We start from the raw sequence: 57671 nt of genomic DNA, 5'->3' as shown, positions 1-57671 counted from the left end.
AGCCCCTTGTACAATACTATTGTGTCCTCCATGTAAACTATAACGTGCCATTACTCAACATCTCCTTTTTTATTAGTATATTCAGAGATTTTCTCATGGTCTGTCCATATACCTAAGTCCATACCAAGTGCAGACAAATAAGGCACCAATTCATCTAAAATCTTTTCGCATACCGAATTTAATATAATAAAATTCAAGTAAAGAAAAAACCGCAACCCATTTTTTCAGTTACGGAATCTTTTTTGTATTCTCTTTTGAAAAATTCATTATGAATCACTCTCACTTTCTAATTATCTAGTCCATTTAGTTTTAATGTCACTCTATTAACGATACTTCCCCATAAATATCTAAAGAAATTTCTAATCATGCCATCCCAGCTACTTGCAAAAAATGAAGAAAAAGCTTATAAAGAAAAGTGAGGTTCCTGATATTCGGTTTCATGATCTAAAGCAATCCCTTAACATTAATGTTGCAATAATGTATTTAACTAAAGATCGTAAGCGAATGATTAGGACATGAAAGAGTAGGCAACACATTAGACACCTACTCACAAGTTGTACCAGACCTACAAGAAAAAGCAGTCGAAGATTTTGCAAACAATCTATTTCAAAAATACTAATGTTTGCAATTACGGATTTCGCATACAAATACTAGCTTATCCGTGTAACATTGAGAGGAGTCAAAAACATGAGAGAAATCAAGTCTGAAAGAGAATTCAAAGACATCATCGCAAGTGAGGAGCCAGTAGTTGTTAAGTTCTTTACTACATGGTGCCCAGATTGTGTACGCATGGACAACTTTATCGGAGAGGTAATGGAAGAGTTCAATAAGTTTGAATGGTATTCTATTAATAAAGATGAGTTCCCAAGTATCGCTGAAGAGTATCAAGTAATGGGTATTCCAAGTTTACTTGTATATCAAAATGGCGAGAAGCTAGGCCACTTACATAGTGCTAATGCAAAAACTGAAGAGCAAGTTACTGAGTTTTTAGAAGCATACTAAGATGAAAATCCTCTGAAAAATATTTTTCAGAGGATTTTCATCTTTTTTCACAATTATTGTCGTAGCTCTTTCTTCATGACCAATGTACATAATTACACTCCTTTCCCCCTTCATCCCCTAAGTATAGATGTATACGTTCGTATCACCACTTTCATATGTAATTAATATATCGTATTGTGGTATTTCGCCACTTTCCTTTTGTTTTTTCATTTCAATCCACAAGTTATGAACCCCATTCATTATTTGTTTGTTTTCTATGTTCATTACATATCTTTCATTTAATCCACCGTATCCTTTACATGTAGATATTGATCATTTAGAAATATAATACTTCTTCACAATTTCATCATTTGATGAATTACATCCAGTCATTATTAGAAAAATACATAGTAAGAAAAGTATTCGTTTCTACATCCACCTACCATCTTATCCCTTTCATTGTGAATGATTCCCAATTATATTCATACCCTCACTTTGTACTTTTCAACATATTTTTCCTTCACGAAACTTTGTTACCCCCTACTTAAAAAGCTATAAAGTGTCAACAATGTTTGTATAGACCCACACGAGTTTCATTTGATACTCTATGTATAGAAAGAAATTCCTTTAAAGAAAGGTGCGTGATTAAAATGGATACTCTTTCTCATAAAGAAGCTGATAAAGGTGCTATTGTCAGCATTATGGCCTACATATTTTTATCCTCTATGAAAATTATCATCAGTTATATTACCCTCTCTAGCGCATTACGTGCTGACGGTTTGAATAACTTAACGGATATTGGTGCCTCTTTAGCAATATTAATCGGTTTAAAAATTTCTCGTAAACCTCGAGATCCAGATCATCCATATGGGCATTCGCGTGCAGAACAAATAGCTTCGCTTGTTGCTTCTTTCATTATGGCAACGGTCGGATTAGAAGTTGTTATTAGTGCCATTCAATCATTTTTAAATCCGAAACAAGCTGCGCCCAATGTACTTGCTGCATGGGTAGCTTTATTTTCTGCTGTCGTTATGTACTGTGTATTTAGGTATACGAAAAAGATTGCACTTCGAACAAAGAGTAAATCATTAGAAGCTGCCGCAAAGGATAATTTATCAGATGCGCTCGTAAGTATTGGTACAGTTGTAGGCATTGTCGGCTCACAGTTCCAAATGCCTATTTTAGATCCTATTGCCGCTCTAATTGTCGGCCTTATTATTTGTAAAACTGCATGGGAAATTTTCGTAGAAGCTTCTCATATGCTAACAGATGGCATTGATCCTAATAAAATGGAAGAATATGCTGATGCTATTGAGCATATTTCTGGTGTGGAAAACATTGTAGATATTCGAGCGCGTATGTACGGGAATCAAACGTACGTTGATATTACAATCGAGGTAGACGCTCGTATGGATGTTGGAGAAAGTCACTGTATTACTGACAACATCGAAGCCATGCTTCGAAAAAAATTCGGAATTTACCATGCCCACATTCATGTTGAACCAATGGAAAAAGAACCTATTATGACATAGGTTCTTTTTTTATAAACGCTTTATGAAATATAACACATAAAACGAGCCAGCTACCGCCAGCTGCCCATCCTGCTAATATGTCAGATGGAAAATGCACGCCAAGATATATTCGGCTAACTGAAATAGATAATACAACAAAGCTTGCTATAAGAATAATCAACAGTTTTTTATGCAATGAAATACGCTCTTCAGTAATTGTGACGTATGCAATAAATCCTAAAAAAGCAGTAGCATTCATCGTATGACCGCTCGGAAAACTATATCCAGTTGCAGTAACAAGCTGCGTTACATCAGGTCTTGCCCGTTCATACCATAGTTTAAGCATACTGTTTAAATAACGAGATCCGTAGTAATTAATTGTTAGAAGTAATGCACTAAGCAACTTTTTTCTAACGAGAAAATACATTACAAGAATAATGAGTAACGGAAAATATATTCTTTTGGAACCGATAAAGGACACCCAAGTAAAATAGGTTGTCAAATAATCGTTTCGAAAACTTTGAATAAAGTGTGCGACTATATTGTCAAATTTCTCAATACAAGCGGTATGATACGAAAGTGATAGTGCGACAAAACAAATGAGTAGAGTAAAGCTTAACAAGTATAAATGTCGATATCGTTTCACATACATAACCTCACTATGCAAAAAAATGGAGCGGTTGTTTTAGTTTTCCTCTCCATTTCTTTTTTATGCATAGTTTATTAAAAAATATAATTATTAATTTTTTGCTGCATCGTTGGGATATCTTCATTCGTTACTGTAAAGCGAATAACCTTCTCATCCAGATCAAGTGCTTCTGCAAATAAACCTGCCAATCCACGTGATTTTCTATCTACTTCCATAATGATTTCTAACCGATCGTGGGAACTTGGCAAGATTAATAATTCTAATTCATCTAATTTCCCATAATACTGTCCTGAAACAGGAATAAACTCAAACTCTTGTGCGAATGGTACTTGCTTACGTAATCGATATGGTAATTCTTCGCATTCTATATGACGCGCTTTAAAACCTAATTGATTTACACTTTCTAATACACTGTTCAATAGTGCATTTGGCAACACTTGAATGTAATCACGGTCACTTGGATCAATACTATTTTTAATATCAAGGCCTGTATGAACCCAAACCGTTTTCATTCCAAGTGTTAGTGGTGCTTCAATTGGCATCTTAAATGAAAATGGAATTTCTTTCTTTTCATTTGGCTCTACAGAAAATGGATCTGTTAAACGAACTCGCTCTAAGTCAAACGTTGCTGTTACTTTTTTATCATCCACTTCTCTTACATATGATGTAGATAACGTTAAGTAAATGCTTTCAATTTGTTGGCTAACTGATCCCCCAGTTATACGAACCTTCCCTACTATCGTTTCTCCAACTACATACTCCTCTTTTTCAAGAACAGTGTCTACTTTTGCACTACCAATGCCAACACTCGCTAAAAACTTTTGAAACATGGAGTCTCCATCCTTTCTAAAGCAAAAGCTATATCTTTTTTTAAATCTTGTACATTCTCATAGTACGGTGTTTTTATTTGTAACATTCGCATCAATATTTCACGATTATCATTTTTCAAAGTTAACTCTTCATACCATGGCTTTTCATGTTTTTCAATCGATTCATATCCTGCATATAATAAAAATAACGAGAAATGGCCAAGCGCATAAAAATCGCTACGAAAGTGAACTTCTCGCATCAAAGCTTGTTCACCTTCATACGTTGTAGCTCGCTCATCACCCTCACCTTTATATTTAGCTAATCCAAAATCAATAATACTAATTTGATTTTCTTTCATTAATATGTTCGGAATACGTAAATCTCGGTGAATAATACCTTTACTATGAAAAACTGAAACAATTCCTAATATTTCATATAAAATTTCAAAAACTTCACGTTCATTATATACACGCCCATCTGAGAAAATATAATCTTCAAAATTTTCACCAGGCATATATTCCATCACAAAAAAGCTTTTTTTCTCCCATAAGAACTGATCATAGAGACTAGGAATTGCTTGATGATTCAATGTTTGTAAAATCATTTTCTCTTGCTCAAATGATTTTCTACCAGACTCATATCTTTGTTTACTTTGTCTTAACTGTTTTAAGACTTTATATCTATTTATTTGTAAATCATTAACGACATATGTAACCCCATAACTGCCCATTCCAATTACTGATTCAATTTTATAACGTTCTGCTACAATTGTATTTTTTCGCAGTGGTCTATCAAATAAAGCTAGTACACGATGCCATTTCATCAGCTACTTGAAAAGAAGCTACGGCTTTTACGTTTTCTTTTATAATGTTGGTGTCCATAACCAGAAGAACGTCGCTTATAGTCACTACTTGAATAAGAGCGCCCTCTATGACGATAATCACTACTCGAATACGAACGATTTTTTTTCTTTCCTAATAAAGAATCAATAATTTTTTTGAACATCCCTTCACCTCTTTAGTAAAATTTTCTCTTAATTATACCAATAATTTATAAGCACATTTGTGACAAGTTTGTAAAGAGTAAAAAACGACGAGTTTAGCCCGCCGTTACTTTCAATCTTCCTCTTCATCAAAAACTTCGTCAATCATGCATTTCTCTAATAAATACTCGAATGTAATATCTGCGAGATCTTCAATTTCCTCTCGCTTTGGGACGTATCCCCTTTCAATTAGTTGCTCATAAAAAAACTCCGCAATCTCTTCCGTATCAATTACGACTTCAATTTCCTTCATGAGCATCACTCCTTTATTTCTGTTTTATGAAAAAATCTCAAAATTATGTATATGAGATTAGAAAAATAGTTTTTCTTTTTTTATAGGTCATATCATTTGGACGAGGTGCATACGATGGTAGTACAAGCTATCCAAAAGGGGGAAATAATAATGGAATACCAATACGAAGTAGAACAAACAAAAGAAGAGTTCATGCATGAAGATCAATGGGCAGACTCTCTTATTAAATGGCTTTTTATTTTTTTAATAATTGTAGGCATACCTTATACTGCATATGTTGTTGTTCAATTTATTCTCTCTGTCTAGTTAACTATTTTTTCTCTGTCAATTTAACTAAATAATTATGAACAACATCCATAACAATTTTATATTCTTCATCTTTAAATGTATCAAATAACAATTGATAATCGTTATAAATATCAAGTAACCCATCTATGATTTCTTGACGATTTGTCTTAACACTCACTTTTTTCGAGTTGTTAATTGACTTTAATTTTCCTAAATCCAATTTATTCATGCCGGCTTTATCTTGTTTCATTTTCTTCAAAATTGCATTTGCCGTTTGAGCATTGGCAAGTAAAGTTAAATCTGATTCATCCGCTTCTAACCATTCACCATCCGTAATTCGTGATAACTCATATATCGTATCTTCCCATGCGTCATTTTTGTATCTCCATACCTCTGTACGAAAACCAACAATACGGAAAACATCTTTATCATATCCAGTCACTTGCACGAGATCACCAAAGGTGAAATTATAATTTAATTCAATCCACTCCGTATCGCCCTTTTTCATTTCTTGCTCTGTAACGTGCTGCAATGTTTGTTCTACATAAAATCCATCGTGATTATTGACTTCGTATACATAAACCCCATCTAAAACTTTCATATTTGTGATTTTACCAACGGTTCCATATAGCGTAATCACGACTATGTCCCCTACGTTGTATTTAGGTTGTTTTTTTCTTGCCATCTCTATCTCTCCTTTTTTTGACGTCGTGATTTTGATAACAGTATATGCAACCTACTTAAAAACGCTTATCACAGAAGCTTATATTCATAAATTTTTTCGATAAAAAAATATCACTACATAAAATTTATGTGAAACGCAAAAAAAGCTAGTAAATAGACTAGCTTTAAATCAAGACATTTCATATAAAAAAACATACAGAATACTTCACTTTCAAAAAGTAATGTATTCTGTATGTTTTCAAATCGTTTTTATCCTTCTTGTATGTATAAATTCCACGCTTCATCAAATATAGACATACTTTCTAGCATTCCACTTAACTCTAAGTATGAACTAATTTCATCATAGTCTTCAGATTGCTTCGGAAAACTTAAATCATCATACATTGCCTCTGCTAAATCTGAAATTTCATTTCTAAATAAAGCTGCGCGATGCTTCATCATATAATGGTAAAATGTCTTTTTCAAAAATATTCCCTGCCTTTCTAACTTGGGTACATTATACAAGGCAAAAAAGAAAAAAACCAGCATAAAAGCTGGTTAAAAGTCGAAATAATTTCTTTTTAATAGTCTTGGTCTTCCCATTAACTCTTCATATGTTAGTTGTTTTGGCAAATCTTTCGTATAAATTAAAAACAACTGATCTTCAATTTCTTTTACAGTATGGTCTGCTTGATAGTCCATTCCACATGAGGAACAAGAAATACATGGTGTCTTTTGGATTTCAATGGCTTTCGTACCATCTGGTAGTTCCCAATACACAGTATTCAAGCTTTCTTTCGCTTCTGTACTGTCACACCACATACAATTCATACTGCATCACCCTCAGTTTTTTTGTCGTTTTCTTCTAATTTAGCCATTTGCGATTGATATTTTTTATCTTTTAATTGGTCTCGCTTATCACGTTTATCTTTTAAAGATGCATGCGTATCATTATCTTCATAGTCTTTACGACGGTTCATACGCTGTAAATCATCTGGAACAAGGTTAAATTTCTTATCGCTCATAAGACCTGCAATACCAACATCTGAACGTTTTTCTTCATAGTTCGGATAAATTTCTTTAAAGTAACCTTCAGCTCTTCCTGGAATGTAGCTCTCTGGTTCTGGATACGTCGTAATAACCCCTTCAAAGTTACGAAGTACAACTTTATCCGCACTTTGTGAAATTAAATAGTTTGGCTGAAGCGCAATTTTTCCGCCTCCGCCCGGTGCATCCACAACGAATGTCGGTACTGCATAGCCAGAAGTATGTCCACGTAAGCCTTCAATAATTTCAAGACCTTTAGAAACTGGTGCACGGAAATGTCCAATACCTTCAGATAAGTCACATTGGTAAATATAATATGGACGTACACGGATTTTTACTAAGTCATGCATTAGCTTTTTCATAATTGGAACGCTATCGTTAATACCTGCTAAAATTACCGCTTGGTTTCCAATTGGAACACCCGCGTTCGCTAGCATTTCACATGCTTTTTTCGATTCCTCTGTAATTTCAATAGAAGTGTTGAAATGTGTATTTAACCATACTGGATGGTACTTTTTAATAATGTTACATAAGTTTTCTGTAATACGTTGCGGGAATACTACTGGTGCTCTCGTTCCGATACGAATAATTTCAACATGCGGAATCTCTCGTAAATTTTTTAATACGTATTCTAAAATTTTATCATTAATTAGAAGACCGTCACCACCAGAGATTAAAACGTCACGTACTTGTGGTGTTTCACTAATATAAGCAATCGCATCGTCTAATTGTTTCTTCGGTACACCCATTCCAATTTGTCCACTAAAACGACGGCGTGTACAGTAACGACAATACATAGAACATTGATTCGTTACTAAGAATAATACGCGGTCAGGATAACGATGTGTTAGCCCTGGAACTGGTGAATCTTCATCTTCATGAAGTGGATCTTCTAAATCATATTTCGTTTTATATAACTCTTCCGAGATCGGTACAGATTGCATCCGAATCGGACAGCGTGGGTCATCAGGATTCATTAGCCAAGCATAATACGGTGTAATATTTAACGGGATCGTTTTCGTTGAAATTTTAACGCCCTCTTCTTCTTCAGGTGTTAAGTTAATCACTTTCCTTAAGTCATCTAACGTTTTGATCGTATTCGTTAATTGCCAAACCCAATCATTCCATTGCTCTTCAGTAACATCTTTCCATAATTCGATATCCTTCCAGTGACGATTTGGTTTGTATACATCATGTAACATTGCTATTCCCCCTTTTTATACGCTCATCCTTTATATAAGCAATTGTTATGCCAACTTCATATTCTTGATAAGTAAATGTGCGAAATACCCTATTATATAGGAGAAAAAATATTTTCAAGTGCAGTAATAACAGAATATTAACTATCATATTCATTACCTTTTATATATGTAAACGTTCTTTTATTGGTGCAAACACACAAAAACCGCCGATTATTCGGCGGTTTTGTCGTACTTACTCAGTTTATATTGAAGCGTTTGACGCGGAATACCTAACATTTTTGCTGCTTGCAAAATATTTCCTTCCGTTTCAATCAACGCTTGGTCTATTAATTCCTTTTCTGTTTGATGAAGAGCTTCCCGAAGCGGTAATATACTTTTCTTCTTTGGAAGTTTCTCTTTCTTAAATATACGAGGTAAACAATTTGCGGTTAATGCATTTCCTTCCGCAATAATGACAGCATGTTCAATTGTATGTTTTAACTCACGAACATTTCCAGGCCATTGATAAGCTTGTAGTCTTTCTTTCGCTTCCTTATCAATTTGAAGTACACCTTTTTTATAGCTTTTATTATATTCTTTCAAGAAATAAGAAGCTAATAGTAATACATCCTCAGTTCTTTCACGTAGTGGCGGGATATATAATGAAAACACATTTAATCTATAATATAAATCAGTGCGAATTTTATTTTCTCGTAAACATACTTCTGGCGGCTGATTCATCGCGGTAATCACGCGAACATCTACTTTCCTCGTCTTATTATCACCGATTCGTCTAATGACTCCATCCTCTAATACACGTAGCATTTTCGCTTGTAAATCGAGCGGCATTGAATTCAGTTCATCTAAAAATAATGTTCCTCCATCTACAAGTTCAAATAAGCCTGCCCGTTCAATCGCCCCTGTATAGCTACCTTTTGTCGTTCCAAACAGTAAGCTTTCTAATAGTGATTCTGGTAAAGCTGCACAGTTTTGTGCAATAAATGGCTTGTTTTTTCTTTTAGAAGCTTCATGAATTGCTTGCACGAACAGTTCTTTTCCTGTTCCCGTTTCACCATATATTAAAACGTTTGCATCTGTTGGCGCTACTTTTTGCGCTAACTCTTTCGTCTGTTTAAAGCGAGAATCATTTGTCACTATCGTCTCAAATGCAGCATGCTTTTTAATCACTTTTTTTCTAGACGATCGCTTTATTTTCGACTGTAAATCGACAATGGTATCAGTTAGCTTTTGAATTGTAGAGTAATCTTTCGCAATTTCAACAGCACCAGCAATATTCCCATCTATAAAAATAGGTAACGTCGTATTTACGGTACAAACATCTTCTCCATTTAAATTTTGATAATGTTGCACTTGATGTACAATTGGTTTTTTTGTATCTAAAACTTTCATCAATGTACTCGTTTCCCTAGTTAAAGATGGGAACGCCTCTAACAAATGCTTTCCTAACACTTTTTCAATTTTGGATCCATCGTGTTTCGCAGCAACTGTATTGTAAAAAATTGTAATACCATTTTCATCTACTGCGTGTATAGCCTCATCAATACTGCCCAAAATCGCTTCAATGACTTCTTGTGTCGAAACTGCTAGCAATGTCATCCCCCCTTTTGCCGAAAATTCAGCAAATACTATGCCGAATTTCCGGCATACCTATGTGCGATTATAAGCATGACGATTCCGTTCTAATATTTTGATGAAATTTATTTTTGATTAGATAAAGTAAAACTTTAATTAGTCGGGCTTTTACGAGCAGCCAGATTCCCACCTAACTTTTTTACTTTACAGCCGAATTTTGAGGCGGGAGCCTTCATGCTTTCGAATAGCTAGATAAATCTTTTACCCATATATTCATATCTTCCAACTTATCGAAAATGTAGCAATTGTTCGCCAGTCTTCCTGTATATGTATAGCCTAACTGATGAAAGGCAGCATTCATACCGAAAGATAGCGATCGAGCAATTGTATAGGAACAGAAAATAGATTTTTCTTGAAGCTCTTCTTCTAACTTAATGAGCAAACTTTTCATAAACCCATGTTTACGATATTCAGGTAAAGTAGCACAATTCGTTAATTCTGCATTGCCTTCCTTTACGTTCATTTCTGCAGACGCTGTACTAATGATTTTCCCCTCAAATTCATATACGTAGTAAATTGTATCGTCTTCTTTCATCGTCTGTAATACATAACTCGCTTCATTTAAAGGTGTCGGATACACTTCAAATACTTTTCCAAAGACAGTTGCTAATTCTTCTGCATCTTCTTCAGTCGCTTTTCTTAACAGAAATTTCTCCGGGACTACTTTTTCTTTTACTTCTTTTGCTTTTACACCACTTAAAATAGTATCTTCCTCAGACCAATGAATACTATTTCGTCTTTCATCATTATTATATTTCACAAAGAAGTATGCATCGTGTCCTTGAAAATAATGAGGTATCGTCGCTTCCAATAAGAAACCGAAAGAGAGCCATGTTGAAACATGCTCTCCCTTTCCTTTAATAATACATTTAGTGAAAGAATGTTTCTTTGCTAGTCCGTCAATTGTCTGTATAATACTTTCAACATTTCCTGTATAGTGATCTATTCGAATACGTTTATTAAAATAATCTAAAACTCCTTCTACTGTATGGCAATTTGTCTGCTCTCTAAAAGATTCATAGTATTTCATTTTTTCACCTCACACCAATCTAGTAATGTACATGCAATAATTTTTGCGGCAGCTATCATTTTATCAATTTCTATATATTCGTTTGGATAGTGTGCTACTTTCGTCTCTCCTGGACCAAATACTATCGTTGGTACACCTGAGATTTGTGTAAATAAACCTCCATCAGTCCCCCACGGAGATGCTTCAATCATTGGTTCCTTCCCTTCAATTTCAACAAAGTTATGCTGAAGTGTTGTAATTAACTCATGGTTTTCTTCTAGTTCACCAGGAACCCATCTCGCTCCAAACCATTCTACTTCTACTGGATTTTCAACAAACCAATTGTCCACATCATGTAATTCAGCGATCCAACTCTCAAACTCTTCTTTTGCTGCCTCTATAGTCTCATTCGGCGCAATACCATATCTTCCTTCTAAAATTAACGAATCAGGAACAGAACTTGGCCAGCTACCACCTTCAATTTTTCCAATATTAATTGGAATTGGAATCGGAATTCCTTTAAATAACGGATCAGTAATTCGACCATTTCTCTTCTCTTCTAATTTTCTCAAATGATCTATAACAAACATGCTTTTTTCAATTGCACTTACTCCTTCATAACGTGTACCACCGTGTGCAGCTTTCCCTTTTACATGTAGACGGAACCACATTGACCCTTGTTGCTTCGGGAAAAACTTCATATTAGTCGGTTCTGGAATAATGACACCATCTGCCTTATATCCTCGTAATATAGTCGCTAATGTCCCTGCCCCGCCACTTTCTTCTTCTATGACACTTTGAAAATAAATATCTCCTTTTAAATCAACACCAGATTCAATAATCGCTTCCATCGCAAGCATAAGTGCGACATTGCCGCCTTTCATATCCGTCGTTCCGCGGCCATATATACGATTCCCTATTTTCTCACCACTATATGGGTGATGGTCCCATTGATTCACATCGCCTTCTGGTACTACATCAATATGCCCATTTAATATCATAGATTTTCCATCGCCGCTTCCTTTTAAAGTTGCCACAATGTTCGGGCTGTCTGAAAAACTTGTACGTGGTGATACAAAATAAGGGTGATCTTTCATTTTAGAAAAAGATGGTTCCCAAATATCAAGATCTAAACCTAGCTCACGTAATTTTTCAATCACAATTGCCTGCGCACCACTTTCATCACCAGATACGCTTTTTTCTTGAATTAACCGTGTTAAAAATTTCACACTTTCCTCTTCATGACTCTCAATATAATCACAAACTTGCTTTTTTAATTGCTTCATATATTACATCTCCCCTCATTCAATAACTAGTAAGTTAGAGCCAATTTGAAACTCAGCTTCCGTATGTCGCTTTATATCTTCTACTGTATACGGGCTCATTAATTCTTGTAAAATGAGTCCACTCGAAGTCACTTCCATAACCGCCATATCTGTAATAATTAAATCTACACATTTCTTTGACGTTAATGGCAATGTACACTCTGAAACAATTTTTGCATTTCCGTATTTATCAACATGATTCATCACAACAACGACACGCTTCGCTTTTTGTGCTAAATCCATCGCTCCCCCAATACCGGGCACACGTTTCCCTGGTACAATCCAGTTTGCTAAATCTCCATTCTCACTCACTTGTAATGACCCAAGAATCGTTATATCTAGTAAACCTTTTCGAATCATCCCAAACGCAGTGCAGCTATCAAAATAACTCGCTCCTGTAATAAGCGAAGTCGGTAAACCTGCTGCATTACATAAATTCTCGTCTTCATTCCCTTTACTTGGCGTTGGCCCCATACCGACGATTCCATTTTCTGCATGAAACATTACATTTATATCGTCAGGCAAATGATTCGGTATAAGCGATGGAATGCCAATACCTAAATTTACAATCATGCCATTTTGTATTTCTTTCGCCGCACGCCTAGCAATCTTATCTCTCACTTCTACGCCCATACCCATTTCCAATTCACTCCTTCCGACGGTACGATATAATTTACGAAAACACCTGGAACGACAATTTCCTCAGGATCTAAACTTCCAAGTGGAACAATTTCTTCTGCTTCTACAATCGTTATGTTCCCAGCCATAGCAACATGAGGATTCATATTCCGCGCACTTTTGTCGAATACAAGATTACCAAACGGATCAGCTTTTTTCGCATAAACAATCGCAACTTCAGCAGTTAATGCAGTTTCAACTAAGTATATCTTGCCATTCATTTCGACTGTTCGTTTTCCATCTTCAACAATCGTATCAACACCAACATCAACTAAAACACCACCAAGCCCTACGCCTCCAGCGCGAATACGCTCTGCTAATGTTCCTTGCGGGGAAAACTCAATTTGTAATCGTCCTTCATTTAACTGTCTTCCTGCATTTGGATTTGAACCAATATGGGAAGTAACTAAAGACTTAACCCGTTCATTTGTAACAAGACGACCGATTCCTACATCAGGAAAGCCCGTGTCATTTCCTATTAAATTTAAATTTGTAACTCCCTTTTCTAAAATAGCCTGTATTAAAGTTGGAGGGGATCCAATCCCCCCAAACCCTCCAAACATTAATGTCATATCATCATGGAACAAAGAAATTACTTCCTCTATCTCTTTTAATTTATTGAATGTATTTGTAATTGTTGTCATACGATACTATGCCCTCCTTTTTGCATCATCTCTTCTACACTTTTTGCAAAAATTGAAAGTAATTCATCTAACTCGGAATATGTAGTTGTCATCGGCGGTGCCACAAGCAGTGCGCTATCTTCTTTTCCTGCTTGCCCTGAAACAGCTTGGTATAAAAGAAGACCATTTTTAGCTGCAACCGAAATAAGCTCCGAAGCTTTTGTAAACGGTTGCAATTCTATTCCGATCAGCAACCCTTTTCCACGCACATCCGCAATAATTGTCGATTGTTGCTGAACTTTCTGTAGTCCCTTAATTAAATATTCTCCCTTTTCCGCTGTTTTTTCAGGTAGATTATGTTTCTCCATGTATTCAATAACAGCTAGAGCCGTTGCTGCAGATAATGGATTTGCACTTAGCGTATGACCACTCATAACAGAACGTGACCCACGTAAAATCGGCTCCATAACTCGGTCACTAACAATCGTCGCAGCCATTGGTGTATATCCCGCTCCTAATCCCTTACCAAGCGTCATAATATCCGGTTCTACACCCCAATGCTCCATCGCAAACCATGCACCAGTACGACCAAGCCCAGTCATTACTTCATCCGCAATGAATAAAATATCGTAATGACTACAAATATCTTTAATCACTTTATAATATTCTTTCGGCGGTACAACCGCACCGCCAGCTGCTCCGATAATCGGTTCAGCAATAAAAGCTGCAATATGCTCCGCACCAATTCTTTCAATTGATCTTTCTAGTTCAGTTGCACAAGCAAGCTGACAAGTTGGATATACCTTTTGTACAGGGCACCTGAAACAATATGGGGCTGGAATAGTTGGATAATCTTCCAAAATAGATACGAAACGTTGTCTGCGCAGCGGATGCCCAGACATTGATAAGGCTCCCATCGTAATACCGTGATAGCTCATCCAGCGTGACAAAATTTTATGTTTCCCTTGAATACCGCGCTCCTGAAAATGCTGAATTGCAATTTTCATAGCTGTTTCATTTGCTTCCGTACCACTATTTACGAAAAAGCTCCAGTTCAAATCTCCTACACTTAAATCACTTAACTTCTTCGCTAGTTTTTCAGCTGGTTCACTCGTAAACTGTGATCTATATACGAAAGCAATCTCCTCTGCTTGCTTTTTAATAACATCTGCAATCTCCTTTACGCCATGTCCAATACCTGCCGTAATTGCTCCTGACGAACCATCAAAATATTTATTTCCGTTCTGGTCATACAAATATACACCTTTTCCATGTGAAATCATTGGATACGGCTGACCAACAAGTGGTTTAATTAAGTAATCGCGCATAGCGCTCCCCCATTTCTTCAATTTGTATATGTATATGAAGAAAATTGACGTTTCTTTCATAAAAAAGAATCCTCTGCACAAGCAGTGAATTTATCAAAATACTATTATAAAATATACAAATGAGTGCTAATAAATGTTTTGAAAACAGAAAATTCAGAACTTAAAACGAAGACCAATCCTTATCTATACGCTCAAATAACCCTCCCTTATATAAAAGTAACGTATTACTAAATGTTTTCCTAACATAATGCCAGCTTCCCTCAAATGCCGACATTGTGTAAACTTCGACGGAACTCCCTTTAAACTCCTTCCTATTATCCTACTTTAAATTGCATATTCCCAAAAAAATTTCGACAATTATCTCGCCGCAATGATAACAATCTTTTTATAGAAACTAATTTTCCACATTTAATATTTTCAGTTTATACATAAAAAAAGAACCGATTAACCACATTAATCAGTTCGGCACGACGCTCTTTTATCAATATTACTGGGACTCGCTAAAATAAATCAAAAAACCATACGTTTTACGAATTCAATAGTCATATAACGATTTTTCACACAAATTCCTTCATAACTTCATTCACAATCATAATCGGGATATCCCCATCCCAAGGTGCCACTCCTTCCACCGAAGTTAAACTACCTTTCCTTTATAAATTATGTAGGACAATTATCCCTTTGTATGTGTGTTTGCCTATAAATTAAAAAATCCCTTTACTAAAAATTTTTTATACATGTATTCGATACGTTGATTGAAATGCCCTTATAATTTAGTCTTTTTATATTTTTATTACTCCTAGTAAATATAAGCTTCTATTCAACTTAACTAACTCCATATACAACTCTTTTAGCACCACTTTACTAGCCAATAATACTCAGACATACTTCTCCCAAAATATGTTTTTAATCTTTTACTTTTCCCATTCAGAAATACAAGTTTTTCGCATAACCTCTTTCTCACTTCGCATATAGTTTTAATGATGACAAAGGAGGAATGTGCATGTCTCAATCTGAAATCGAAAAATATGGACAAGAAGCTGTACGTTACGATCAGCTCGCCCGTTACTATCAATATAGCAATCCCAAAAAATATGTAGAACTATATATGAAGTATTACGATGCACTTACAAAACTTGTACAGGCATATGAAAAAAGAGATTCACAAGAAGCCGCTTTACCGTCACATATAAGAATTTTTCATTCTGCTCCAAACACGCCTGCGGTTGACATTTTAGTAAATGGACAAAAGGTAATCAAAAACATTTCGTTTAAGCAATTTAGCCCCTATTTATCATTAGTGCAAGGTAAATATCGCATTGATATCGTCCCTGTCGGGAACGAAACTCCAATTTTTTCAGCTTTAGTACCAATAATGGGAAATCATACGTATACACTTGCCGCAATAAATAGTGATAATCACCTACAATTACAACCTATACTTGATAATACACATATACCATCTGGGCAAGCCAAAATTCGATTTATGCATTTTTCTCCAGATACCCCTGTTGTTAACGTAGATTTAAAAGGTGGAGATCATTTATTTGAAAATGTGCTCTTTAAACAAATAACAGATTTTTTACAAGTTAGCCCTGGTACAGCAGATATTGAAGTTTCACTCGCAGATAATAAAAAAATCCTGTTAACTTTACCTAAATTCGATGTTGAACCGAATATAATTTATACCATTTCAATAGTAGGTTATTCAACTAAAGACCCTAAATTAGAAGCCGTTATACTTACAAATTAAAACAGTCTACACCATTTATTTGGTGTAGACTGTTTACTTTTGAAATGCAATTTGAAATTCTGTCCAATCGCTATCTGAACGACACATAATGGACCCGTTATGTTTTTCTACAATTTGTTTACATACAAATAACCCAATACCAGTTCCTAATTTTTTAGTAGTTACAAATGGTTCAAAAATCGTTTCTACATTTTCAGCTGGAATCATCGGTCCATTATTTTTTATCACAATTCGAATAGCTTGCTCTTCTTCAAAAACATCAATGATAATTTTCCGCTCTTCTTTCATTGCTTCCATAGCGTCAATTGAGTTCATTAAAATATTTAAAAATACTTGCCTCACTTCACTCCGATAACCAACAAGTGGTATTGGATACGGCAAATTCTTTTCAATCGAAACATTTGCATTAACCAAACTCGGATATAAGAACTGTATAATATCTTGGAACAAGTCATTAAGCCAAAAACGTTCCGATTCATTCCACATTTCTTTTTTCGAAACGAGTAAAAATTGCGAGATTCGAAAATTTAATTGATCTAATTCATGCGAAATGATATCTAAATACGATAAACTCGGATGGTCTGCCTTTAATAATTTGACAAATCCCATAATTGAAGTAAGCGGATTACGAAATTCATGTACAAAACTAGCTGACATTTGGCCTAAAATCGTCAGCCTTTCTTTATGTGTTTCATTAATATATTGCTGTTTTTCCTCTAAATTCCTCGATATAATTTCCGAGTATTTTAAAACGGTATAATAAATTAATTTGTCAAAACAAGTATGTATTTTGGCCATAATTGGTTTCAATTCACGAGCGCTAACATCTAATTCACACATCGCTTCAAAAAGTTCATTTCTTCCCACATTTGCATTATAAACAAAGTCTCCAATATTCGCATCTGCTCCTGCTCGTTCAATTGCGATTTTCTCGCATAATGGTTGAAGATAATTTATATCTTTATCTTCCATAGTAAGTTCGATTATTAACTCTAATAAATCCTCTCCATTTTGAACTACTTCTAGTTTAAATGGATCTTTTTCGGAAATTATCATTTTGTTTTTCCAGTTCTCTACGAATTGGTGCCTGTTGTTTTTCAAGTGTGAACAAAATACTTCTTTAATATCCTTATCGATTGGAAAAACCTCCATTCACTCCATTTCCATACGACGAATACCCTTTATATTTTGAATATTAACACAAAAAATATGTTTCGTTAATAGATTATTGTCACATTTTGTTAATTTCTGTTGATAAAATTATTTTTTTCTTTCTTATTTAATTATTTATATTCAAATCTCTCTTTTTCCTTCTCATTTTTTTAATTATTTCCGTATTCAAAACGACTTTTTTGCATCATTTTTAATTCTTGCGTACAATAGGAAGTGAAAGGTGTGAAAAATATGGTAAATAAAAATGTGGAAGACTATCTCCAAGAAGGCATTTATGGCCAAAAGCAAAACAAACCAGAAGAACGTAATATGTATTTAACTACATTACGTGAGCGCGTAGAAATCGCTTTAACTATCGGTCAAGTAATGCAAAGTAATGTATATACTGAAGTAGCAAGTAGCATACGCTCTTCTCAATCATTACAAATCCTCCTAAACGGTGGCATTGCTTACCCACATTTATCAAAATACATTAAATTAGCAAACGAAAAAAATATTCCTTTTACAATTGTTCAAAATAAAGATACAGAAACACCAATTGGTTTAGTAGTATCTCATAGCACAGCTGTAGATAAAGAACAAATTTATGTAGAAGATGCTATTTTCAAACAAGAAATGAAGTAAAATAAAAGGTACACTTAATTAAACAAGTGTACCTTTTGCTTTATTTTTTAATACACACTAATTTCATTTCTGTCATTTCTTCAATTGCATATTTAATTCCTTCACGACCCGTGCCACTTTCTTTCACACCACCGTAAGGCATATGATCTACTCTAAACGTTGGAATATCATTAATCATAACCCCACCAACCTCTAACTCATCAATTGCACGCATCGCTTTAAATAAGTTATTTGTAAATACGCCTGCTTGTAAACCGTAACGTGAATGATTTACTTTCTCTATCGCCTCATCAAATTCTTTAAATGTATTTAATGTCATAACTGGACCAAATACTTCTTGGCACTGTACAGATACATGCTCTGGAACATTTGTTAATACAGTTGATTCGAAAATTCTTTCATCACGCTTCTTACCACCGTATAAAACAGTTGCTCCTTCCTTAATTGCTTCTTGCACCCACATGTCAATTCGCTCTACATCTTTTTTCGAAATTAAAGCTGATACATCCGTTTCCTCATTCATTGGATCACCAACAACAACTGTTTCCATCGCTTTCTTTAGCTTCGAAAGAAATTCATCCATTCTCTTTTCGTGTACAAACACACGTTGTACCGAAATACAAACTTGTCCATTATTTACAAATGCGCCCCATTTCACGCGTTCCATTATCTCATCAGTTAACTCTACATCTTCATCAATAATAACGGCAGCATTGGATCCTAATTCCAACGTAACTCGTTTTAATCCAGCCTTTTCCTTTATTCCGATTCCGACTTTCGGACTTCCGGTAAAAGTAATGGACGCAACATCATCATTTTTAACAATTGCCTCGCCAACAGTTGCACCAGGACCAGAAATGATATTCAAAGCTCCCTTTGGCAACCCTGCCTCTTCAAATAATTCAACTAATGCGTAAGAAGATAATGGCGTTTGATCAGCTGGTTTTAACACTACTGTGTTTCCGGCAGCAATTGCAGGGCCCACTTTATGCGCTACTAAATTTAACGGAAAGTTAAATGGCGTAATAGCTCCTATAACCCCAATTGGTTTGCGAATCGTATAGGCAATTCGCCCCTCTGCACCAGGTGCTGCGTCAAGTGGCAATGTTTCACCATATATACGCTTCGCTTCTTCTGCTGCAAATTTATATGTTAGAACAGTACGATCTACTTCTCCCCTTGCAGCACGTATTGGTTTTGCAGCCTCTTTTGCAATAATTTCTGCAAACTCTTCTCTTCTTTCATCCATTATTTGCGCAACCTTCTCTAAAATAGTTGCCCGATCGTATGCAGTTAATGTATTCATTTTTTTCATTGCATTTTTTGCAGAAGTAACAGCCTCTTGAACATCTTCTTCCGTTCCTTGTGCAATTTCCGCTAACGTTTCTTCAGAGTATGGTGCATATAATGGTTTATACGTGTTTACTGACTTCCAATCTCCATTTATATATAAATGCTTTTTCATCTTTCTTCCCCTTCCAAATATATGTATAAAATAATACTTCACCTAGTGAAAGGTCTGACTTATGTAATTGTATCATAGCCCGTATTCCTCCAAAAACATTATGCTCAAAAAAACTCTGCTATATAGCAGAGTTTACGAGCTAATTTGCTCTTGTAAAGAAATTTGTTTTTCATCTTCTAAAACGACAATCGATTCTACTGTTTTTGTAACTTCTAACCTTTTAATATAGCGCCCGTCTAATTCTTTCACACAAAACTTATAATTTTCAATTTCAATGGAATCCTCTTCAGCAATCTCTATATTCTTCGTTAATATCCAACCACCAATTGTATCAACACCATCATCATCAATCTCTAGACCAAATAACGTATTCACTTCACTAACGAGTACTTTTCCCTCTAGTATCGTCTTTGTTTCACTAACTTGTTGAATTTCTGGCTGTTCATCCGTATCAAACTCATCCTGAATATCTCCTACAATTTCCTCTAAAATATCTTCAACAGTAACAAGCCCAGATGTACCACCATATTCATCTATCAATATAGCAATATGTGTTCTTTCTTTTTGCATTTTTAAAAACAAATCATGAATTGGAATAGAATCAATAACTAAAATAATTGGTCTAACATATTGCTCTACTGTCTTTTTATTAACAGCTTTATGCTGTACAAACTCAGTAAAAATATCTTTAAAATTTACAAAACCTATTACGTGGTCTTTGTCGCCATCAACAACTGGATACCTTGTATATTTTTCACGAGACATTTTTTGCAAAGCTTCTTCAGCGGGCATTTCTTTACTTATAATATTCATTTCAGTTCGAGGTACCATTATTTCTTTTGCAATCCGATCATCAAATTCAAAAATTTTATTTACATATTTATATTCAGATTGATTAATCTCACCATTTTTATAACTTTCTGAAACTAACAACCGTAATTCTTCTTCCGAATGAACCTCATCATGCCCTTTCGGCGGTTTCAGCCCTAGCAGCTTCGTAATGATTCGAGCTGAACCATTTAATAGCCAAATGAATGGGAATGCAATACGATAAAAGAAAATTAACGGCTTAGAAACAAGCAAACTCACTTGTTCAGATTTTTGAATTGCAACTGTTTTTGGGGCCAATTCCCCTATTACAACATGTAAAAAAGTAATTAACAAAAATACTAAAATTACAGCAAAAATATCTGCGAGCTGAGTAGATATGTTCCAATTTGCAAAAAGCGTGTCGAACATTTGCTTTAGCGCAGGTTTACCAAACCACCCAATTCCAAGAGCTGTAACTGTTATTCCTAACTGGCAAGCCGATAAATATTCGTCTAAGTTTGTAATGACTGTTTTGACAGAAGTTGCACGATTATTTCCCTCTGCAATTAAATTGTCAATTCGTGAACTCCTCACTTTAACAATTGCAAATTCTGCTGCAACGAAAAATGCCGTTAAGGCAATTAAAACAATCACTATACTTATACTATATATGTCCAAATACTTTTCCTTACTTACATTGTAAGCAAGGAAGCCACCTCCTACTTAATTTTATTCAAGTGAAGTAAGCATTCTAATACTCTAACAAAATTCTACATTAGCAACCACCTTTTTATATATTATATGCATACATAAAAAAGATATTTATCATTATGATAATCTAATTCATTTCCCCTCGTCAAATCAAATTATTCTAAATCTTACGATGAATCATTTTTATATAAACGATATATTCTTCACAACTTAATTTCGTGAAAAAACACTTTCTTTGCCGATTCCACACTTCTTTTGTCATACCGGAAGGGAACTTACTTCATAGATCGAAATCATTCAACAGGATATATATAGGAGGGATTATTTTGGAATATAAAACACCATTTATCGCGAAAAAGTTAGGTGTTAGCCCCAAGGCTGTTGTCCGGATTGCACAACAATTAAATCTTACGATAGAAAAAAATAAATATGGTCACTTTATTTTCAAACAAGATGATGTAGATCAAATGTTAGAATACCATCGTTCTCAAATTGAGCATTCGCAAAACTCCCAACCTACTCAAAAAACATCATCAAATGATGTTGAAGAATTAAAAACTCAAGTAAACACAATTGTTCAAAACACATCATCAAATGATTTTGAACAATTAGCTAATCAATTACACACAATTACAAGAAGGCTAGATCGAATGGAGGAGCAAATGCAAGATAAGGCAAATGATGTCGTTACGTACCAACTTTTGCAACACCGTCGTGAAATGGAGGAAATGTTAGAACGAATTCAAAAGCTAGAAGCTTCCCTCAAAAAAGAAGAGCCCATATATATTACTCCTGATTCAAAACCAACATATGAAAGAGAAAAGAAACCGAAGCGCCGCAAAATGATTTTTAGTATATTTGGATTATGATTTTTAGACCCTTATTAAAACAATAAGGGTCATTTTTTCATGAAGGATACTGCCATATTAATATATCATTCTCTATATTATATATATTCACTTCTAATTATTTTGTTAACATAATATTCTTACTGTATTCCGCGATTAATGCCTGTGCATGAGCATTCCCTTGAATCACATCGCGAAATTCTTTTAAAGAATACAAATGCGTAACTCCTTTTCGAGCATGAATTCGCACTGGTACACCTTGTAAAGTATCATGAAACTGAAATGGATTGTCTATCGGCTCTATAGGAAAACCGAGTGTTAGTAGATACATATACATTCTTTTTGTAACTGCTGCAATATACCATTCCGCTTTCGTTTCTAACGCATGCACAAATAAAATAGCTGTTAGCCTTTTGAAATGCCCTCTCCCACGAGACGTTTTCGCAATACTTAGCTTGCCTATTTCATACACATTTTTTAAATCTTTCACTAAATCATTTTTAGAAAACGGATAGAAAAACTCAGAATTTGATTGTTCGGGTACCGTATACTTAATACACTCCACTGTACCTATATGATGCTCATCTTCTATTAATAAAAATCGTGTTGGATTTAAATTACGTTCTACGAACATTAAGTTTCTTTCTTCACAAAAATCTCCCCATAGTTGCTCGAACCAAAAATGTTCTTCCTTTGTTTGAACACGCTGGAACATATTTCCCCACCTTTCCCATCGTCGCTCTGTTTTGATAACGCTTTCACTATCTATCATATAAGAACAAATCTTCGTATGCAACTAAAAATATTTATGACTTATTATATTCTGCAAAATGAATTAAATTCCAACTTCGTCGTCTCTTACCTCACATGTACAGTTATTCTAATAACCTATGTGTATCACTTTTTAAATTACATCCTACCTACTTCCATACAGCATATAATTCTTCTTAATCTAAAAAAATCCTTTATGAAAAAGGATTTCTTTTACTTCTTATTATTTTTTAACCACTTCTCAAAGATTTGTACCATCCCATGTTTTCCTGCTAATTTCTCTTCTCCTTGTTTCGTCTTATATGGATATAATTGCAAAAAGACACCGCACCCAGATTCAATTTTTTTACTATGCATATGACTTCCTGGATATACACAAATAACTTCATAAATTGCCCGTCGATGAAAAACACGCTTTCCATTCTGTTCTTCTACATACTTTATAGACCAGTATTTATACATTTGCTCAGTCGCTTTCGTATTTCCAACGTGCTGAAAAATATTGTACATTGGGCTATACTTCACTTCAATAATAATAGAAGATTTATATACGTATTTCCCTTCTTCCTTTACATAACAGTCTAAGCGAATATCTGGTTTTTTTGTATCCTCGCCATTATAAAAGTTACTCCCTTTACTTAATGCAATAAGGGGGTGTGTTTCAATTAAGTCATTAAATGCAACATGGACCTTCATATCATCTTGATGTAAAACTACTGTCGTCCCATCTTGTAACCCATCTACATAAAAATGCTCTTGTATTTGTTCACGAATGGGATTTCTAGCTTTAAAACCAATTTGCTCTAGCATGGAAATAACGATAAAAAAAGCGTAATATTCATACACTAAAAACGTTGGTTTATATACAAATAATAAAGATGGAGATTGATCTGTATATTGTGGAAGTAAGTTTAAATGCTGTAGTAATTGTTGATGTGGAATTGGTAAATCGTATGAGTTCATATTACCCGTTTCAGAAACTTCTCTCCAAAAGGGGGAATATATTAAAGTTTTAAAGTATTGTACACTTTCACGTACAATATGAGCTAATATTTTATATTCTTGTATTTTCACAGAGCTTTTACGTAAATCGGCTTCTTTTAGTAAATGTATATTTTTATATTTTTGCTTCTCTCTATCAGTCACAGATCCATTACGCTCAATTGTTTGCATAATCGTTTTTACAGCTTGAAACTCTTCTAATTTTTTCTTTTTTTCTCTTTCTAATATTTCAATTGTTTGACGTAAAAAACTTTCGGCTTCAAGTAAATAATGATAAAATTGCATCGCTTTAAATTTAAGAAATGCATTTTCTCTACTATTTTTTTGTTCAATAAACTTACGATTATAATATTTCGTATAGGACTTTCTTTCCGCCATTATTGTTCCTTTTCTCGTTGCCTTCCGTTCCTTCACTTCCCATTTATATTCATGTATAAATTTTGAACTTGATTCAATCTTTTTAAAAACTTGTTTTATCTTTTTCATTTTTTGCGGCAGCTTTCTAAGTAACACTAAATAAGAAGAATCCTCAATATCACTAAGGGCAGAGAAAGTCTTTTTATAATAACCTCTATCTAAAATCAACTCATTTAAAATTGACTTTACATAGTTTTGAATCATTTCAAATTGGTCATCAAAAAAATTTTTTGGAACGATTTGAAAAGCACCATAATACGTTGTGTCTTCTATACGAACTTCAAAATGATATAAACCACATCGCCATGGATAAAAGAATTCCGTTTTTCCATGTTCATAAATTAGTACCTTTTGTTTTTTTTCATTTATTTCGTATTGTGACTCTTTTATATTTTTCTGGCCCTCATACACTTTATTCCATATGAAAGTAATATTCATTGGACTTTCGTAATGGTAATGCAATCTTATCGGTTTTAATTCTTGTACTTTGTAAATACATTGAACTAATGCTGTAGTAGATGTGCAAAGACGATTTAATAAAATATACTCCCCTTTTGCCTCTGTTCCTATGATTAACTTTAATACAAAAGGGAGCGTTTCATTCGTATCAACGATTTCTGTTTCATACCGCTCTTCATTTCGCATATCCATACAACTCCAGTTCTCTACGTTTTTCTCTTATATATGCTAAAGAGTGTTCAAATGTAGAGACTCTGTTTGCAAGTGGCGATTGCAAAAGAGGTACTAAAGTCGCTCCCCTTTTTACTTCTTCAGAAAGTAATGACCCAACCATCATTTCAGTACCTCTTAATTTCGTCAGTACACGTTGCTTTATTTGTAAATCAAAACCTTCTTCTCTGCTAATCATATAAGAATGATTATTTTGAAATGGTATATTTTGCAAATACATAGCAATTGCATTTGCACATCGAAAAGAAATTCCCTTTGACGCATCATGTGATGACAATACAACATGCAACTTATCTAATAGCTCTAACTCTTCTTCAGAAAACACTTCAATCATAGATTTCTTTCTGATCCAATTTATCCGAAATTCTCCCGCTGTTACTTTCAGAGGTGGTTGTAATACACCTTTCTCTTGTACCATGCACATCTCACAAAACGGAATTTTTTGTAACGTAATTAAATTGGTTCGGTCTAATAATCGATCAGAGAGTTCTTTCGTTGTTTCATCAAAATTCACAGTACCTACAAAGATAATATTTTCTCCAATTTCAATTGTTGATGGAATTTGGTTTTCTAATTTCTGCGCACCCTCATACAAATTCAAAATACGATTTTCCTTTTCAAGTTGAAGAACAGATAGAAATGGAGTAAACCAATGCTCAATATGTGACATGTTCATTTCATCAAAAACGATTATATACAATTGATTTTGATTTTCTTTTGCCTTCATTAACGCTCTAACTAACTTTGTTTCACTTTCAATAAAAGTACCATTTGGGTGAAGATATCCAAGTAAATCATGTGGTTCTTGATACGATGGAGAAATCGGAATCCAAACCAATTCTTCTCCATACTGTAATCCAAGTGCCTCTGCATAAGCTTGCACAAAGCGTGATTTTCCAACTCCCGGTATACCACCAAGAATCGTTAACATATTTGTTTTTACACTTATATGAAAATTATAAATATCTGTTTCGTCCAAATACATCCCTTTATTACGCACCGTACTTTGTACATACTGTAAAAAGGATGATTCACGCTCATCCCATTCCCATACTTCCTTGTGTACTTTTATATCCTCTACTTCAACTAGCTTCCCTTCTTCCGTTATTCGTTTTTTTAATTGCTCATACACTTGATCACTTACGAAATACAATTGCTCTTCTACCGCAATTTCTACATGCTTCATCCAGTCACTTAAGTCTATATATTTACATTCTCGATTTTGTTCAAAATACGCGATTGAACTAATTGATGACTTTAACAATATATTTCCATATAACCTTCCATCATGCCACAGTAATTCAGGAGACTCAAAGTCTTTTGGATATTTCGGCATAAGAAATGATAAATAACCATTACAAAGCTTTCGTTCTAAAGACTCTCTTTTTTTATTATCTGCAACTTTAGGTGCTGGAATCATTTTATAGCCAGTTGCTATTTCTCTAGGTTCTTCTGTACATATTAACTCCACGTATACATTTCCTCTTTCATAATAAAGACGAAACATAACCAATTGCTTTTCTAATTTCTTCTTCTTTAATTCTGAAAAAATCTTTTCATTCTTTTTATTGCTACATAACCCTTCAAATATATAATGTTCATTTGTAAATTGCTCTTGTAAATTAGATGGTATTGGCGATAGACATTGTACAAAAAAATTCTCTCCATTCTTCTCTCTCTCCGCTTTTGTAAATTTCCCGATAAACCTCATATAGTACATTCGTTTTATAAAACTTGGCTGAAGAGCTTTATGTAATTTCATCTTAATCACCTTCTTTTTTCATACTATTCTTAGTGTATGAAAGAAAAAAAAAACTAGAAATAAAAAACCTGACGTTATCCGCCAGGTTCAAAATTAATACGTATATTAATGAGATGGAAATGCTTTTTTCTCTTGTAAAATAGCATTGTGAGCAATTTTCATTTTAGCCAGTACATATCGTAATCGATCCTCAGCGTTTTCATCTTTATTTTGCTGCAACTCCGCTAAATTCTCAACAGAACTCGCTAAATTTTCAATTACTCCCCTTAGTTCAGGATGATGATTAAAAAAAGATTCTTGTACTAATACTTTCCTTAACTCACTAGCTAAATCAATTATTCTAGACAACTGTTCTTTTTCTTCCATTTTCATCCCTCCTGAATATCTTATGTATTAAATATTCTCTACACAAAGAAAAAAGCCCTTTAAATGAAAAGGACTTTTACATTTTTATCGTTCCAGTTATCAACAGATAAAGTGATGTGATAGCTGCGACAACAATTGCCCACATCACATATCTCTCTATACCTACAAAACAACGATTCCCTTTTTCTTTTCGTGCAAACATGTAAACGATAATCCCAATTCCATATACGATTGAAACGAGTAATAAATTCTTTAAACCCGCTGCATAAATAAGCCATACAGAATAAATAGAGGCAATTAAAGCTAACGAGCCATTTTTTACTTTTGCATCTTTTAGTTCATTTGTAATTACTAATTTGAATTGGTATAGCGCTGATAATAAATATGGTAATAATATTGATGTTGACGCAATAAAATACATAATTTGATATGTCGATTCTGAAAACAGAACAATTATAAATATAATTTGAGCAACGATATTTGAAATCCATAATGCCATGTGTGGCGTTTGCTTTTTATTTGTTTTCGTAAAGACCTTCGGAAACACGCCATCTTTTCCTGCTACGTGAGAAATTTCCGAAACAAGTAAAAACCAGCCAATTAATGTACCTACAAGTGACGCAACTAATCCAATATTAATTGCCATTGCACCCCATGGCCCAACAACATGTTCTAATACATGTCCCATTGAAGGAGTTTCTAAAACGGAAAGTTCTCCTCGCGTCATTGCTCCCATTGACAGAACAGAAATTAAAATATAAATAGACATAACTAAAATTAATCCAAGTACTGTCGCTTTTCCAACGTCCCTACTATTTTTTGCTCTTCCTGATAATACAACTGCTCCTTCAACCCCAATGAACACCCATAGCGTTACAAGCATTGTATTTTTCACTTGACCAAGAATAGCGGAAAGTGAGATTGTTCCTTCTCCCCAAAAATCATGTGTAAATGTATCCCAGCGAAACGCTGTTACCATTACGACAATAAATAATAAGATCGGAACTAATTTCCCTACTGTTGCAATAACATTCATAATGGAAGCTTCACGAATTCCAAATAAAATTAGAAAATGAAGTGTCCATAGTAAAAGTGATGCACCTACGATTGACGCAACATTATTTCCACCTTTAAAAATTGGGAAGAAGTAACCTAATGTACTAAACAGTAGCATAATTGTTGCAACATTTCCTAAAATCCCTGCCAGCCAGTATCCCCAAGCACTGTTAAAACCAATATATTCACCGAATCCAGCTCGTGCATAACTATAAATTCCGCCCTCAAGCTCCGGTTTTTGTCTTGCTAACGTTTGATATACGAGCGCAAGTGGAATCATTCCCATTGCTGTAATACACCAACCAATTATCGTTGCACCACTATTTGCTCCTACTGCTAAATCATGCGGTAAACTAAAAACACCGCCACCAACCATCGTTCCAACTACTAATGCGATTAACGGAAAAAATCCTAACTTCTTTTCTATTTGTACCACCCCATCTGTCATTCTAGGTGTTATGTTCGTTCAACTATTAAAGTCACCTTTTTCTCTAATAGACGTTTCTCTTATATTTTTTCAGGAAAACATTACTTATTCTAAAAGAAAATGAAGAAAAATGGAATACTTTTTTGAAAAAATGTATAAGTATGCACAAAAAAACCGCTCATTTTGTAATGAGCGGTCATTTTAAACATATAAAATTGTATATTTCTTGTAAAATTAACGAAGTAAATTCTCTTTTTGTAAAAATTGTTTCGCTACTTCTTCACTACTTTTACCATTCACATTTACTTCATAATTCATTTTTCGCATTTCTTCATCTGTAATCTTTCCAGCTAATTTATTTAATACTTTTTCAAGTTCAGGATATTTTTGTAATGTCTCTTTTCTTAATAACGGCGCACCTTGATAAGGTGGGAATAATCCTTTATCATCTTTTAGCACTTTAAGTCCGTATTGCTCCAATTCACTATCCGTTGAATATGCATCGATTACGTTCACATCACCAGATTGAATTGCACTATAGCGCAGTTTCGGTTCCATCGTTTTAACATTTAAAAACTTATAGTTATATAACTTTTGCATTCCTTTATAACCATCTTCACGATCTGCAAATTCTAATGTAAATCCTACTTTAGCTTCCTGTGCAATATTTCCTAAATCAGAAATTGTATTTATATTCTTTTGATCTGCTATTTTTTTCGGCATCGCTAGTGCATATGTATTGTTATACTCCATTGGATTTAACATAACCATATTATATTTTTTTTCCATTCCAACGCGAGCTTGTTCATATACTTCCTCACGATTTGTACTTTTCGGTTCTTCTTTCACGAAAGTAGATAAGGCTGTTCCTGAAAATTCTGGGTATATATCTACTTCACCTGATTTTAACGCTTCAAATACAAATGCTGTTTTCCCAAGACCCGGCTTTAATTCTACTTGTAAATCTGTATCCTGTTCAATAAGTTGTTTGTACATTTGAATTAAAATTTCTGGCTCCGATCCAAGTTTTCCAGCAATAACTATATCTTTCTTTTGTGTATTCCATAGAAATGGAGTAGCAATCATAACTACAACTATACATATCGTCAATATAACGCGCTTAGAAGAGCGTTTTGGACTCTCAAGTATGCGAAGTACTATATCAAAGAATAAAGCGAGTAACGCAGCTGGTACGGCCCCTAAAATGATAAGCGCATGGTCATTTCGATCGATCCCGAGTAGTATGAGCTTACCGAGCCCACCAGCACCTATTAAAGCAGCTAATGTAGCCGTTCCAACAATTAATACCATCGCTGTACGAATACCAGCCATAATAATTGGCAACGCGAGCGGAAGCTCTACCTTCCATAACCTTTTCCAGCTATTCATCCCCATAGCTCTCGCCGCTTCTATAAGTGATTCATCTAATTCCCGTATTCCTGTATATGTATTTCGTAAAATAGGTAATAGTGCATACACAACTAATGCGATTATAGCTGGCAGTTTTCCAATTCCTACTAACGGAATTAATAGTCCAAGTAAAGCAAGTGAGGGCACTGTCTGCATAACAGCAGAAGTCCCTATTATAAATTCAGCCATTCGTTCTTTTCTCGTTAATATAATGCCAAGTGGCACTGCAATAATTACTGCAAAAAATAGTGAAATAAGCGATATTTGTAAATGCTCACTTAATGCACTTAGCAATTCTATTTTTCTTTCTTGGAACGTTTGAATAAAATCAGTCACTGTTTAGCCTCTTTCCTTCATTTGTTCAACAATATAATTGACAATATGACGACTTGTTAACATACCAACATATTGACCATCTTTTTCAACCGGCACTGATTCTTCAGTTTGTAAACGGACTAGTGCTTCTTGTAAAGGAGCATGTAAAGATAAAGCAGCCCCTTCTACTCGTGTATGATCGTCTAGTGGCATTACATCTTCTATAATTATTCCCTCATACCATTGTCGCCCACGATTTCCAATGAACTCCTCAACAAACTCATTTTTCGGATTATGTATAATACCTTCAGGTGTATCTAATTGAACAACTTTTCCTGCTCTCATTACACAAATGCGATCACCAAGTGATAATGCCTCTTGCATATCGTGCGTTACAAACACGATCGTTTTTTGAATCTTTTTTTGCAGTTGTACGATATCCTTCTGAAGTTGCTCCCTGCTTAACGGATCTAACGCACTAAATGGTTCGTCCATAAGAACAATTTTCGGATTTGCGGCTAATGCCCGTACGACACCGACACGTTGTTTTTGCCCTCCTGACAATTCATCAGGCATACGATCACGATATACATCTGGATCGAGCCCAACCATCTGTAGCAAGTCATCGACACGTGCTTTTATTTCTTTTTTGCTCCATTTTCTCATTTCAGGAACAACTGCAATATTTTCAGCGATTGTCATATGTGGAAATAAAGCAATTTGCTGCAACACGTATCCTATATTCCAACGTAATTCATTTATATTATATTGTTGAATATCTTTTCCATCGATTAAAATTGAACCTTCTGTCGTTTCAATCAAACGATTAATCATCTTCATTGTCGTTGTTTTCCCGCAACCACTCGGACCAATGAGAACAAAAAATTCTCCTTTTTTAATTTCTAAATGCAATGAATCCACTGCTTTTGTGCCATCTTCATACGCTTTTGACACATGATTAAATTGAATCACAAATACAACTCCTTTATTGTTGTTTCCTTTATTTTGATGGAATATGGAATTCATTTCAAATGATACGCATTATTTCTATATAAAAAAGAGCTCACATTTGAGCTCTAACGGTCGAACAATATTGTTTTCATAATAGCAGCATATTCACGCACATACATTTTTCTCTTAGAACGCATTGGCGTTTCTGCAGCTAATGCCTCCATCTTTATTCCTAAACGCCTCGCAATTATTTTTGTTCGATATAAATGATACGTATTACTGACAACTACCGCATGTTTTACATCAAATAAATCCATACTAAACTTCAAATTTTCATACGTATTTGTCGAACGGTCTTCCATTAAAATACGACTCTCATCTATATCGTGTACCATTAAATAGTTTCTCATACTGTGAGCTTCCGGTATATCTTCATCTTCTCCTTGACCACCTGAAACAATTACTTTCACCTCAGGGTGAGAATATAAATATTCCAACGCTACATCCAAACGGTTTTGAAGTGATAAAGACGGTCTATCTCCAAATAACTTTGCACCTAATATAAGAACGTATGGAGAGTGATTACTCAATTTCTCACGAGCAACTTTATTCATTCGAAACGTCATATAAATAATGTATAGTGGCGGTAGTAATAAGATTATAAGTAATATCCATTTGTTCATAAATAAGTTAACACTCCCTTTCTTTTTATTATATAGAAAAAAGAAAGGGAGGCAGAAGTAATTTTTAAACGAGTGATTTATTCGGAACATCCGCTCTGATTTTACGTTGTGATATCACATAGTAAAGAGCGATTCCTAATGATAGGATCAATATACAGCTTAATAGGTAAAATGGGAGCATTACCCCAACTTTAGATACACCTGCTGTAAACACCATTAATAATACTATTCGTATTCCTGTACCAATTAAGCGAAATAAGCTGTCCACTCGTCCCATTACTTCGTTTGGGATTTCCTCCATCATCAATACATTTCTCGCCACTCTTGTTCCAGCGTTTCCAATCGCATGAAAAATCGCTAGTCCATATAACAGCATTACGGACGGTTCAATGATCATTATGGTAATTGAAATTACATAAATGATCATCGTCAAAACGATTGAAACTTCTGTTTTGACATACTTCATTATGAGTGGAATACTGATTCCCGCAATAACCGCTCCGACACCGTACATCATACCTTCTACTGCGTATACAGAAGCATTGGCTTTAAGTATATCTGAAATATAAACTGGTATTAAATAATTTGCCATCATAACACCGATAAACGGCATATAAGTGGCAAGTAAAAACCAAAAAAGCTTAGGACACTTTTTCATAAAGTGAATTCCTTCGAACAATTGCTTCTTAAACGGTACTTTCCGTTTCACTTCTTTTTTCTTTACGTACGGTATACATAAGAAAAGAAAAAATGCTCCTGCAAAAGTTAACATATCTACTAACAAGATCCATTTCAAAGAAACAATTTCAATTAAAAAACTCGCAGCTGCTCCTGAAATAACTTGTGTTAACTGTCCTTGTATCTCCATCGTTCCACTTAAACTTTTATAATGTTCTGCTTGAAATATTTCTTGGTTAAATGCAAAAATTGTAGGATAGAATAATAGATAATAGAATGACCCTGCTATATAAATAATAATGTAATGAATAGAATGATAAGATTGCCCGGCAAATCCCCATATAGTCATCATTCCTATAACGGCTATCCCTATACCTTCGTTACATAACAATAAAGATTTTCTTGAAAAACGATCAATGCTTTGCCCAATGAATGGTGTGAATAAAAACATAATGAGGGTTGCAACGATCGAAACATAACCAAACGTTGTCTCTCCCCCACCTTCTTTAATTAACAACCATGGGATCGTAATCATAACAATCCCGGAACCAATAGCTGATAAACTATTGGCTCCTAGAATGTAATACAAGCGAGAATCATGATAAAGCGAGGACATATCACTCCACTCCTAGTTGTTTTTTCACCTCTTTATATACGCTCATATATGCTTTTAATTCTTTAACTACATCATGAATTAATGGTTTTGCATCTTCTCCAAGTTCACCATCTTGTACGTGAAGTCCATCAAGTACTACTTGTTTTGGGATTGCATTTGCGTAAACACCTCTAGCAACAGTTCGCATACTATTTAATGCGTTAATTCCTCCTTTACCGCCCCCCGCAACAGCTAGTAATGCGACAGGTTTATGGATAAACTCACTACTACTTAAGTAATCTAACGAGTTTTTCAGCGCTCCGCTCATCGCATTATGATATTCTGGTGTACATAGTACTACACCGTCTGCTGCTTTCACTAACGCTTTTAATTTTTTTACTGCCTCTAAATCACGTTGCGATTCTTCGCCATTATATAAAGGCAATTCCTCTATTGCTAAATCGTATAACTCCCCTTCAAATTGATCTGCAATATATTTTGCCACAACGCGAGTTCTACCTAATTTTCTTGGTGTACCGTTAATAACGACTAGTTTCATAAACAATTCTCCCCTTTGTTTTCAAATTCTACTTATATATTATCAGAAATTTCTATACAAAACACAATATAAAGAGGGAACTTCCTTAATCAAATAGTATGATACACGAAAAAAGAACTCATACTTTCGTATGAGTTTCGCGCTATTACTTTGTTTCACCATTCTGACTTATTGTACCTATGCTTTTATTTGCTTCAAAATGGTAATATGCTTTTTCCGCTAATTCTTTTCGTTCTTCTGGTAATTCTATATATTTCATTACGTTTTCAATTATTTTTTCGTACGGAGTAAATACAATTCCCGGCCACTCTACCTCATCTTCTGGATTACTATTTTCAGAAATAATAAATTTCTTATTTGCGACTGCATAAGACACGCGAGGTGTTTCAAGAATTCCTGATAAGTAAAAATGAATATTTAATATAATTTTAGCTCTAGCAATCAATTCATTTCTAACAATTCCCCACGCATTATTTTTAAAAACTATATTTAAATTTGGGGCAATCGCTTTTAGATGATCAAAAATAGCTTGCCGCCTCGGATTAAGAGCACCTATAAACAGAATATCAATATCTTCAGTAATGTCATCTTCAAATGCATCTTTTTTTATTTCCAAAGTTGGAGCATAGTTCATTTTTACATGTTTTATGTCTTTTCCTACCCCTTTTTGTTTTAGCCATTCTATATTTTGTTTACTATAATCCCAAATCACTCTATCTTTTAATAATATTAAATAAAGGGGGTGCGCATATGGACTTCCTTCGTATAGCTGTTCTAAATTATAAATAATTGCATCTTGCGGAAGGAGATTCGGGTTATAAGCGTATGTATGCGCTCCAAAAACAACTGTATTCTTTACATTTCCCAGTATTGTTTCTGATATAATTACTGTATTTCCCTCCTGCTCCAACCTCCATTTCAAAGCTCGCGCAACATCTATGAAACTACCGTACGTCTTCGGGCATATAAAAAGACAATAATCATATTCTTTATTCAAATAAACTTCCATTAATTTTAAATTATTTTTATATAAATCTACATCCGGATGTTTAAGTACCAACTCATTTGCATGTTTTCTTGCCACTTTATATAATCCAGCATAATAAGCAGCGATGCATCTTCTTAATTCGATTCTTTCCCGATCTTCATCTAATACATCCATGTTTAAAAGAAGATTTGCGATACAATACGCTTTTAAATGATCACGATCATAATAATAGTCTAGTAGTGGCATCAATTCTTCATACGTATTTCCATGCACCGATTCCCCTAGTTCAATCGCCCATCGTATTAATTCCATGATTATTCCACTACTCCTTTAACCGGAAATGTATTTAATAAAATTTCGCATTATTTTCTACCACAGTTGCTATATGAAATGGAATCTCTTCTTTTATCGATTCCAAATACTTTTGCGACACCGCCCCTAAATGTTTTTTATGAGGTATATAGAAAGCACTAATAGAAATTTCATAGTCAAATAAGTAATCATACACATGATAATCTACAAATAGAAGATCATCCTTTGGAAAAGGAATTTCCTTCCCTTGCAGAGCATACATCAAAGCAATATTGTTTTGAGATCGTAATCGATACAACCTTGCAAGTTGGTATAATGGTTCAGCCCGAGTTGGTCTATATTCCCACGCTTTTTGAAAATAAAAAACAGCTAATGCTAAATATTTCTCTTCTTGCCCTTTAACATTTTCTTTTTCATCAGCATCTGTCACTTCATTTTGTTTATTTGCTGAACGATTTGCTAACTGCTCATAACAAAATCCTATTCGCAATAACGAATAGAATACCTCTTCAACCCAACCCCCTGCTTCCACTCGTTTTTTATACCATTTAATCGAATCTTCAAATTGACTTAAATGAAAATAAGTCTGAGCTAAATAAAATAAATATCTTATATGCAAATCTGGCGTTGTTTCTGGGTCGTTTATTCCTTGTAACAACAACCTCTCATCTCTTTCAAATTTATCAGCTTTACTCCCGCCATCTCCGGGATCATTCACGACAAGAGTCTCTAACCGATCTACCCTCGTATTGTAATTCGCTCCAACTTTTGAGCGATCTATATCCCAATACTCATGAGTAACGCCGACAGATTTCCATGGTAAAGAAGCTTTCAAAAGACGTGTAAGCCAATATTTAATATGAACATCATATTGCAATGTAAGATAATGATCTTCCGTTAAGCTCGTTTTATCGAAATTCGGATCAACCTCTAAAATCATATCCGCATCTAATATTAATAAATAATCTGCTTCTGGATATGTTTTTTGCGCTAATGAAACAGCTAAACTTCTGTTATAACCAAAGTTTTTAAACGGCTCATGATGAACCGTCCCAGGTATCTCATTTTCCTTACACCAATTTTCAATAATTTCAGGCGTATTATCCGTCGATCCAGTATCACAAATAGAAACATAATCTACAATTGATTTTGTTGCATTTAAACATCTTTCCATAATTCTAGACTCATTTTTGACAATCATACAAAGACATAACTTTTTTTCTTCCTTTGCAGACTTCACTTGCTCATTTCCCATTTAACCACCTCATATTTTATTAACACGCTCTTCTCATATGTAACAACATTTTTTAGCTATACTGATGACATAAGCACCCTTTTACTATTTATGAAAACTTCATTTTATTTATTCTTACTTTTATGTTGGGACATATTTCATGCTTCGCTTTATATTTGATACAATCCGTACAAAATGAACATATAGAATACATTGTTCAATCAATGAACGTTGAAGCTGTCATTTGTAAAAAAACGATGGTTGATTGGTATTTTTAAAATAGGAGTTTCTTACACTATATAAAAAGAAGAAACTTGCGCTTATGCACAAGTTTCTTTTCAAAAGCATTACTTATTTTTTTACAACTTCATGTCCACCGAACTGATTACGTAGCGCTGAAACTACTTTTCCGTGGAATGTATCATCTTCTTGAGAACGATAGCGCATAAATAATGACATTGCGATTACTGGTGCCGCTGCTTGTAACTCAAGCGCAGTTTCAACAGTCCATTTTTCTTCTCCTGAAGAGTTCATTACACCTTTAATACCATCCAGTTTTGGATCTTCTGCAAATGCTTTTTCAGTTAAGTCCATTAACCAGCCGCGGATAACTGATCCGTTCGCCCATACTTTTGCAACATCTTCATAATTGAAATCAAAATCACTTTTATCTAGCACTTCAAATCCCTCAGCGATTGCCTGCATCATTCCGTACTCAATTCCGTTATGAACCATTTTCAAGAAATGTCCACTACCATCAACACAACACTTCATTAAGGCACATTATTCTAAATTTATTGATGTAGTTGAGATGGACTCACTTTTTGAATTTGAACAAGTATATCAAACGCTTTACCTAATGATATATCAACTGTTTTTGGTATATCAGGCCCTTCGGTAGTTACTCCAGCGAAAATTGGATGTTGTTCGTTCAACCAAGTTTTTGTCACGCCATTTGCCTTACGTAAATCAATAAAAAATTGATCTTTTTTAACTTGTCCAAAGATGTAGTTATAACTGTTTGGATCATCCGATTTTAATATTCCATATGGGCCAAATTCACCATCGCTATTCTTGACATTGTATTGTCCTTCATAAACTGATGTTCCAATAGATACGTACCGTTTTCCATAATACTCTGCTAAATACTGCCCAGCTACTTTAGGGTATACAAAAGGAAGCATATTTGTTTTCGAAACGTGGCCATTATGCCCCCATACAATAGTTTTTCCTAAATGTTCTTCAGTCCACTTCGCATTTTCATACATTGCGATATCATGTTTCAAATATAAATCAGATGGTTTATCAGGAGGTGACGTTAACATTGTAGTAAACTGTTCAATAATACGAGCATTTTGTTTTATCCATGTGAACTCTTTAGATTTCCCATTTAAATAACTTTTATTTCCCTCTAATAAAGCACTAATTTGTTTAGCATCTGAAATATACTTTTCTTTTTCTTCTTTCGTAAGGCTTTCAAAAGTATTCATATCCTTTGTTACAGGAATAAGACCTTTTATCTTCTCTTCTATCCTCGGCACAAGTTTTGAATTGGTTCTTTTAATATATTCTATTATATTATTATAAACATTCTCGTTTACTGATTGAATGTCCATCCCGATGATACGCACTTTAGATTTATGTTTTGGATTAGCATTATATTGCCGAATCCAATCAAGTAAATCTAACATTTCTTTCGTCTTAAATACAGGTGATAGATGTTGGCTTGGATTTCCCTCACCAGTAAGAACATATCGATCAAGTTCTAAAGCTCTGTCCCACCCCTCTTCTAAAACTAGGTTGGTAAAGCCCTTTTCAGATACTAAATAATTCACAATACGGTTTTTCATCGTAAAAACTTCATGAGCCCCATGCGTAGCTTCACCTAAACCTACAATTGAAGCTGAACCTACCATATTCTTAAGTGGTTTTAAATCATTAAAAGGTGAATTTGGATTCGTTGTTCTTAAAGGCTTCGCGTGCATTTCTAACCATTCCGCTATTTGATTTTTATTGTAGGGAGCTGTAACAGAAACTCCTGTTTTCGAGTCTGCATAAGTACTTCCTACAAAATTAGTCAGTATTATAGCAGAAACACCAAATGCAGTAATCATTTTCTTTTTCATAAAACCCTCCTGAAATATTTTCTTAAAACGATAGCGTTCTTTTATACTTAATTACGAGTATTAAATTTTTTAGAGCAAGTTGTTTTTTGCACCAAAATGATATATTTTAAACTATAAACCTATGACAAAACTTATCCATTTCGCCTTTTTGCCTACTTCCTAAATTCAGCAAGTAAAATACTTTTAAAAGGATCAGGATTACTAAAGTTAAAGCTGTTCAAATTGACGGCCAATGTATGTTTGCCTCCAAGTGTTCCACCAACAAAAGTGGAAAACCCTAGAACGCTACCTCTATGTCCCCATACCGAGACACCATTCGGAAGCTTAAATTCAACGATTCCAAGACCATATCCCGTTCCTTCTCTATCTGTAGGAACTGTAGTAAGCATTTGATTTAGCTGCTGTTCCTTCAGCAATTTACCACTGAGTAAGTATGAGAAGAATTTATTTAAATCGTCAGCAGTAGAAATCATATCCCCATCCGAGCTACCTGGGTTAATATACGTAACGTCTTTTAGCTCACTTGCTCCGTCTAGTTGGATATAGCCACGGGCATGCTTCGTGCCTGGAATTACGCTTGAATTACCAGGTAGAAATGTATTTGACAAATCAAGCGGTTCAATAATCCGATTTTCAATCTCTTCCGCATAGCTGTTGCCAGTTACTTTTTCAATAAGGATCCCCAGTAATACGTATCCTGTGTTTGAATAAGACCAACCCTTTCCTGGGGCAAATTCTGGGGGAAGTGAAATCCCCATCTTTACAAATTCTTCAGCCGTATACGATTTTTTTGTATCCATAATATCGAAGTCTTTTGAATTCATATAGTCAGCAATACCACTTGTATGATTCAATATTTGCCGGATCGTAATCTGGTTACCATCATATCCGTTTCCTTGAATGACACCAGGCAACCATTTTTCAATGGAGTCGTCTAAATTCAAACGATTCTCTCCAGATAATTGAAGTAGAACTGTTGCAATGAACGTTTTCGTCACACTGCCAATACGAAAGCGAAAATCTGCTTTCATTGGTTTCTTGGTTCTCACATCCGCTATCCCAGCGGCATAACTCCAAGTTTTACCACCCTTAGAAATGTTAGCGAGTATTCCCGGGTATCCAAGTTGTAGTGCATCCCGTATTGCGTTCTTAACGGAAGTACGATCGCTTTGAGTACTTGTTTGTAACGAACTAGATACATTTTGCGTAGATTCTGCTTTTACAATTGAGTTTGATGTTATGTATAACAGGGAACTTCCACCTATTAAAAGTGCTAGACTGGCACATGTAATTTTACTGCGTTTTTTCATAAAGCATTCCTCTCCTCTTATTTAAATTGTATTGATGGTTGATAGGTATCTCATATGCTAATCACACAGCTATCAACCCTCCCAATGATAAAAGTCAATACTGAATTTGCAATCATCTATAGACCAATTATTTCTTCAAACAACTCTCTGACCTAATAAATGATTAATCCCTCTTCTTCAGATATCTGTTAACTTCTATAATTTCTTCTTTTCTTCCATAGCGTTTTATTAATTAATTTGTTTTTATATAAATAGATAGTAACTACTCCCCCCCCGTTCTTCTCTATATTTTGATCATACACATTGAAAATCTCTTTTTTCTTACTCCTTCCTTACAAATTCCTTACGTTCAAAATCACTTCTATATTTCGGTGGTTTTTATTTTAAGAAAACTTAGTTCTATTAACTTGATCGCAATGGAATAGCACCAAATGCCCATCAACTGAAGAAAAGTAAATGCCTCGAAAATGAAAATACTGCACATTTTGCTTGATGGACATAGGGACCGACTCCTTAGTATAACCTTTTTACCATATAAATATATATTACGTATTATAATTATAAAACCTAAAAAATTTCTTATTTTTCAGAAAAATAAAACAATAAATTAGGATTTATTGTATAATGTTGTAAAAAGATGTCGGAGGGATTTTATGTTACATACAATAACTCAATTCACAATTAAGCTTTCATCAATTCTTTTATCACTCTTACTATTATTAAATTTACCTTATTTATTTATCACTCAACAAGGATTTACCTTTCAACCAATATATTTTTTTAATCAGATCGTTACTATGTTAAAAGAGGTTTTCTCCCCTGAATCATTAGTGGTTATCGGCTCAGACCCGAAATTTGGTAGTTTCAAAAAAACACCATTATTCCCAACTGTTTTAGAACCTTACCTATATTCATTTACTGTATTATTTTTAGCCTTTTTACTTGCGCTCTTTCTATCTTCTAGCATGGCATTTTTTTATTTTTTAGCAAAAGATTATATAAAAAAATGGATAAACCGAATTGTGTTCATATTAGAAGCTGTCCCTGATATGATGATGATGATTTGTTTGCAAATATTTTTCATATGGGTACTTCAGAAATTCGGGGAATCTCCTGTCACCATTATTTCTTTTAATGAAAATCGAGCTTATTTACTCCCTATTTTATCTTTAGCTGTCTTACCTACATTACAAATGTTTCGGATGATGGTGTTATACATAAAAGAAGAACATGGAAAACATTACGTAGAGGTTGCATATGGAAAAGGCCTTTCATCAAGTTATATACTATGCATTCATTTATTCAAAAATATATCTATCCACTTCTTCCATCATTTAAAAACGATTTTTGTTTTCTTACTGTCTAACTTATTCATTTTAGAATTTGTTTTTAATATGCAAGGTATTATTCAATTTTTATTTAATAAGGCGTTTATTTCACCACCAGCTGCATTTATCATACTTGTTATGATTATTTTACCGTTTTATGCCATTTTTCAAATAATCTCATTCATGATGAATAGATGGCAAAATCAATTGAAAGGAGCAACATTATGAAATCTATTTGGAAATCAAAACGCTTTTTAATCGGCTTTACTTATTTATTCATACTTATTTCAGCTAGTTTTATTTATAGTTGGTTCTTTAAAGATAACATCCCAAAACCTCCTCAGTTACTTTACAATGACAATAACGAATTACTTGGAAAGGCCCCCTTTCCACCATCGTTAATACCGCCTTTTGGATCTGATCGTTTTGGAGAATCTGTTTTCTTACAAATTGTAGAAGGAGCAAAATTCACTATTTTATTAGCCGTGGCAATTAGCTTCTTTCGAATTTTATGCGGAACATGTATAGGAATCCTCTTAAGTTTATACGCTCCAAAACTCAAGAGATTTTTCCAGGCATGCTCAGAAGTTTTTTATTATATTCCAACTCTATTTATCGCATTCATACTCATCACGCCCGTTAATATTGTAATCACATCAAATGCCGATGGGTTAGATCCAAATATTTCATTTACGTTTTATCAAGTACTCGTACTTATTTTCGTCGCTCTGCCTACACTTTCTTTATATATATCCTCAGAGGTGGATGAATTTATGAAACGAGATTACATCTTAAGTTCACAATTACTGGGTGCTAGCCGTTTTCATATTATCAAAAAACACTTACGAGTCTTATTACTTGACCGCTTATTTGTGTTATTCATGGAACATATCGTCCAAACACTCATACTCGTTATCCATTTAGCGTTGCTTAACATTGTAATTGGCGGGATACAAATGCGTGAACTCTATGACGGAGTGCTCAGACCTGTTTCTATATCTAATGATTGGGCAGGCCTTATTGGATTAAATCGTAATGAAATGAATCTTTCATGGTGGATTATTTTTTATACTCTCGCTTCATTCTTTATTACGATTCTATTTATTAAGCTTATGACAATCGGGATTCAAGATGCACTGAAAGCAAGAGATTCGCAAGTTGTAGCAACTCAAAACGTTCCAGATCATAAAAAGTTTGTTAAAAATAAAGATTCTTTTTCGTTTGCAAATAAAGTGAACTTTTAATCATATCTCCTCAATCAAGTATGAATTGGCATTGATATTAGTAGAATATAAAGAAGATGATCCCTATTGAATACAGGAATCATCTTTTTTATGCCGTCTAACTTTTTTACATGACCTTTGCTAGACTCATGCTTTTTATATTTAAAATGAATTATTTACAATCACAACTATTCTGTTTAAAATCGATTACCATACGCCCTTGAATTTTACCTTGTTCCATTTCTTCGAATACATTTTGTACTTTATCTAGAGAACACGTTTGAACAACCGGTACTACTTTTCCTTCTGCACCGAACATAAATGCCTCTTCGAGATCCTTACGAGTACCTACTAGAGAGCCAACTACTTCAATTCCGTCTAGTACAAGTCGTGGAATGTTTAAATCCATAGTTTCTACTGGTAACCCTACCGCAACTACTTTACCACAGGCACGTACTGCATCAACCGCTGAGTTGAATGCTACTTTAGAAACGGCTGTTACTACAGCAGCATAAGCACCACCAAACTCATCTTGCACAATCTTATCAGCAGGACCTTGAGAAATTGGATTGATAGTCATATCAGCACCAACCTCTTTTGCTAAGGCTAATTTATCGTCATTAATATCTACTGCAATTACCTTTGCACCAAATACGTTTTTAGCATATTGGATAGCTAAGTTACCTAATCCACCACAACCATAGATGACGATAGGTTGACCAGGTTTAATATCTGATACTTTAATAGCTTTATATGTAGTTACGCCTGCACATGTAATTGATGATGCTTGAGCAGGATCTAATCCTTCTGGTACTTTCACTGCATAATCAGCTGTAACGATACATTGTTCAGCCATACCACCATCTACTGAATAACCAGCATTTTTAACTTCACGACAGAATGTCTCTCTACCAGTTACGCAATATTCACAACGTCCACAAGATTGGAACATCCATGCAATACTTACACGGTCACCAACCTTAAGTGAAGTTACATCATCAGCAAGTTTAGTAACAATACCTACACCTTCATGACCAAGGATGCGGCCATCCGTGTTACCAAAATCATGATTCGCAACGTGTAAATCAGTGTGGCAAACCCCACAATACTCTACATCTACTAACGCTTCACCTGAATGTAACGGACGTAATTCTTTTTCGATAACCTCGATGTTCGCTTTGCTGTTTTTATTAACCACTACTGCTTTCATATGTGATCTCCCCTTTAGTGTTTTAGAGTTTTAATGAGTTCATCTCACAACTACTGTCCTCACTATTTTGGCTAATTATTGCGCCAAATTTAAATGTTCAATCATCATTACATGTTCATCATAACATGACATTTCATAAGTAAATTGTGAAATTATGAACAATGTTTGAATTATTGCATAAATCGATTTCTTAACTGAATTAAAGATGAGAGTTTATGAATATAAGTAGGTCGCATTTTTCTACAGGAAAATAAATCAACTACATTTAGAGATTATATAATCAAACGATCCACCAATATAAAAAGCTCTTCATTTGAAGAGCTTTTTATATTCGCTTCATCGAAATTGTTTCACGTATACTTTGTAAATTTTGTAATGTTTCCTCTTGTCGTTGCAACGACAATCCTACATACAAAGTATCTAATAAACTTAGCTGCGCTAAGCGTGATGAACTTGCTTCCGTACGAAATTCTGTTTCACGTGTTGAAGTATAAAGTGTTATATCAGCAAGTTGACTTAGTGCTGATTTCTGATAGCTCGTAATTGCAATAATGCAAGCTCCTCTTGCTTTTGCTACTTCTAACGCTTCCAATAATCCTTTATTACTACCAGAATGAGAAATTGCAATGATTACTGCTTCTTTTGTAAGTAAACCAGCACCCATAATTTGAAAATGAGAATCTGTATGAGCAATACAAGAAATACCCGTTCTCATAAATTTATGATATGCATCCATCGCAATAATTCCAGAGCCACCATTTCCGTAAAACTCAATTCGGTTCGCTTCTTGCAAAGCTCGTACAGCTTTCTCAAGTGCGGTGTCATTTAACAAATGTAATGTATCTTGCAGTCCTGTAATATGCGAATGAAAAACTTTTTTAGCAACTGTTACCATACTATCTTCTGCTGATACTTCTTCATGAATATTTTGCATCGGTGTATGTACAATTTCACGAGCTAATGTAATTTTCAAATCTTGAAACCCTTGCAAACCAAGGTGTTTACATAAGCGGAATATCGTAGCTTCGGAACTATTCGTAACTTCTGCTAATTCAGTAATAGATTTATGTACAACATCTTGTGGATGTTTCAAAATATGTTCGGCAATACTTCGCAATTTCGGTGACAAACCGTTTAACGAAGCCTGAATCTTTCCAATCCCACTTCTTGTTCCAGGCATAGCATATCTTCCCCTTCCATTGTAGCTATATTGTACCTAATTATTGAAAGAAGAAAAACCTTTATTCGGTATCATACTATTATTTATTTGTTCCTATAAATGTTACCTTAACATATGACACACTTATAACTAGTTTCCCCCATACTTCACCGCATATAATGCAGCTTGTGTACGATCATCTACTTCCAATTTAGCTAAAACGTTTGAAACGTGCGTTTTCACAGTTTGTTCTGTAATGTGAAGCTCTGCTGCAATTTCCTTGTTGCTTCTTCCTTTCGCAATTTCGCGAAGTACCTCTTGCTCTCTTTTCGTTAACATTGAAAAAGGATTTTCTATTTCCTTCTTTACTGCGGAACGCCCCATTAATGCAGGTGTTACTTTCGGGTGAAAATTCGCATTTCCTTGATGTACTGCAATAATAGAAGCGACAAGTTGCTCAGGTTGTACTTCTTTTAATTGATAACCATCTGCTCCAGCTTCAAGTGCTGGTATAACATAATCTTGCTCTGAAAAACTACTTAATATAAGTACCTTTATCGTCTCATCGTATTGCTTTAGACGTTTTGTTGCCTCAATTCCATCCATTTTCGGCATCGATACATCCATTAGCACGACATCCGGTTTTTCTTTTTGCACGAAATGTAATGCCTCTTCGCCATTTTCCGCTTCCCCAATAATTTCAAATTCTTCTCTCGTTTTCAAAAAGAATACAAGTCCTCTTCGAACGATATGATGATCCTCAACTAGTAGCAGTTTAATCTTCAACCTTATTCTCCCCTTCAAATCGGCAATTGAATTTCTATTTTTGTACCCTTTTTTAGCTCTGTTGTAATTTGAAACGATCCCTTCATCAACTGAATACGTTCCTTCATACTTTTCAGACCAAGTGCTGATCCCCTTACTTGTTCTTGTATAAATCCTATTCCATTGTCTTCTATGTAAAAATGTAACTGGTTATTTTCTATTTTTAAAAGAACATGTACCTTTTCACACGAAGCATGCTTTTTACAATTATGTAGCGCCTCTTGGCTAATACGCCATAAAACTTCTTCTATTTCATCCCCAATTGAAACCATCCCATCAATTCGAACTTCCACTTGAACTCCTAATAACTTCCCGTAATTTTGAATTGCTTCTGCTAATCCTTTCTCTAATCCTTCAGGTCTTAATTGCCAAATTAATAGCGTCATCTCTTGTAATGCTTCTTGTGATAATTCTCCAATATAACTTAACATCTCTTGCAATTCTCTATCTTGCGTCATATTCAGAGTACCTTTCGCTGTTAGCATAATAGAAAATAACAATTGTTTTACTGAATCATGTAAATCACGTGCAAGTCGATTTCTTTCCGCTACCACTACATATTTACGTTCTTTCTCAACTAATTGAATACGTTGTATTGTCGTTCCAATTTGAAATGCAATCGCTTCTAATAACGCTAACTCTTCCTCAGAAAAATGAGTCTTATGAGGTGCAGCCACATTTAATAGACCAAATTTCTCTGATCCGGACCTAAGCGGAATTGTCGCATGATGTGTAACATCTTCTGTTTCACCCCAATTACATTCAATCGCATCTTCTATTCGCTTACATTCAATAATATTTGTCGCTTTTTCTAATCTGCCATTCACAAAACGCTCTACACACCAACAGTCTCCTTCACACATCGGCTTCTTCTCTTGCCACGTAAGAGCTGGTGGTAAGTTTTCGTCTACAAGCATACGGTGCTTTCCACTTTCATCAATAAAAAATATCCACCCTGTTTGTAAATTCATAACTTGTAACAATGTATGTAAAACTTTTTCTAACATGTCCTGTAAATTCGTTGCTTCATTTAGCAATTCCGCAATTTCTTTTAATGCTTCTAAACGATGTATCTCTTTTTCTTCAAAGTTCATTCTCATCACCAACTATCATTATAACATTAAGAAATTTCTAAATTCTATAAATAAAAAGAGCTGAATTCCTTCAGCTCTTTTTATTTATCAATCATTTTTTTATTTTCCCTTTAAATTTTGACCGCGTAATTCTTAAACTGAACAACGCCAAGTAATGAAGTTACTTTTAAACCCTCTAAGACTCATCTACATCTATAAATCAGAATTCTAAATGTAAAGCTTTATTTAATTGTCTGACAAAAATTGTTCTCCACGGATATGCTGCAAACTTTCAGTAGTAACGAACATATTCGCTGCTGGCATTTGCACTTGATGTTTATGGAACATAGCCATTAATGCAAACCTTACTTGTCTAGAAGTTTCAAAATAATCTTCTGGTTTAATTAAACCTGTAATACAAAATTCATATCCAACATATTTAAGGTTAGGATTTAAGTCTGTAACACCAACATATTTAAATGGTTCAACAGCCTCATCCTCTACTCTATACAAACTTTGTTCCAAATTTTCATTGCATATCACACATACGTCTTCTAACAATTCCTTAACTCTTGTAGGGTCTTCCTGATAACTTACCGTGATGCGTTCAATTACTCGCATCCACCCTTTATTAAAATTTTGTATCGTTCTAATCTCTCCATGTGGTATGGTAAGTAGTTTTCCTGACCATTCACGTATTTGCATAAAACGAATACTAATTTCCTCAATAGTTCCTGAATTTGTTCCATTAAAAGTAACAAAATCGCCAACGCGAAACTCTTTGTCCGCTAATCTCGCAAAGCCTAATATGACATCTTTTAGCATCTGTTGCGCAGCAAAACCAATGACAACTCCCGCTATCCCTGCACCTGCAATGATACTTTTTATATCTACAAACTGACTAATTAAATAAATGATTAGACTGATGATAATGATATATCTAAAAATAGATCGAATGACACTTTGAATCGTCTGCTCTACCTCTTCATCAAAAAAGCTGGACTTTCTAAAAAACCAATCAATAATGCGATTAATAACAAACGAAATAATGATAAGAACTAAAGCAAATAGTAAAAATCTTAATAGTAAAAACTCCCTTACATAATTAAAAAACTCCTCCGTATACGCTAATATACTCATCTATCCACTTCCTAATTTTTAAAATTTTCATGTAGAGCTAATCTATTATAATTCCTTATTAATTATCTCAAAATTTTCTTTCGTAACTTTTCCCCTGACCTTTCATTTTACTTTCTTAACTATGTATTTGTATCCCTAGTACATCTTCAACAATATAACCCTTTCATTAATCTTTCAACTTCTGATGCCCTTTTCTATTTACTATAAATATACCCTTTTTAATAATCTAAAGGGAGATTACAATAGAAATTTTTATAAACAACTTTGTAATACTTACCTCATTTAAAGGAATACATTCACATAACACCGAATCATTCATTTGATACTTTTTTCACGGAGGTTACAATTAATGGGGTATATCGAAGAACTAAGAGAAATTGTTGGATCAAGACCACTCAATTTAGCAGGAGTTGCTGTAGCTGTTTTAAATGACCAAGGACAAATATTACTACAACAAAGACGAAATGGCATGTGGGGTGTTCCTGGAGGTTTTGTGGAACTTGGTGAATCCACAGAATAAGCCGGAAGACGAGAAGTACTTGAAGAAACAGGTATTGAAATTGGTATACTTCAGTTAGTAAGTGTATTTTCAGGTAAAGAGTTTTTTGTGAAATTAGCGAATGGAGATGAATTTTATCCTATAACAATCGCTTACCTTTGCAAAGACATTAAAGGTGGCTTGCTAAAAGCTGACGGAGTTGAATCATTACATGTACAATTTTTTGATTTAAATGGGCTACCAGAAAACATTAGCCCTTTCATAAAAAAACTAATTGAGCAAAATGTCGTCTCAATTTAAACGTAAAAAGAGGCCTTTTCAAAGGCCTCTTTTTCACTTCACTTCTGCATGTAAACAAGATTTAAAATGTCCAAGTGCATATTCATGTCCTTGCGCATTAAAAGATGCAACTGCCTTTTCATATACAACAATTTTAAATCCTTTATTATAAGCATCTACTGCTGTATGAAGAACACAAATATCAGTGCACACCCCTACAAGATGAACTTCTTCTATTCCTCGTTCTCTCAACTTCATCTCTAGATCTGTTCCAGCAAATGCACTGTATCGCGTTTTATCCATATAATATACATTCGCATCATTTTTATATTTTTCGTATACATCTTGTAATTCACCGAATAAGTCTCTTCCATTTGTACCTGCTATATTATGAGGAGGGAACAACTTTACTTCTGGATGATATTCATCATTTTCTTCATGTTTGTCGATTGCAAACACTACATAATCTCCATTTTCAATATATTGCTTCGTTATATGTACAAGTTCCTTCTCAATTTCTTGACCTGGTTTTCCGCAAGTTAAAGCACCTTTTTCAGCTACAAAATCATATGTATAATCGATATTAATAAGAGCTCGTTTCATAACTACTATCTCTCCTTCTCCTGTTTCACAATAAACAATAGAAAATTTGTTATTACGACATCGTATGTACTATTCGACATTTCAAATGAAATACCTACATTTTTCTTGCAAAACTTAACTTAATCTAAGTTTATCATAAAACAGATATACTATGACAAAACATACTGTTCCTATTAGCATGTCATGGATTTGATAATTGAGCGTAACTTCAACCACCTCGTGTAAAGTAAACCAGATTATCGAAATCATCATACTAAGCAAGATGATACGAACAAATCACTGCACACCTTCAACCTCTTTCTCTTTCTTAGTAGTAAAGAGTAATTTCTTACTATTCATACGTACTAGAAAGTGAAACAAATTATTCTCAACAACCCATTTATATCCAAATTAAAAAGTACACTACTACTTTAAGTAATGTACTTTTTATCCATAATTAAGATGCTGGCTTCGTTTCAAACGTCGCTTGATTAAAGCTAATGACTTTTCCTTTTGGGTCATTATTTTCAAACTGAGCTGCAGTAATCGTATGACTACCTGTCTCAAGTGTCTTTTCTTTTAATTGTACTGTTGTCTGTGTTGTACTAGTTACTTGATGTTTATCAGCAAATATTTGATCTACAAATACGAATGTTTCTTTATCGTTTTGAAAATTAGAAAGTTCTAATTCAACTTGCTGAATTAAAGTATCTTTTTTAATAAATACAGTCGGTGTATTGCCGTTTTCAGAAGTACCATCTGGTGTAATGACTTTTACTATCCCTTCTCCAATTGGTACTGCCCCTTCAGGAAATACAACCATACTCTCCTCACTCGCATTTACAACTTGTTCTTCCTGATTTGACTGTGCATCCTCTTTTTCCTTTGGAGCACCACAGCCTACTAATAACAATACAGACAATCCAGCGATTATGAATTTCTTCAAAATTCATCCCCCCTGTAATTTCATTATAATTTATTATACAAAAATAACTTTGTAATTTTAAAACTATTTTTAACACTTTCATGAACAAATACTAGTAGCTTGCTCACGATTACTGTACCATACTTTCCTTAATAGAACATTAATTTTTTTAATGAAATAAATAGTAATTTTATCTTATTTATCATTTTAGCCCAACAAATTAATAACATACCTATCCAAAATAAAAAGACATTGTTATTTCAATGTCTTTTTATTTTGGTGATTAAAAAATAAACGTTGTAATCTCATCTACTTCTTTTCTTGGAAGTTTCTTCGGTTTATCTTTCGGATAACCGAGTGAAATAACCATATTTATTTGTTTTTCGGTCTCAATTTGAAAATATTGTCTTAGTTCTTTTTGAGCTAACAATACAGGCCCTGTCATTGGACACGTACCAAGACCCTTCGCATGTGCAGCCAGCATTAAGTTTTGTGCCGCTAAACAGCTACTCTTAATTCCTTCCTCTTCCCACACTGCATCCGGAACGAAGGCAATTGGATCAAATATCTTTTCACGAAACTTTGATTCATAAGGTGTTGCCAAACATACGATTAATACTGGTGCCTCAGAGAAAGCTGTTGCATATGGCCCGAAAGAACGTGTAAGTAATTTCCCTGCTTTCTCTTCTCCATTTTCTGCTGCTTTTGCCGCAAGTTTATGTAATGCATCCCAAGTCATTTGTTCAATTTCTTTAATTTTCTCTCGATTCATAATGACTAAGAACTCCCACGTTTGCGAGTTCGTATCACTCGGTGCATAACGAGCGCAATCAATAATTTCTTTTATATCACTAGTAGATACTTCTTGTTCTGTAAACTTTCTAACACTTCTTCTTCCGTGGATTACCTCTTTAAAAGCTTCATAATTCATACATTAAATCCCCTTTTACAGCGTTTTCAAAACCTGTCCTATGTTTGAATTATATCATGAAAAAAAGCTGGGGGAATACCAGCTTTTTTCTTCATTATTAATTTGTCACTTTAAACAAACTAATACTTTCTTCATATGCAGATTGTAGTTTTTTCGTAATTGGCCCTCTTTCGCCGCTAGCAAACTGTTCATCGCCAATTTGAACAACCGGGAATATTTCGAGTGGTGTCGCTGTAAAAAAGCACTCATCCGCCTCATATACCTCTTGTAATGAAAATTCTCGTTCTTCTACTTCGATATGTAACTCTTTCGCTAATGTTATAACATAATGGCGAGTAATACCATGCAAAATAAAGTGATCAGCTGGATGTGTAATCAGTTTATCATTTTTTACTATGAAAAAATTAGAATGACATCCCTCTGTTACAACTCCATCTCGCACTAAAATCGCTTCTTGATATCCTTGTTCATTTATTTTATTTTTAATCATGATATTAGGAAGTAGATTTAATGATTTTATATGACAAAATTTCCATCTTATATCCTCCTCTACCGTTACTTTTATACCGACTTCCATCGTAGCGACTGGTCTTGGGAACGAAACAATATTTGCAAAATACGTTGGTTGAAGGTCTTTTTCATATACATGGTTTCTTGCTTGAGCACCTCTTGATATTTGTAAATATACATTACCATCTTCTTGAAATTGATTTTTTTCAATCATTTGATGTAGCTCTTCTACTAACTCTTCCTTTGTAAATGGTGCAATGAGTTTAATTTCTTCCATTGATTTAAAAAAACGCTCCAAATGTAAATCTAATAAATGTGGCTTCCCATCGTATAGTCTGAATACCTCATATATACCATCACCAAATTGGAAACCTCGCTCTTCTAATGCAACCATCGGCTGTTCTTCCTTTGTATTTACAATTCTCCCATTAAACAAAATCCAATCTTTATGAGTAGCTTTCATTCCTTCCCACTCCTTTATTACGTGATTGATTTTATTGTACAACTTAAAACGACTGAAAAAAAGGAATTTTCTGTATTTATATAAATAAAAAGTGCATCACCTATTTAAAGTGATGCACTCAGCCATTCATTTATCCCGCTATTGACGGGCAGTAAAACTCTCACCTCAAGGTTAGGTGGGAGATAACGGCCCGTAATTGCCTGATTGGTTCAACTTTATTTCAGAAAATATTTTTCAATATCATCTAGCATTAGGTTTGCTGCTTTAATACCGCCTGCTGTATTCCAAATTACTTCATCTACTTGGAATACTTTATTATTTTTAGAGGCTTGTAGCTGCTTAAAGAGTGGGTCTTCTGTCCATTCTTTTGCTAACGTGTTTCCTTCATTCTTCTTATCGCCATCTTTATCAGATGTGAAATAGAATAAGTAGTCCCCGTCCATATTTGGAATTTGTTCTTTTGTAATTCCTTTTATCGCAAATTCATCTTTATCTTGTAATGGTGGTCGTTTAAATCCAATATCGTTTAAAACAACACCTGAGAATGAGTTCTTTTGATATATACGAACATCACCTGGAACGAAGCGAATAATAGAAACTTTAGAGCTTAATTTATCTCCTAGCTTCTCTTTCATTCCTTCAATACGCTTTTTATAATCTTCAATTGCCTTTTGACCTTCTTTTTCTTTATTTACAGCCTTTGTATAGAGCGTAAAGTTTTCCTTCCAATCTCCACGCAATGTTTCAGCGTATACAGTTGGCGCGATTTCTTTCAATTGTTCATATATTTTTTCATGACGCATTTTATTCCCGATAATTAAATCCGGCTTAAGCTTCATTACTGCCTCTAAATTAATATCACGCTCAGTTCCTACAACTTTCGTATCTTTTAACTCTTTCGCTAAATGAGGGTACCATTCATCACCCGCACGCGGTTTCGTAGTTCCAACTGGCGTTACTCCCACAGCTAGAAGAGCCTCTGCACCTTCATTTGTTAAAACAACAACTTTTTTAGGTGTGCCATTTACTGTTGTTTCCCCCATTGCATGCTTTACAGTATAAGAATCTTTCGCTTTAGCTGATGGATCATTTTCTTTTTTTTCTTCTTTACTACACCCTGCGATTATAACCATAAGTATCATAATGCAGAACATAAACATTTTTTTAGTATGTAACATATGTCCTCCCTAGATGAAATCGATTATCATTAACAACTAAAGGTTAATGTATATTACATACATTGTCAATGTATATCAGAGAACTTTTTTAATATATACTATTTAGATTCTATCCGTTATTCAAATGTTTCTTTTTGAAACTATCTGTGTAAGTATGTAAATAATGGCCGTTCTTAAAATGCGTATCTATGTTATATATAGATACGCATTCATATTACATTATAAATTTATTTCCTAATATTGATTATATTTAATATATGATGGATCATTATACACCCACTGATTTCCACCAAGGTTCAACCAACTGTTTTGATTAATAAATACTAAATAAGATTCTGGTTTATTTAATTTACGAATTACTGAAGATGATGTTGATGGACCACTTCTTAAATTCACATTCGTTCCTTGTATATATGCGACACCGATTGCGCTACCATCACTATTGCTCGTCTTTACAAAATTAATGTAAGACGGGTCATAATACACCCACTGTCCGTTACCTAAGTCTAACCATCCGTTACTTTCTTGATATACGACATACGATTCTGGAGAGTTTAATTGGCGAATTACTGAAGATGATGTTGATGGGCCACTTCTTAAATTTACATTTTTCCCAAGTATATAAGCAATTCCCTTCGTTTGTGGTGTTGGCTGAGGGTTTGGAGGTTGTGGATTTGGAGGATTTGGATACGGAGCTACTCCAAAAATAGCTGCTATTCCGTTTACATATGCTTGACATAGATCTTCAATAAATTGTGGGTTTTTCAATAAATTTGCATCAAACGTTGTATCAATAAAAGCAGTCTCAGTTAAAATTGCATCCATTGCAGTCTCTCTTAGTACTGCATAATTTGCTTTTTTTGCCCCTCGGTCACGAAGGCCGTATTTTGTTAATACAGGATTGACTGCTGCATGAATTTTTTGTTGCTTTGCATATGCGGAGCTACTGTTAGATAACCCATCATAAATATAACTTTCAAATCCAGTTCCACCGCCACTATTTATATGAAATGAGATAAAGTAATCTGCTCCAAAAGAATTAGCGATATTAGCACGTTCTGATAAAGAGATAAATACATCACTATCACGTGTCATTTTAATAGTAATTGGGTAGTTTGCAGATAGAATGTCTCGCACACGTCTCGCTATTTGAAGTGTTAAGTTTTTTTCTACTAAACCATTACCAACAGCACCAGAATCATATCCACCGTGACCTGCGTCGATTACAAGTTTCATATCACTGTCTCGTTCCTTTCTTTCGTGTAATAGGTTTATACATTGCTACTCGTCCTATTTTATGTAAAATGTACAAGTTCCGTTACAATTACAAATAAAAAACCACCTTATGTAAGGCGGTTTCTATCATCTTGCTTTAACCAATTTAAAATAAATATATACGATTGATAGTGAATATAACGTATGCAAAATAAAATAAATAAAAGACCCATTCCAACACCGCTGTATAACAAACCGAACTTTAAAAAAATGTTCAAAAGTGGCGGGAAATTAGTAATATTTTGTACTGTAACAAGCATGCAAAACAAAATAAAAAACACAGGTACATATTGTAATTCGTACGGCTTTCTTTTCTTACTAGCTCTTTTCCGAATGAACTTATGGCTTAGTTCTGCCAAAATAAAACATCCTCCAATTAATACAAGACCAGAAGTCATTATCATGTATCCACCTGCCTTATATTTATTTTAGCACATTACTAATCATCGTTATATTTTCTTCACGTATGTTCCATCTTCTTCATTAAAGCCAAAGCTCTCTATGAAAATTTTTGCTTGTTCTGTTAATTCCTTTTGTAACACTTTTATCTCTTTCACACCTCTTTGTTTCATCATCTCTTCAAATGTAAAATACGTATTTGTTCCATATCCGTAACTTTGATAATCAAAATGAATTATTAATTGAGATAAAACTACACTCTCTTCTTGAACACTGTAATCTATTACACCAATATATGTATCATCAACTTTTACGCAATACTGCACCTGTTTCTCACTTACATTATGCGAGCGGAACATTTCTTTAACAACGCTTTCATTTTCTACTGTTACTTTTTCAAACGCAATCATATGTTGTCCATCCTTTTACTATTATTGTATCAATAATACGTTCTATTTATGAAAAAAAACCTTAAGACCATATGCGGTCTTAAGGTTTTTCTTATTAAACTAAGCTATACGCACGTTTTGTTTCTTCGTGGAACTTATTCGTATCGTATTTATGCTCAACATAAATTTGGTGCCAAACCATAAACGCAAGTACAGTCCAAATTTTACGGCTATAATCGCCTTTATCTGCACAATGTGCTTCCAGTAAGTTTAATACATACTGTTTGTCGATTAAATGATCTGTTTTACTTTCGTTTATAATATTTATAGCCCAGTCATGCATTTCATCTTTTAACCAGTGACGAATTGGTACCGGGAATCCAAGTTTTTTACGATCTAACACGTGATCTGGAACGATTCCGCGTGCTGCTTCACGTAAAATAGCTTTCGTAGTTCCGTTAGCAATCTTTAATTCAGTTGGAATTTTTGATGCAACATCGAATACTTCTTTATCTAAGAACGGTACACGAAGTTCTAATGAGTTTGCCATTGTCATTTTATCAGCTTTTAATAAAATGTCACCACGTAACCACGTGAACATGTCAATGTACTGCATTTTACTTACATCATCATAATCTTTAATCTCGTTATACAATGGTTTCGTGATATCCATATAGTTAACACTTTCATTGTAGAACTTCATTAATTCCGCTTTCTCTTCTTCACGGAAGATTTTCGCGTTTCCATAGTAGCGCTCCTCAATTGGCGTACATCCACGCTCTAGGAAGCTCTTTCCTTTAAATCCTTCTTTAAGAGCACCGCTTAATGCTTTTAGAACGCTCTTACCTGGGCTAGGAATGTACGAGAACATTTTTAGTGAGTTTGGCTCACGGTAAATGTTATAACCACCAAATAGCTCGTCTGCGCCTTCCCCTGAAAGAACAACTGTTACATGTTTACGTGCTTCTTTTGCAACGAAGTACAATGGTACAGCTGCTGGATCTGCTAAAGGATCATCCATATGCCAAATAATTTTTGGGAACTCATCCATAAATTCTTTCGCTGAAATAAATACGTTATGGTTTTTAACGCCTAATTTCTCAGCAGTTTCTTTCGCAACATCAACTTCACTGAAACCACGTTGTTCAAAACCAACAGAGAACGTTAAAAGGTTCGGATTCATTTCTCTTGCGATAGAAGCGATAATAGATGAATCGATACCACCAGATAAGAATGAACCTACTGGTACATCACTTCGCATATGTACTTTTACTGAATCGTATAATACATCACGAATTGCTTGGATATGCTCTTCTTTCGTTGCGCTTGAAGCATTGAAATAAGGCTTCCAGTAGCGATGGATTTCCATCTCTTTACCGATTTCCTTTACGAAATAATGACCAGGCTCAATTTTATTAACATCAATTGTTAATGTTTCTGGTTCTGGACCATATTGGTACGTAAAGTAATGTTGTAGTGACGTTGGGTTTACCCCTTTGTCTTCCATTACATGCATAATACTTTTCTTCTCAGATGCGAAGAATGTAGTATCACCTTGTTGCGCGATATATAATGGTTTAATACCAAAGTGGTCACGTGCACCGAAAAGTTTCTTTTCTTCACGATCCCAAATCATAAATGCAAACATACCACGAAGATAGTCTACACATTTTTCTTTCATATGTGCATACAATGCAATGATAACTTCTGTATCAGATTGCGTTGCGAAAGTCGCACCTTTTTCAAGTAACATTTCGCGTAATTCTACATAATTGTAAATTTCACCATTAAAAATAATTACATATCGATCATTTTCATAAGTTAGCGGCTGATGTCCTGCCTCTAAGTCAATGATACTTAAACGGCGGAAGCCAAATTGTACATGTTCATCACGAAAATATCCTTCGTCATCTGGACCGCGGTGGAAAATCATCGTGTTCATATTTTCAAATTGATGTTTTTCTGTTTCTGAAAACTCTCTAGGGTTTTCACATAAACATCCTACAAAACCACACATACTTCTTACCCTCTTTCGGTTTTCATTCTGTTTCTATACTACTATATCAACCCTATTTATACTAGCATAATCAACTCAATATGGCGACCAAAAACTATAAAAAAATCACTCCATTTCACATTTTTAACATTTTTTTATGAAAACATGAAAATTAGGCAATCACCTTTCTCCGCTTTTGTCATATGATAT

At 34.3% G+C, this 57671-nt stretch carries 56 protein-coding genes and 4 pseudogenes (1 of these 60 running past the window's edge); 11 read left to right on the top strand and 49 right to left on the bottom strand.

Annotation, left to right across the window (positions count from 1 at the left end):
- Positions 1–51, bottom strand: partial view of an N-acetylmuramoyl-L-alanine amidase gene (locus tag JDS98_RS09230; RefSeq protein ID WP_000135303.1) — the start only. 690 nt of this gene lie to the left of the window's left edge; only the first 51 of its 741 coding nucleotides appear in the window; its start codon is at positions 49–51; its stop codon lies beyond the left edge, outside the window.
- 315 nt (positions 52–366) lie between these two features.
- Here JDS98_RS09230 and JDS98_RS30235 point away from each other — a divergent pair.
- The 3 genes and pseudogenes from JDS98_RS30235 to JDS98_RS09220 form a co-directional block, all read left to right on the top strand.
- Positions 367–619 (top strand): annotated as a pseudogene (locus JDS98_RS30235) (site-specific integrase); the annotation flags it as partial.
- 68 nt (positions 620–687) lie between these two features.
- The gene (locus JDS98_RS09225) at positions 688–1002 is read left to right on the top strand and encodes a thioredoxin family protein (RefSeq protein WP_199633808.1); all 315 of its coding nucleotides are present in this window, start codon (positions 688–690) and stop codon (positions 1000–1002) included.
- A gap of 629 nt (positions 1003–1631) precedes the next feature.
- Complete coding sequence (locus JDS98_RS09220) at positions 1632–2513, top strand: cation diffusion facilitator family transporter (RefSeq protein WP_140158651.1); 882 nt, start codon at positions 1632–1634, stop codon at positions 2511–2513.
- On the opposite strand, the gene JDS98_RS09215 is transcribed toward JDS98_RS09220, so the two are convergent.
- The 5 genes from JDS98_RS09215 to JDS98_RS09195 all read right to left on the bottom strand — a co-directional run bounded on the left by JDS98_RS09215 (position 2503) and on the right by JDS98_RS09195 (position 5246).
- Complete coding sequence (locus tag JDS98_RS09215; RefSeq protein WP_002093763.1) at positions 2503–3138, bottom strand: phosphatase PAP2 family protein; 636 nt, start codon at positions 3136–3138, stop codon at positions 2503–2505. The two genes, JDS98_RS09220 and JDS98_RS09215, sit on opposite strands and share 11 nt — an antisense overlap.
- A gap of 77 nt (positions 3139–3215) precedes the next feature.
- The gene (locus JDS98_RS09210; protein ID WP_000486638.1) at positions 3216–3971 is read right to left on the bottom strand and encodes a sporulation protein; all 756 of its coding nucleotides are present in this window, start codon (positions 3969–3971) and stop codon (positions 3216–3218) included.
- Positions 3953–4774, bottom strand: coding sequence for a serine/threonine protein kinase (locus JDS98_RS09205; protein ID WP_097956783.1), 822 nt, complete (start codon positions 4772–4774; stop codon positions 3953–3955). Before JDS98_RS09205 ends, JDS98_RS09210 begins: the two co-directional genes overlap by 19 nt.
- A complete protein-coding gene (locus JDS98_RS09200; RefSeq protein ID WP_000473369.1) occupies positions 4774–4956 on the bottom strand; it encodes a hypothetical protein in 183 nt (60 codons plus the stop codon). Before JDS98_RS09200 ends, JDS98_RS09205 begins: the two co-directional genes overlap by 1 nt.
- 110 nt (positions 4957–5066) lie before the next feature.
- Positions 5067–5246, bottom strand: a complete 180-nt coding sequence (locus JDS98_RS09195; protein ID WP_000658452.1) for a YozD family protein — start codon at positions 5244–5246, stop codon at positions 5067–5069.
- 150 nt (positions 5247–5396) lie between these two features.
- Here JDS98_RS09195 and JDS98_RS09190 point away from each other — a divergent pair, with 150 nt between their 5' ends.
- Positions 5397–5552 carry a DUF3930 family protein gene (locus JDS98_RS09190; protein ID WP_000456536.1) on the top strand — a complete coding sequence of 52 codons (156 nt, stop codon included), beginning with the start codon at positions 5397–5399 and terminating at the stop codon, positions 5550–5552.
- Between the two features lie 4 nt (positions 5553–5556).
- On the opposite strand, the gene JDS98_RS09185 is transcribed toward JDS98_RS09190, so the two are convergent.
- The 10 genes from JDS98_RS09185 to JDS98_RS09140 form a co-directional block, all read right to left on the bottom strand.
- Entirely contained in the window at positions 5557–6219 is a 663-nt protein-coding gene (locus JDS98_RS09185) for a hypothetical protein (RefSeq protein ID WP_000101503.1), read from the bottom strand.
- 248 nt (positions 6220–6467) lie between these two features.
- Entirely contained in the window at positions 6468–6683 is a 216-nt protein-coding gene (locus JDS98_RS09180; protein ID WP_097956784.1) for a YozE family protein, read from the bottom strand.
- 72 nt (positions 6684–6755) lie between these two features.
- On the bottom strand, positions 6756–7028 hold the full coding sequence (locus JDS98_RS09175) for a YokU family protein (protein WP_000995765.1): 273 nt from the start codon (positions 7026–7028) through the stop codon (positions 6756–6758).
- The gene (gene kamA, locus JDS98_RS09170) at positions 7025–8446 is read right to left on the bottom strand and encodes a lysine 2,3-aminomutase (protein ID WP_000902144.1); all 1422 of its coding nucleotides are present in this window, start codon (positions 8444–8446) and stop codon (positions 7025–7027) included. The genes JDS98_RS09175 and kamA overlap by 4 nt, the downstream gene beginning before the upstream one ends.
- 210 nt (positions 8447–8656) lie before the next feature.
- Positions 8657–10042 carry an arginine utilization transcriptional regulator RocR gene (gene rocR / locus JDS98_RS09165; RefSeq protein ID WP_002038616.1) on the bottom strand — a complete coding sequence of 462 codons (1386 nt, stop codon included), beginning with the start codon at positions 10040–10042 and terminating at the stop codon, positions 8657–8659.
- Between the two features lie 208 nt (positions 10043–10250).
- Positions 10251–11108 (bottom strand): putative beta-lysine N-acetyltransferase, encoded by an 858-nt coding sequence (gene ablB, locus JDS98_RS09160; RefSeq protein ID WP_061529947.1) that lies wholly within the window; start codon positions 11106–11108, stop codon positions 10251–10253.
- Positions 11105–12373 (bottom strand): peptidase, encoded by a 1269-nt coding sequence (locus tag JDS98_RS09155; RefSeq protein ID WP_199633807.1) that lies wholly within the window; start codon positions 12371–12373, stop codon positions 11105–11107. Before JDS98_RS09155 ends, ablB begins: the two co-directional genes overlap by 4 nt.
- 15 nt (positions 12374–12388) lie before the next feature.
- Positions 12389–13051 carry a CoA transferase subunit B gene (locus JDS98_RS09150; RefSeq protein ID WP_000525263.1) on the bottom strand — a complete coding sequence of 221 codons (663 nt, stop codon included), beginning with the start codon at positions 13049–13051 and terminating at the stop codon, positions 12389–12391.
- Positions 13036–13734, bottom strand: a complete 699-nt coding sequence (gene atoD / locus JDS98_RS09145; RefSeq protein WP_199633806.1) for an acetate CoA-transferase subunit alpha — start codon at positions 13732–13734, stop codon at positions 13036–13038. Before atoD ends, JDS98_RS09150 begins: the two co-directional genes overlap by 16 nt.
- The gene (locus JDS98_RS09140) at positions 13731–15041 is read right to left on the bottom strand and encodes an aspartate aminotransferase family protein (RefSeq protein WP_001205888.1); all 1311 of its coding nucleotides are present in this window, start codon (positions 15039–15041) and stop codon (positions 13731–13733) included. Before JDS98_RS09140 ends, atoD begins: the two co-directional genes overlap by 4 nt.
- A 1003-nt stretch (positions 15042–16044) precedes the next feature.
- Between JDS98_RS09140 and JDS98_RS09135 the strand changes: the two genes are divergently transcribed.
- The gene (locus JDS98_RS09135) at positions 16045–16794 is read left to right on the top strand and encodes a DUF4397 domain-containing protein (RefSeq protein ID WP_000083271.1); all 750 of its coding nucleotides are present in this window, start codon (positions 16045–16047) and stop codon (positions 16792–16794) included.
- 33 nt (positions 16795–16827) lie between these two features.
- On the opposite strand, the gene JDS98_RS09130 is transcribed toward JDS98_RS09135, so the two are convergent.
- Positions 16828–17946 (bottom strand): BA2291 family sporulation histidine kinase, encoded by a 1119-nt coding sequence (locus tag JDS98_RS09130; RefSeq protein ID WP_000451750.1) that lies wholly within the window; start codon positions 17944–17946, stop codon positions 16828–16830.
- Between the two features lie 252 nt (positions 17947–18198).
- Between JDS98_RS09130 and JDS98_RS09125 the strand changes: the two genes are divergently transcribed.
- Positions 18199–18591 carry a YueI family protein gene (locus JDS98_RS09125; RefSeq protein ID WP_087971272.1) on the top strand — a complete coding sequence of 131 codons (393 nt, stop codon included), beginning with the start codon at positions 18199–18201 and terminating at the stop codon, positions 18589–18591.
- 40 nt (positions 18592–18631) lie between these two features.
- On the opposite strand, the gene JDS98_RS09120 is transcribed toward JDS98_RS09125, so the two are convergent.
- Both JDS98_RS09120 and JDS98_RS09115 read right to left on the bottom strand, forming a co-directional pair.
- Complete coding sequence (locus JDS98_RS09120) at positions 18632–20056, bottom strand: aldehyde dehydrogenase family protein (RefSeq protein WP_199633805.1); 1425 nt, start codon at positions 20054–20056, stop codon at positions 18632–18634.
- 132 nt (positions 20057–20188) lie between these two features.
- Entirely contained in the window at positions 20189–21544 is a 1356-nt protein-coding gene (locus JDS98_RS09115; RefSeq protein WP_087971273.1) for a hemolysin family protein, read from the bottom strand.
- A gap of 359 nt (positions 21545–21903) precedes the next feature.
- On the opposite strand from JDS98_RS09115, the gene racA reads away from it, so the two are divergent.
- Positions 21904–22446 (top strand): chromosome-anchoring protein RacA, encoded by a 543-nt coding sequence (gene racA, locus JDS98_RS09110; RefSeq protein WP_097956792.1) that lies wholly within the window; start codon positions 21904–21906, stop codon positions 22444–22446.
- Between the two features lie 97 nt (positions 22447–22543).
- Here racA and JDS98_RS09105 read toward each other — a convergent pair whose 3' ends face one another.
- The 12 genes from JDS98_RS09105 to JDS98_RS09050 form a co-directional block, all read right to left on the bottom strand.
- On the bottom strand, positions 22544–23140 hold the full coding sequence (locus JDS98_RS09105; RefSeq protein WP_000487809.1) for a hypothetical protein: 597 nt from the start codon (positions 23138–23140) through the stop codon (positions 22544–22546).
- 269 nt (positions 23141–23409) lie between these two features.
- A complete protein-coding gene (locus tag JDS98_RS09100) occupies positions 23410–25260 on the bottom strand; it encodes a hypothetical protein (protein WP_001243344.1) in 1851 nt (616 codons plus the stop codon).
- Entirely contained in the window at positions 25250–27067 is a 1818-nt protein-coding gene (locus JDS98_RS09095; RefSeq protein ID WP_000766165.1) for an AAA family ATPase, read from the bottom strand. Before JDS98_RS09095 ends, JDS98_RS09100 begins: the two co-directional genes overlap by 11 nt.
- A gap of 105 nt (positions 27068–27172) precedes the next feature.
- Positions 27173–27433 (bottom strand): hypothetical protein, encoded by a 261-nt coding sequence (locus JDS98_RS09090; protein ID WP_000391448.1) that lies wholly within the window; start codon positions 27431–27433, stop codon positions 27173–27175.
- A gap of 76 nt (positions 27434–27509) precedes the next feature.
- On the bottom strand, positions 27510–28937 hold the full coding sequence (locus JDS98_RS09085) for a basic amino acid/polyamine antiporter (RefSeq protein WP_000129458.1): 1428 nt from the start codon (positions 28935–28937) through the stop codon (positions 27510–27512).
- Between the two features lie 213 nt (positions 28938–29150).
- A complete protein-coding gene (locus JDS98_RS09080; RefSeq protein ID WP_000129124.1) occupies positions 29151–30662 on the bottom strand; it encodes an ABC transporter permease/substrate-binding protein in 1512 nt (503 codons plus the stop codon).
- A gap of 3 nt (positions 30663–30665) precedes the next feature.
- Positions 30666–31613, bottom strand: coding sequence for an ABC transporter ATP-binding protein (locus JDS98_RS09075; RefSeq protein WP_000614063.1), 948 nt, complete (start codon positions 31611–31613; stop codon positions 30666–30668).
- 104 nt (positions 31614–31717) lie between these two features.
- Positions 31718–32275, bottom strand: a complete 558-nt coding sequence (locus JDS98_RS09070; protein WP_097956797.1) for a YdcF family protein — start codon at positions 32273–32275, stop codon at positions 31718–31720.
- Between the two features lie 64 nt (positions 32276–32339).
- Positions 32340–33569 (bottom strand): MFS transporter, encoded by a 1230-nt coding sequence (locus JDS98_RS09065; RefSeq protein WP_097872742.1) that lies wholly within the window; start codon positions 33567–33569, stop codon positions 32340–32342.
- A gap of 1 nt (position 33570) precedes the next feature.
- Positions 33571–34107 (bottom strand): NADPH-dependent FMN reductase, encoded by a 537-nt coding sequence (locus JDS98_RS09060; RefSeq protein ID WP_000780368.1) that lies wholly within the window; start codon positions 34105–34107, stop codon positions 33571–33573.
- A 145-nt stretch (positions 34108–34252) separates the two neighbouring features.
- A complete protein-coding gene (locus JDS98_RS09055) occupies positions 34253–35407 on the bottom strand; it encodes a CgeB family protein (RefSeq protein WP_097956798.1) in 1155 nt (384 codons plus the stop codon).
- A 34-nt stretch (positions 35408–35441) separates the two neighbouring features.
- Positions 35442–36662: a glycosyltransferase gene (locus JDS98_RS09050; protein WP_097956800.1), complete on the bottom strand. Its 1221-nt coding sequence runs from the start codon at positions 36660–36662 to the stop codon at positions 35442–35444.
- A gap of 122 nt (positions 36663–36784) precedes the next feature.
- On the opposite strand from JDS98_RS09050, the gene JDS98_RS30725 reads away from it, so the two are divergent.
- A complete protein-coding gene (locus tag JDS98_RS30725; RefSeq protein WP_140154130.1) occupies positions 36785–36919 on the top strand; it encodes a DUF2711 family protein in 135 nt (44 codons plus the stop codon).
- Between the two features lie 73 nt (positions 36920–36992).
- Here the strand turns inward: JDS98_RS30725 and JDS98_RS09040 are convergent.
- The 3 genes and pseudogenes from JDS98_RS09040 to JDS98_RS09030 form a co-directional block, all read right to left on the bottom strand.
- A pseudogene (locus JDS98_RS09040) lies at positions 36993–37397 on the bottom strand (hypothetical protein); the annotation flags it as partial.
- Between the two features lie 38 nt (positions 37398–37435).
- Positions 37436–38767, bottom strand: coding sequence for an erythromycin esterase family protein (locus JDS98_RS09035; RefSeq protein ID WP_098711556.1), 1332 nt, complete (start codon positions 38765–38767; stop codon positions 37436–37438).
- A gap of 152 nt (positions 38768–38919) precedes the next feature.
- Positions 38920–40077: a serine hydrolase domain-containing protein gene (locus tag JDS98_RS09030; protein WP_000747390.1), complete on the bottom strand. Its 1158-nt coding sequence runs from the start codon at positions 40075–40077 to the stop codon at positions 38920–38922.
- A gap of 653 nt (positions 40078–40730) precedes the next feature.
- On the opposite strand from JDS98_RS09030, the gene JDS98_RS09025 reads away from it, so the two are divergent.
- Together JDS98_RS09025 and JDS98_RS09020 are read left to right on the top strand one after the other, a co-directional pair.
- On the top strand, positions 40731–41633 hold the full coding sequence (locus tag JDS98_RS09025; RefSeq protein WP_000903311.1) for an ABC transporter permease subunit: 903 nt from the start codon (positions 40731–40733) through the stop codon (positions 41631–41633).
- The gene (locus tag JDS98_RS09020) at positions 41630–42649 is read left to right on the top strand and encodes an ABC transporter permease (protein ID WP_000836570.1); all 1020 of its coding nucleotides are present in this window, start codon (positions 41630–41632) and stop codon (positions 42647–42649) included. Before JDS98_RS09025 ends, JDS98_RS09020 begins: the two co-directional genes overlap by 4 nt.
- Before the next feature lie 151 nt (positions 42650–42800).
- Here JDS98_RS09020 and adhP read toward each other — a convergent pair whose 3' ends face one another.
- The 5 genes from adhP to JDS98_RS08995 form a co-directional block, all read right to left on the bottom strand.
- The gene (adhP, locus tag JDS98_RS09015) at positions 42801–43838 is read right to left on the bottom strand and encodes an alcohol dehydrogenase AdhP (RefSeq protein ID WP_000649126.1); all 1038 of its coding nucleotides are present in this window, start codon (positions 43836–43838) and stop codon (positions 42801–42803) included.
- Positions 43839–44163: 325 nt separating this feature from the next.
- Positions 44164–45018 carry a MurR/RpiR family transcriptional regulator gene (locus JDS98_RS09010; RefSeq protein ID WP_001119636.1) on the bottom strand — a complete coding sequence of 285 codons (855 nt, stop codon included), beginning with the start codon at positions 45016–45018 and terminating at the stop codon, positions 44164–44166.
- Positions 45019–45147: 129 nt separating this feature from the next.
- Complete coding sequence (casR, locus tag JDS98_RS09005; protein ID WP_000694625.1) at positions 45148–45783, bottom strand: two-component system response regulator CasR; 636 nt, start codon at positions 45781–45783, stop codon at positions 45148–45150.
- A 14-nt stretch (positions 45784–45797) separates the two neighbouring features.
- On the bottom strand, positions 45798–46916 hold the full coding sequence (casK, locus tag JDS98_RS09000) for a two-component system sensor histidine kinase CasK (protein ID WP_087971287.1): 1119 nt from the start codon (positions 46914–46916) through the stop codon (positions 45798–45800).
- A 225-nt stretch (positions 46917–47141) separates the two neighbouring features.
- Complete coding sequence (locus tag JDS98_RS08995; protein WP_000025244.1) at positions 47142–48035, bottom strand: mechanosensitive ion channel family protein; 894 nt, start codon at positions 48033–48035, stop codon at positions 47142–47144.
- 349 nt (positions 48036–48384) lie between these two features.
- On the opposite strand from JDS98_RS08995, the pseudogene JDS98_RS08990 reads away from it, so the two are divergent.
- A pseudogene (locus JDS98_RS08990) lies at positions 48385–48834 on the top strand (NUDIX hydrolase).
- Positions 48835–48867: 33 nt separating this feature from the next.
- Here JDS98_RS08990 and JDS98_RS08985 read toward each other — a convergent pair.
- The 10 genes and pseudogenes from JDS98_RS08985 to asnB form a co-directional block, all read right to left on the bottom strand.
- Entirely contained in the window at positions 48868–49416 is a 549-nt protein-coding gene (locus JDS98_RS08985) for a cysteine hydrolase family protein (protein WP_000816780.1), read from the bottom strand.
- Between the two features lie 114 nt (positions 49417–49530).
- Positions 49531–49776: pseudogene (locus JDS98_RS30575) on the bottom strand (hypothetical protein).
- 76 nt (positions 49777–49852) lie between these two features.
- A complete protein-coding gene (locus JDS98_RS08980) occupies positions 49853–50341 on the bottom strand; it encodes a putative periplasmic lipoprotein (protein WP_000713449.1) in 489 nt (162 codons plus the stop codon).
- 262 nt (positions 50342–50603) lie between these two features.
- On the bottom strand, positions 50604–51251 hold the full coding sequence (locus tag JDS98_RS08975) for a nitroreductase family protein (RefSeq protein WP_001105130.1): 648 nt from the start codon (positions 51249–51251) through the stop codon (positions 50604–50606).
- A 97-nt stretch (positions 51252–51348) separates the two neighbouring features.
- On the bottom strand, positions 51349–52224 hold the full coding sequence (gene dat, locus JDS98_RS08970; RefSeq protein WP_000648376.1) for a D-amino-acid transaminase: 876 nt from the start codon (positions 52222–52224) through the stop codon (positions 51349–51351).
- 215 nt (positions 52225–52439) lie between these two features.
- Positions 52440–53402: an ABC transporter substrate-binding protein gene (locus tag JDS98_RS08965; RefSeq protein ID WP_000903334.1), complete on the bottom strand. Its 963-nt coding sequence runs from the start codon at positions 53400–53402 to the stop codon at positions 52440–52442.
- 234 nt (positions 53403–53636) lie between these two features.
- Positions 53637–54638 carry an N-acetylmuramoyl-L-alanine amidase gene (locus JDS98_RS08960; protein ID WP_199633804.1) on the bottom strand — a complete coding sequence of 334 codons (1002 nt, stop codon included), beginning with the start codon at positions 54636–54638 and terminating at the stop codon, positions 53637–53639.
- 107 nt (positions 54639–54745) lie between these two features.
- Entirely contained in the window at positions 54746–55075 is a 330-nt protein-coding gene (locus JDS98_RS08955; protein ID WP_000200454.1) for a hypothetical protein, read from the bottom strand.
- 51 nt (positions 55076–55126) lie between these two features.
- Positions 55127–55486 (bottom strand): GNAT family N-acetyltransferase, encoded by a 360-nt coding sequence (locus tag JDS98_RS08950; RefSeq protein ID WP_087971295.1) that lies wholly within the window; start codon positions 55484–55486, stop codon positions 55127–55129.
- A gap of 94 nt (positions 55487–55580) precedes the next feature.
- Positions 55581–57482, bottom strand: a complete 1902-nt coding sequence (gene asnB / locus JDS98_RS08945; RefSeq protein ID WP_000333815.1) for an asparagine synthase (glutamine-hydrolyzing) — start codon at positions 57480–57482, stop codon at positions 55581–55583.
- Between the last annotated feature and the right edge of the window lie 189 nt (positions 57483–57671).

The organism is Bacillus cereus group sp. N11, assembly GCF_016483605.1.
GTDB lineage: Bacteria > Bacillota > Bacilli > Bacillales > Bacillaceae_G > Bacillus_A > Bacillus_A toyonensis.
Note: the sequence above shows the minus strand (reverse complement) of the source record. Positions and strands in the feature narration are given on the sequence as shown.

Excerpts from the sequence above, each read along its gene's own strand:
- JDS98_RS09225 (WP_199633808.1), top strand. The coding sequence starts at position 688 with ATGAGAGAAATCAAGTCTGAAAGAGAATTCAAAGACATCATCGCAAGT.
- JDS98_RS09220 (WP_140158651.1), top strand. The coding sequence starts at position 1,632 with ATGGATACTCTTTCTCATAAAGAAGCTGATAAAGGTGCTATTGTCAGC.
- JDS98_RS09210 (WP_000486638.1), bottom strand. The coding sequence starts at position 3,971 with ATGTTTCAAAAGTTTTTAGCGAGTGTTGGCATTGGTAGTGCAAAAGTA.
- JDS98_RS09205 (WP_097956783.1), bottom strand. The coding sequence starts at position 4,774 with ATGAAATGGCATCGTGTACTAGCTTTATTTGATAGACCACTGCGAAAA.
- JDS98_RS09200 (WP_000473369.1), bottom strand. The coding sequence starts at position 4,956 with ATGTTCAAAAAAATTATTGATTCTTTATTAGGAAAGAAAAAAAATCGT.
- JDS98_RS09195 (WP_000658452.1), bottom strand. The coding sequence starts at position 5,246 with ATGAAGGAAATTGAAGTCGTAATTGATACGGAAGAGATTGCGGAGTTT.
- JDS98_RS09190 (WP_000456536.1), top strand. The coding sequence starts at position 5,397 with ATGGAATACCAATACGAAGTAGAACAAACAAAAGAAGAGTTCATGCAT.
- JDS98_RS09185 (WP_000101503.1), bottom strand. The coding sequence starts at position 6,219 with ATGGCAAGAAAAAAACAACCTAAATACAACGTAGGGGACATAGTCGTG.
- JDS98_RS09175 (WP_000995765.1), bottom strand. The coding sequence starts at position 7,028 with ATGAATTGTATGTGGTGTGACAGTACAGAAGCGAAAGAAAGCTTGAAT.
- kamA (WP_000902144.1), bottom strand. The coding sequence starts at position 8,446 with ATGTTACATGATGTATACAAACCAAATCGTCACTGGAAGGATATCGAA.
- rocR (WP_002038616.1), bottom strand. The coding sequence starts at position 10,042 with ATGACATTGCTAGCAGTTTCGACACAAGAAGTCATTGAAGCGATTTTG.
- ablB (WP_061529947.1), bottom strand. The coding sequence starts at position 11,108 with ATGAAATACTATGAATCTTTTAGAGAGCAGACAAATTGCCATACAGTA.
- JDS98_RS09155 (WP_199633807.1), bottom strand. The coding sequence starts at position 12,373 with ATGAAGCAATTAAAAAAGCAAGTTTGTGATTATATTGAGAGTCATGAA.
- JDS98_RS09150 (WP_000525263.1), bottom strand. The coding sequence starts at position 13,051 with ATGGGTATGGGCGTAGAAGTGAGAGATAAGATTGCTAGGCGTGCGGCG.
- atoD (WP_199633806.1), bottom strand. The coding sequence starts at position 13,734 with ATGACAACAATTACAAATACATTCAATAAATTAAAAGAGATAGAGGAA.
- JDS98_RS09140 (WP_001205888.1), bottom strand. The coding sequence starts at position 15,041 with ATGCGCGATTACTTAATTAAACCACTTGTTGGTCAGCCGTATCCAATG.
- JDS98_RS09135 (WP_000083271.1), top strand. The coding sequence starts at position 16,045 with ATGTCTCAATCTGAAATCGAAAAATATGGACAAGAAGCTGTACGTTAC.
- JDS98_RS09130 (WP_000451750.1), bottom strand. The coding sequence starts at position 17,946 with ATGGAGGTTTTTCCAATCGATAAGGATATTAAAGAAGTATTTTGTTCA.
- JDS98_RS09125 (WP_087971272.1), top strand. The coding sequence starts at position 18,199 with ATGGTAAATAAAAATGTGGAAGACTATCTCCAAGAAGGCATTTATGGC.
- JDS98_RS09120 (WP_199633805.1), bottom strand. The coding sequence starts at position 20,056 with ATGAAAAAGCATTTATATATAAATGGAGATTGGAAGTCAGTAAACACG.
- JDS98_RS09105 (WP_000487809.1), bottom strand. The coding sequence starts at position 23,140 with ATGTTCCAGCGTGTTCAAACAAAGGAAGAACATTTTTGGTTCGAGCAA.
- JDS98_RS09100 (WP_001243344.1), bottom strand. The coding sequence starts at position 25,260 with ATGCGAAATGAAGAGCGGTATGAAACAGAAATCGTTGATACGAATGAA.
- JDS98_RS09095 (WP_000766165.1), bottom strand. The coding sequence starts at position 27,067 with ATGAAATTACATAAAGCTCTTCAGCCAAGTTTTATAAAACGAATGTAC.
- JDS98_RS09090 (WP_000391448.1), bottom strand. The coding sequence starts at position 27,433 with ATGGAAGAAAAAGAACAGTTGTCTAGAATAATTGATTTAGCTAGTGAG.
- JDS98_RS09085 (WP_000129458.1), bottom strand. The coding sequence starts at position 28,937 with ATGACAGATGGGGTGGTACAAATAGAAAAGAAGTTAGGATTTTTTCCG.
- JDS98_RS09070 (WP_097956797.1), bottom strand. The coding sequence starts at position 32,275 with ATGAACAAATGGATATTACTTATAATCTTATTACTACCGCCACTATAC.
- JDS98_RS09065 (WP_097872742.1), bottom strand. The coding sequence starts at position 33,569 with ATGTCCTCGCTTTATCATGATTCTCGCTTGTATTACATTCTAGGAGCC.
- JDS98_RS09060 (WP_000780368.1), bottom strand. The coding sequence starts at position 34,107 with ATGAAACTAGTCGTTATTAACGGTACACCAAGAAAATTAGGTAGAACT.
- JDS98_RS09055 (WP_097956798.1), bottom strand. The coding sequence starts at position 35,407 with ATGGAATTAATACGATGGGCGATTGAACTAGGGGAATCGGTGCATGGA.
- JDS98_RS09050 (WP_097956800.1), bottom strand. The coding sequence starts at position 36,662 with ATGGGAAATGAGCAAGTGAAGTCTGCAAAGGAAGAAAAAAAGTTATGT.
- JDS98_RS30725 (WP_140154130.1), top strand. The coding sequence starts at position 36,785 with ATGTTGGGACATATTTCATGCTTCGCTTTATATTTGATACAATCCGTA.
- JDS98_RS09035 (WP_098711556.1), bottom strand. The coding sequence starts at position 38,767 with ATGAAAAAGAAAATGATTACTGCATTTGGTGTTTCTGCTATAATACTG.
- JDS98_RS09030 (WP_000747390.1), bottom strand. The coding sequence starts at position 40,077 with ATGAAAAAACGCAGTAAAATTACATGTGCCAGTCTAGCACTTTTAATA.
- JDS98_RS09025 (WP_000903311.1), top strand. The coding sequence starts at position 40,731 with ATGTTACATACAATAACTCAATTCACAATTAAGCTTTCATCAATTCTT.
- JDS98_RS09020 (WP_000836570.1), top strand. The coding sequence starts at position 41,630 with ATGAAATCTATTTGGAAATCAAAACGCTTTTTAATCGGCTTTACTTAT.
- adhP (WP_000649126.1), bottom strand. The coding sequence starts at position 43,838 with ATGAAAGCAGTAGTGGTTAATAAAAACAGCAAAGCGAACATCGAGGTT.
- JDS98_RS09010 (WP_001119636.1), bottom strand. The coding sequence starts at position 45,018 with ATGCCTGGAACAAGAAGTGGGATTGGAAAGATTCAGGCTTCGTTAAAC.
- casK (WP_087971287.1), bottom strand. The coding sequence starts at position 46,916 with ATGAACTTTGAAGAAAAAGAGATACATCGTTTAGAAGCATTAAAAGAA.
- JDS98_RS08995 (WP_000025244.1), bottom strand. The coding sequence starts at position 48,035 with ATGAGTATATTAGCGTATACGGAGGAGTTTTTTAATTATGTAAGGGAG.
- JDS98_RS08985 (WP_000816780.1), bottom strand. The coding sequence starts at position 49,416 with ATGAAACGAGCTCTTATTAATATCGATTATACATATGATTTTGTAGCT.
- JDS98_RS08975 (WP_001105130.1), bottom strand. The coding sequence starts at position 51,251 with ATGAATTATGAAGCTTTTAAAGAGGTAATCCACGGAAGAAGAAGTGTT.
- dat (WP_000648376.1), bottom strand. The coding sequence starts at position 52,224 with ATGAAAGCTACTCATAAAGATTGGATTTTGTTTAATGGGAGAATTGTA.
- JDS98_RS08965 (WP_000903334.1), bottom strand. The coding sequence starts at position 53,402 with ATGTTACATACTAAAAAAATGTTTATGTTCTGCATTATGATACTTATG.
- JDS98_RS08960 (WP_199633804.1), bottom strand. The coding sequence starts at position 54,638 with ATGAAACTTGTAATCGACGCAGGTCACGGTGGATATGATTCTGGTGCT.
- JDS98_RS08955 (WP_000200454.1), bottom strand. The coding sequence starts at position 55,075 with ATGACTTCTGGTCTTGTATTAATTGGAGGATGTTTTATTTTGGCAGAA.
- JDS98_RS08950 (WP_087971295.1), bottom strand. The coding sequence starts at position 55,486 with ATGATTGCGTTTGAAAAAGTAACAGTAGAAAATGAAAGCGTTGTTAAA.
- asnB (WP_000333815.1), bottom strand. The coding sequence starts at position 57,482 with ATGTGTGGTTTTGTAGGATGTTTATGTGAAAACCCTAGAGAGTTTTCA.